The sequence below is a fragment of the Streptomyces sp. NPDC006739 genome (genome assembly GCF_042869815.1).
Taxonomy (GTDB): Bacteria; Actinomycetota; Actinomycetes; order Streptomycetales; family Streptomycetaceae; genus Streptomyces.
In genome coordinates this window covers 1-55917 of sequence record NZ_JBIAGM010000001.1, presented here as the reverse complement: position 1 = coordinate 55917, position 55917 = coordinate 1, and the positions used below count along the sequence as shown (strand labels likewise).

Here is a 55917-nt window from a genome sequence, read left to right as displayed (position 1 = left end):
GAGCTGCCGTTCACGGTCACGGACGGCGATCTGCGCGATCTGATCGGACGGCCGCACCACGTGCCCGAGTCCGCGCAGGACCCGGCGGAGCGCCGCACCGCCGTCCCCGGCGTGGCGACGGGCCTCGCGGTGACGGGCGCCGGCGGGGACGTCCTGTTCGTCGAGGCGTCCCTGGCCGACCCGGAGACGGGCGCCGCGGGCCTGACCCTCACCGGCCAGCTCGGCGACGTGATGAAGGAGTCCGCGCAGATCGCCCTGAGCTTCCTGCGCAGCCACGGCGCCGAACTCGAACTCCCGGTGGCCGACCTGAAGGACCGGGGCGTGCACATCCACTTCCCGGCGGGCGCGGTCCCCAAGGACGGCCCGAGCGCGGGCATCACGATGACCACCGCCCTGGCGTCGCTGCTCAGCGGCCGTCTGGTGCGCACGGACGTCGCGATGACCGGCGAGGTGTCGCTGACCGGCCGGGTCCTGCCCATCGGCGGCGTCAAGCAGAAGCTCCTGGCCGCGCACCGGGCCGGGGTGAAGACCGTCATCATCCCCAAGCGCAACGAGCCCGACCTGGACGACGTCCCCGCCGAGGTGCTGGACAAGCTCGACGTCCACGCCGTCACGGACGTCCGCCAGGTGCTGGAACTGGCCCTCGCGCCCGCCACGAACGGCGCGCGGCCCGAGGTTCCGGCGGCGGCGTGACGGACGCCGCCGGATGAGGGAGGACCCGGGTCCCACGAGGGGCCCGGGTCCTCTTCGCCTGCCGCGGTGCGACCGGTTCACCTGCCGCGGTGCGACCGGCCGGGGGACCGGAGGCCGCAGGTGGTCCACGCCTGCGAAATACTTACGGGGCTGCCGCTGTCGCGGCGTTTGGCAGAGATTTTCCGGACCGCGAAACCGATCAGGGGTGCTGACGTGCACGAGGACGCGAACGGCGACGGACAGGGTGTCGCCGCCGAGGTGACGCCCAGTGGCGCGGACCGGGAATTCCTGGCCCTGGAGCGGGAGCTGACCGTGCTGCTGCGGCGTGCCCGGGCCAGCCAGGGGGAGATGGCCCGCGAGGTCCACCCCGACCTGGAGTCCGCCGCGTACGGCCTGCTCGTCCGCCTCGACGAGTGCGGCCGCCAGCGTGCCACCGCGCTCGCCGCCTACATCGGCGTCGGCAAGGCCACCATGTCCCGCCAGCTGCGTGCCCTGGAGGAGCTGGGGCTGGTCGCCCGGGAGCCGGACCCGGCCGACGGACGGGCCTGGCTGGTGGCCCTGACCGAGGAGGGCCACACCCGGGTGGGCCGGGTCCGCGAGGCCCGTCGGGCCCGGTACGTCAGCCAGCTCGCGCACTGGGACCGGCGCGAGGTCTCGGAACTGGCCCGGCTGCTGCACGAGCTGAACGGCGTCATGGAGAAGTAGGGAAGGGGCCCGCCTCGGCCTGGACCCGCCCGGCCGGCGGACGCCAGGGCGAAGCGGCTCGGGCCGGGCGAGCCTCACAGCTCCACGTGCACCGCCGTCGCGTCGTCGTGCGTCTTGCTCCGCCGCAGGAACGTCCGCTCCTGCCGGTCCGCCTCCTCCAGCTCCCGCACCCGGTCGACCAGCGCCTGCGCGCCCTCCTTGCGCAGCACGTCGAACAGGGCCGTCCAGTCGCCCTCGTGGAACTTCTCCTTCCACCGGGTCGCGCCGTCCGTGAGCGCGGCCAGGGCGCGGACCCGGTGGCGGGGGAGGACGCCGGTGACGGCGCGGGCGGCCACGGCGGGGTCGGCGGCGGCCGTGAAGAAGCCGCCCTCCTTGTTGCGGGCCCTGGCGTCGGCGATCGCGTCACTGGCCAGCCAGGCGCGCGGGATCCGGTCGAGACGGTCGTCCAGCACCGGGGTGACCGTGCCCTCGGGGGACCGCACGAGGAGCGCGGAGTCGGACAGGACCAGGTACTCGACGGTGTCCGCGGACCAGCGGGCCAGGGCGACCGTGGCCTGGGGCGTACGCGGGTGAGAAAGCTCACAGGTGTCCGCGTGGGCCTCGGCGGTGCGCGCGATCGCCCGGGAGAGGACGTCCGCGAGCGTCAGATCTCCGCCGGAAACGCTCAGTTCGGTCAACGCGCCGCCGAGCCGGGCCGTGAACCAGGGGACGGAATGCAGACAGCCCGTGTCGCCGCTCGGCGGGGTCACCCCGTCCAGGACGACCACACACCCTCCCTGCCCGGAGGCGGGCAGCGCGACAGCGGCGAAGTCCTCGTTGGGGCGGGTGGCGTCACCGGGTTCCGAAACGAGTTCCGTATGCATTCGGCCAGTCTGCACGACCCCTCCACAAGCTTCGCCAAAGCCTGGCATGCGTCGCGGAATTGACGCGGCAGCCCAGGTCAGGCGCCTGTTTTGGGGTGGAATGGAGCACTCCGGGAATGCGTGGTGGCGAATCCTGCCAAAGCCTGCCGCGCGCGTCCAACCGGCCCACCGGTCAAGGGTGTCGCAAGCGCCACAGGAACTTGCCCGCCAACTCCCCTCCGATGTTCACTCCTTCGGGTGGCGGGTCAGGTGATGCGCGACCGCCGCTCACCGGCGCTGGGAGGGTCGGGAACCGTACGAACCGGGTGTACGCACCACTTGGCGCGACAGGACGGGGCGCCACCCGGGCCCTTGGCTAGTCGAGTTCAGGAATGCGAGCACCGGTGCAGATGAAGCGGCCTCGGGGCACAGGCAGGCAGACGGCCGTCGCCAAGGACGCCGGGCGCACCCCGGTCGGCACGGGCCGGCCCACCCATGTGCGCAACCGGCTGATCGTCGCCGTCGCCGTGGTGGCCGCCGCCGTGGCCGGGGCCGGAGCCCCGTCCGTGCTCTCCGCCTCCGCCGACCTGAGCGACTCCCAGGACCTGGTCACCCTGGCCGGACAGACCCAGGACGCCCTGGCCCTCGCCCACTCCCTGGCCGACGAGCGCGACGAGGTCACCTCCTACGTCGCGGCCGGCCGCCCCGAGAAGAAGGCGCCCTCCGAGCAGCGCAGCGCCCGCGTCGACCGGCAGGTCGAGGACCTGCGCGCCGAGACCGGCCTGCCCGGCGGCCTGCGCACCGACCTCGACGGCATCGCGGTCCTGCGACGCTCCGCGCTCACCGGCCAGAGCACCGCGCTCCAGGTCCACCAGGCCTACTCCGCCGCCATCACCGAACTGCACCGGCTCGCCCAGGACCTGGCCGAGCGGATGCCCCCACGGGCCGGTTCCGGCGCCTACGCGCTCGCCGAGCTGGACACGGCCGTCCAGCAGTCCGCCGCCGCCCGCGGCCTGCTGCTGGCCGCCCTGAACGTGCCCTCCAGCACCCGGACCGTGGTCAACCCGTTCACCGGCCTGTCCAGTACGACGACCACCACCTCGGCGGCCGACCGCAAGCAGCGCGACGCCCTCACCGCCGCCGCCCAGCAGGCCCGGCTGCGCGCCGACGCCGCCCTCGCCGGCTTCCACGACACCGCGCCGAAGACGGCCGTCGCCTCCTACGACTCCACGGTCACCGGCCCCGAGGTCAACTCCGCCGAGAAGTACCTGGCCTCCCTCACCGACCGGCCCACGCTGACCGACGGCGAACTGGCCACCAGCACCAAGAAGCTGGACGCGGCCCTGTCCGCCCGGGTCGACCTGATGCGGGGAGCGGAGTCCGCGCTCTACGACCACCGCACCAAGGACCTCGCCAAGCTGCGCGACGACGACGTCACCGCGCTGGAGATCCGGGTCGCCGTCCTCGGCGCCCTGATGCTCGTGGCCGTCGGCATCGCCACCGCCCTGGCCCGCAGCCTCACCCGACCGCTGTCCGTCCTGCGCCGGGGCTCGGCCCGCCTGGCCGAGGCCGAGGACCCGGCCACCCAGGAGCCGATCACCTTCACCGGCCGCAACGACGAGTTCGCCCAGGTCGTCCGCTCCGTCAACGCCCTGCACGCGCACGCCGTCGCCCTGCACGAGCGGGTCACCACCCTGGAGACCGACCGCAAGCACCTGGTCGGCCAGCGGCAGAAGATGGCCGACGCCCGCGAGGCGCTCCAGGCCGAGCTGGCCGGATCCGCCGCCCGGCTGGAGCGGCTGCGCACCAGCATCGGCGGCACCTTCGTCAACCTGGCGTTGCGCACCCTGGGCCTGGTCGAGCGGCAGCTGGCGGTCATCGAGGGCCTGGAGGAGCGCGAGCAGGACCCCGAGCGCCTCGCCACCCTCTTCAAGCTCGACCACTTCGCGACCGTCATGCGCCGCCACAGCGAGAACCTCCTGGTCCTCGCCGGCACCGAGCACGTCCAGCAGCACCACGGCCCGGTCCCGCTGGTCGACGTGGTCCGGGCGGCGGTCAGCGAGATCGAGCGCTACGAACGTGTCCGCATCGCGGCCCTGCCCCCGCACGCCCACCTGGCCGGTTTCGCCGCCGACGACCTCTCCCACCTGCTGGCCGAACTCATGGAGAACGCCTCCTCGTTCTCCCCGCCGGACCTGCCCGTCGAGGTCTCCGGCTGGCTGCTGGAGAGCGGCGAGGTCATGCTCTCCGTGCAGGACGAGGGCATCGGCCTGGCCGGCGAGCGCCTGGAGCGCCTCAACGCACGCCTCGCCGGGTTCGACCCCGAGTCCCCCTACGACCAGGAGGGCGAGGACGGCCTCGGCCTCGGCCTGTACGTCGTGGCCCGCCTCGCCCACCGGCACGGCGTCCGCGTCCAGCTCCGCGAGCACAAGCAGGGCGGGCTGGCGGCGGTCGTGGTGCTCCCCGCCTCCCTGCTCGCCGAGCCCCCGGCGGCGGCCGTCCCGGTGCCCGCGGTGCCGGGCGGCACCCAAGGCTTCTCCCTGCCGGGCGCCTACGCCGAGGCCAACTCGAACGTCCTGCCCGGCCGAGCCACGGACGGCGACCCCCTGGTCGCGCTCGCCGAGAAGGCGGTACAGGAGGCACCGGCCGCACCGGAGCCCGTACACGAGTCGCCCGAGCGGCCCGCCGAGATGACCATGGAGCTGCTGCTCCCGGACCTCGACCCCAAGGCCGCCGCCGACGGCGGGCCGGCTCCCCAGGCGCCACCCGCCCCCGCACCCGCGCACGACGAAGAACGCGCGCACGCACAGGACCACGAAGAGGAACACGCCCGCGCCGAGGAAGAGCCCGTCACCGCGAAGGGCCTCCCCAAGCGCACGCCGAACATCACCGCGCCCACGCGGGCCCCGCGTCCGCGGACCGGCACGGTGGACGCCGAGGCGCTCCGCCGCAGGCTCGGCGGCTTCCGCCAGGGTGCCCAGGCCGGCTACCGCGACGTAGAGGCAGAGATCACAGCACGTACCGATGAAGCCACGGGGGGCACAGTCGAGGAGGCAAGTAGTTGACCGCGCCCAGTACCTTCGGACTGAGCAGTGAAGCCCGCAACCTGCACTGGCTGCTGACCAACCTGGTCGAGGAGGTACCCGGCATCCAGTCGGTCGCCGTGGTCTCCTCCGACGGCCTCCTGCTCCTCTCCTCGGATCCCGCCCGGAACACCGAGTCCCGCGCGCCAGGACGCGTGAAGGGGCCGCGCGGATCCTCCGCCGACCTCGCCACCATCGTCTCCGGCATCGGCAGCCTCACCGTCGGCGCCGCCCGGCTGATGGAGTCCGGGCCGGTGAAGCACACCATGGTCGCGATGGACGAGGGCAGCCTCTTCGTGATGTCGATCAGCGACGGCTCCCTGCTCGGCGTGCACGGCTCGGCGGAGTGCGACATGAGCGTGGTGGCGTACCACATGGCGCTCTTCGTGGGCCGCGCCGGCCATGTCCTCACCCCCGAACTGCGCTCGGAGCTGAGGCAGTCACTTCAGGCCCAGTCCACCGGGAGCGCCCGATGAGCGGTACGTCGAAACTTCCCGTGCGCGGCGGCGACCGCAAGCCCGCCCGGGTCCGCCCCTACTCGCTCACGGGCGGCCGTACCCGCTTCGGCCACGTCCTGCTCGTGGAGACGTTCGTCGCGGCGCTGGAGGCCCCCGAGGAGCGCAGGGAACTGACGAACGGGTCGCTCGCCACCCAGGTCATGCCCGAGCTGCGGGCCATCGTCGAACTGTGCCGCCGGATGCGTACGGTGGCCGAGATCGCCGCGCTGCTGAAGATGCCGCTCGGCGTGGTCCGGGTCCTGCTGAGCGACCTCGCGGACCAGGGAAAGATCCGTGTGTACGGCACCGGAACGGGTCACGGCACCGGCCGCCCGGACCGCGCTCTGCTGGAAAGGGTGCTGAGTGGACTCCGTCGTCTTTGAGGACACCGACGAGGACCTGAAGTCCTGGCAGACCGACCGCACCCGGGCCCCCGTCGCCACCAAGATCGTGGTGGCGGGCGGTTTCGGCGTCGGCAAGACGACGCTGGTCACGGCCGTCTCGGAGATCACGCCCCTGCAGACGGAGGCGCTGATGACCGAGGCGAGCGAGGCCACCGACGACCTCAGTGCCACACCGGGCAAGCTGACCACCACCGTGGCCATGGACTTCGGCCGCATCACGCTCGACGACGACCTGGTGCTCTACCTGTTCGGCACGCCGGGCCAGCAGCGGTTCTGGTTCATGTGGGACGACCTGGTGCGCGGCGCGATCGGCGCCGTCGTCCTGGCCGACACCCGCCGGCTGAAGGACTGCTTCCCGGCGCTGGACTACTTCGAGAGCTGCGGACTGCCGTACCTCGTGGCGGTCAACCACTTCGACGGCAGCGAGCTGTTCGAGCCGCGGGACGTCCGCGAGGCCCTCACGGTTCCCGCGCACGTACCTGTCATGATCATGGATGCGCGGCGCCGGATCTCGGTGATCGAGACCCTTCTGGCCCTCGTCGGTCACGCGCTCGACGAAACACCCGAGTAGGAGAACCACCCGCATGCGGAAGATACTCGTCGTCGGAGCCGGCCAGTCCGGACTCCAGCTCGCCCTCGGCCTCCAGTCGCACGGCTACGAGGTCACCCTGATGTCGAACCGGACGGCGGACGAGATCCGTTCCGGCCGGGTCATGTCGACCCAGTGCATGTTCGACACGGCACTGCGGCACGAGCGCGATCTCCAGCTGAACTTCTGGGAGTCCCAGGCCCCGAAGATCGAAGGACTCGGCGTCTCGGTCGCGGCCCCCGGCTCGCACGACCCCGGTCCGACCCAGCGGGCGATCGACTGGGTGGGCCGGCTCGACGGGTACGCGCAGTCCGTCGACCAGCGGGTGAAGATGGCCGGCTGGATGGAGACCTTCGCCCAGCGCGGCGGCCAGCTGGTCATCCACGGCGCCGCGGTCTCCGACCTCGACTACTTCTCCCGTACGTACGACCTCGTCCTGGTCTCGGCCGGCAAGGGCGAACTCGTCCAGATGTTCGGCCGGGACGCCTCCCGCTCCCCGTACAGCGAGCCGCAGCGCGCGCTGGCGGTGGCGTACGTCCACGGCCTGGGCCCCCGCCCCGAGCACCCGGACCACCACGCCGTCCGCTGCAACCTGGTCCCGGGCGTCGGCGAGCTGTTCGTCATGCCGACGCTGACCACCTCCGGTCCCGCCGACATCCTGTTCTGGGAGGGCATACCCGGCGGCCCGCTCGACGTCTTCAAGGGCGTCAAGGACCCGGCGGAGCACCTCTCCCTGACCCTGGAACTCATGGAGAAGTTCACGCCGTGGGAGTACGCGCGGGCCACCAAGGCCGAACTGACCGACGCCGGCGGCACGCTGGCCGGCCGGTACGCGCCCACGGTCCGCAACCCGGTCGGCCGGCTTCCCGGCGGCGGGCTGGTGCTCGGTGTCGCGGACGTCGTGGTCGCCAACGACCCGATCACCGGGCAGGGATCCAACTCGGCGTCCAAGTGCGCGGCCTCCTACCTCGCCTCGATCCTGGAGCGCGGTGAGAAGGAGTTCGACGAGGACTGGATGCGGGGGACCTTCGAGCGGTACTGGGACACCGCCCGGCACGTGACGAAGTGGACCAACGCGATGCTCGCGCCGCCTCCGGAGCACATCCTGAACCTCATCGGGGCGGCCGGTCAGCTGCAGCCCGTGGCGGACCGTTTCGCCAACGGCTTCGACAATCCGGCGGACTTCGAGGACTTCTTCTACGAGCCCGAGAAGACGGGGGCCTACCTGGCCTCGGTGGCGGGCGCCTGACCGTTCGGGGCGGTCCCGTCGGGGCGGACCGCGCCGAGGACCGGGTAGGACGCGATCGGGGAGAACGTGACCTCGGCCCCGGGGCGGGGTGCCTGGATCACCTTGCCGTCGCCCACGTACATCGCCACGTGCGTCGCCTCGGGGAAGTAGACCACCAGGTCCCCGGGGCGCAGGTCGCGCAGGGGGATGTGGGGGAGCCGGGCCCACTGCTCCTGGCTGGTGCGCGGGATGGGGGCGCCGGCGTGGCCCCACGCCTGGGCGGTCAGTCCCGAGCAGTCGTACGCCTGCGGGCCCTCGGCCCCCCACGCGTACGGCTTGCCCAGCTGCCGTACCGCGTAGCGCACGGCCCGGTCGCCCTCGGCCGACGGCGGACGGTCGTCGCCGAGGGCACCGGACGTCACCAGCTTCCGCTGGGCGTCGGCGGTGTCGTTCCGCTCCCGCGCGGCGAGCGCGGTGACCTGTTCCGGGGTGAGGGACGCAAGCAGGCGTTCGACCTCGGCGAGCCGGGCGCGTACGTCGTCGCGCGCCTTCTTCTGCTGCGCGGCGAGGGTGAGCCGGGCATCGAGCGCCTTGCGCGCCGCCCGGGCCAGCGCGTCCTTCCTCCGCTCGCTCCCCGTCAGCCGCCCCACCGTCCCGGCCCGCTCGCGGGCCAGCTGCCCGATGAGATGGCCCTCGTCGAGCGCGTGCTGCGGATCCCGGGCCAGCAGCAGGCGTACGTAGGGGGAGAGGGCGGTGCTGTTCTGGTACTGCTCGCGGGCCAGCCGTCCGGCCGCCTGCCGGCCGCGGTCGAGGGAGAGGCGGGCGCGGGCCAGTTCGCCGTCCAGCCGGGCCACCTCGGCCTGCTGGGCCCGCAGTCTCTCGGCGGTGGCGTCGTAGGTCTCGGTGGCCTGTTCGGTCTGTCGGTACAGCCGCTGAAGGTCGGTCAGCAGCTGGGAGACCGGCCGCCGCGGATCGGGTTCGGCGGTCGCGGGGGCGGGTGCGAGGGCCGCCTGGGCCGCCACCGCGGCCGCACACGCCAGACGCAGAAGCCTTTTCGGCACGTCATCACCTCCGGTGCGGGCCGGGCGGGCCGTCCGCCTGCTTCCGCACCGTGATAATCAGACGTGTACGCACGGCGCGCGCATCATGCTTGCGCCGTCCGGCGCAACCGCGTCACCCGCCGGTGTCACCCGGCTTGCGGGACGGCGTGACGCCCGGCCGGGACCAGGGCCACCTGATCCGCCCGGCCGGACCGCGCCCCTTGTCCCCTTCGGTGTCGTACGCGTACTTCCAGCCCGTGACCACACCGAGTCGCTTGCTGTGCGCGCGGGGCTCCCTGCGGTAGACGAGGACCGTGGGCGGGCCGCCGGCCGGGTCCGGGACCGGGATGCGGTACGTCTTCGGGGGGTGGCCGGTCATACCCAGCAGCACGGGGAGCACGCGCCCGTCCATGGGGCCGCCCTCGAAGGGGGTGTCCTGACTCTTCACCCCACCAGTCTCAGCCATCCTCGGACAACGCGGTGACCAGCTCGGCCGTCTGCGGGTCCCGTCCGGCGGTCACCGTGAGGACCGCCACGAACTGCTCCACCAGCCAGTCGCGCAGTTCCCCGGCCGGCGGCTGCTTGTCCTCGTCGAGCCAGATGAGGGAGGCCGCCTCCACGGCCGTGATCCACACCCGGACGGTCATGCGCAGCCGGGGGCCGGGCCGGGTGACCCCGAGGTGGCCGAGGATGTGCTGGGCGGCGGCCCGCCGGACGCCGTCCACGATGGCGGTCGTCCGGGAGGTCTCCACCACGCTGCCGCCCTGGAGCAGGGCGCTGAAGCCGGCGTCGTGCTCGTCGACGAAGGCGAGATAGCGGTCCAGGGCGCGGCCCAGCCGGGCCGGGAGCGGGCCCTGGCGCGGCTCGTCGAAGCACTGCTGGAGCTCCTCGGCGGCCGACCTGAGCGCGGCCTCGTACAGCTGCTGCTTGCCGCCGGGGAAGTAGCGGTACACCAGGGGGCGGGAGACCCCGGCCGCCTCCGCCACGTCGTCCAGCGACACGTCCTCCGGGGCGCGGTGCGCGAAGAGGGTCAGCGCGGCGTCGAGCAGTTGGCTGCGCCGCTCCTCGACACTGAGCCGGCGGTAGGCGGGGGTGGGCGCGGAAGGGGCCATGACCGGCAGCGTAATCGCTCCGCCCGGCGGCCCCCCAGTGATGATCACGCCAGCAGTCCGGAAGACCTCCACAGCCGCCGCCCGACTCCCCGCAGCACCCCGATGTCGTCCAGGAAGTCGGTGAGCCGCCTGGCCCCCGTCTGCATGACCTCCCGGCGGTGTCCGCTCGCCTTCACCTGGGCCATCGCCTCGCGCTTGTCCAGGCCGACGTTGGTGTACACCTCGGGGTTGACGAAGGCCACCGAGAAGACACGGGCGAACTCGCCGGAGGTGACGCGGGTGAACTCCTGCGACCACCTCGGCGCGGTCACCATCTGGCGGCGCAGCTCCTCGCGGGCGTAGCGGACGTGCCGTGCCTCCTCCACGACGTGAATGCGGGTGACGCCCCGGACCAGCGGCTGGACCCGCTCGTCCGGGAAGGTCAGCCGCTGCATCCAGTCCAGGACCTCCTCGCCGAGGAGGGTGGCGGTGAAGGAGCCGGGCGTGGTGGAGATCGTCTTGAAGACGCGGCCGAGGGTCTGGTGGGCGCGGGCGACCGGGTACCAGGGCGCGTCACCGCGGGAGATCAGCCGGGCGAACATCTTCGAGTGCCGGCACTCGTCCTCGATCTCGGTGAGCGCGTAGCGGACGTGTGCGCTGGTGGCCGCCTTGTCGTAGATGTGCCGGACGAGCAGCTGCATCAGGATGATCTCGAACCAGATGCCCAGCGAGGCCAGGGACGCCGCCTCGTGCTGGGAGAGCAGGATGCGCTGCTCCTCGCCCATCCGCTGCCACAGGGGCGTGCCGTACAGCGACACCAGCTCCGGCGGCCAGAACCACTTGCCCTCCTCGAAGGGCGCGTCCCAGTCCAGCTCCCGGTCCGGGTCGAAGGAGTGCCTGGCGGACGAGGCGAGCAGCCGCTCGGCCACCTGCTCGCGGTCCTTGAGCAGGCCGAGGGCGTCACGCAGTCCGTCGAGCGCGTCGGCTTCTGAAAGGGTCGTCATGAAGACTTATGAGACTGCTTGTCAGCAAGGTCGTCAATCCCCTGCGCGGCACTTGTTGACGTGGCGTCTACCTCACCGGCTGCCCGGCCCGGGCGAAAGTCCCCGGTGGGCGCGTGTCCGAGTGGAGTACATTCCTGACGTGTCCACGCCCCCAGCGCCGCCCGCGCTCCAGGTTCCACAGGTTCCCCCGCTCACGCCGCCGCCCGAGAAGAGCGGGATGGGCCTGCTGCTCGGCGTCATCGGCGGCCTGGTTGTCGTGTTCGTGGCCGGCACCGTGGGGCTCGGGGTGCTCTGGCGGGATGCCGAGAAACAGCTTCCCGAGGCCAGGACGAGGCTCACCCTCCCGCACGCCCTGGACGACGGCACGTACGTACTCGCCCAGGACCTCTCCGCCGTCGACGGGGAGAAGATCAAGGCAGCGGCGAACAACACCTGGTCCACCGAGGTCACCGAGGGCGTCGTCGGCCGGTACAGCCTGCGCGGCGACCGGACCAAGGGCGCCCTGGTGCTCGCGGGGATGTACGGCCGGTTCGTGAACCCGGGCGCGATACGGGACGGCGCGCTGCGCGGCGACGGCGAGGCGAGGGGCACCACGACGGTGGTCGGACCCCGGGACGTCACCCCGGCCGGATCACCCGTCCGGATCAGCTGCGAGGTGCTCCGCCGGGACGGAGCCCTGGTGTCGATCACCTACCCGGTCTGCGCCTGGGCCGACGCCAACACGTCCGCCGTCATGGCCGAGATGACCTTCGGTTCCGCCAACGCCGACCTGGACCTGAAGGCGGCCGCCAGGACGGCGCTCCGCATCCGCTCGGAGACGGTACGACCAATCCACTGACCAATCCACTGACCAATCCGTTGATGACCCCGTCCCGGCCCCGGCCCCGGCCTCGGGCCCCGGCTCAACAGCCCCTCGCTTCGGACCCCGGCTCACAGGCCCAGTACCGCCCGCATCACCGCCTTCGCGATCGGGGCCGCGTCGCCGCCGCCGCTGATGTCGCCCCGGTCGGCCGACGCGTCCTCCACCACCACCGCGACCGCCACCTTCGGTTCCAGGTCGTCGTCGGCCTGTGCCCAGGAGACGAACCAGGCGTACGGCACCCCCGCGTTGCCGACGCCGTGCTGGGCGGTGCCCGTCTTGCCGCCGACCGTGGCGCCGGGGATCGCCGCGTTGCCGCCGGTGCCCTCGCGGACCACGTCGGTCATCAGGTCCCGCAGGCGCGCCGCCGTCGCCGCGCTCATCACCTGCCGTTCCGGACGCGGGCCGTACGCCGTGATCGTCTCGCCGTCGCGCCGGGTGGTCCGTTCGACCAGGTGCGGGGGCCGCAGCCGGCCGCCGTCGGCCACCGCCGCCGCGACCATCGCCATCTGCAAGGGCGTGGCCCGCGTGTTGTACTGCCCGATCGACGACAGCGCCAGCTGCGCCCTGTCCACCCGGGTGTCGAAGGTGCTCGGCGCGACGGAGAAGGGGATGCGCAGCCCGGTGTCGTTGAAGCCGAAGGCCCGCGCCTCGGCCGTCATGTCCGCGACCCCCACGTCCACGCCCAGCTTGGCGAAGACCGTGTTGCAGGACCACTCGAAGGCCGCCCGCAGCGAGGCGTCCCGGCAGCCGTCGGACTCGTTGGCCAGCTTGGTGGTGGTGCCCGGGAGCCGGTAGGGGTCGGGGGAGTCGGTCCGCGCGTCCAGGTCCGTGATCACGCCGGCGTCCAGCGCGGCGGCCGCGGTGACCACCTTGAACGTCGACCCGGGCGGATACGTCTGCCGGATCGCCCGGTTGAGCATCGGCTTCTCCGGGTCGTCGTTGAGCCGCGCCCACGCCGAGGTCACCGCCTCGCCGTTCCCGGACAGCGCGGACGGGTCGTAGGAGGGGCTGGTGACCAGGGCAAGGACACGGCCGGTGGCCGGCTCCACGGCGGCCACCGCGCCCCGGCGTCCGGCCAGCCCCCGGTACGCCGCCCGCTGCGCCTCCCGGTTCAGGGTGGTGACGACGTTCCCCACGTGCCTCGGCCCCCGGGTGACGTCGTGCCACAGCGGGAACGGCGACAGCATCGGGTCGCTCCCGGAGAGCACCCCGTCCTCGGCGTGCTCCAGGAACGTGGTGCCGTACACCTGCGAGGAGAAACCGGTGACGGGGGCGTACAACGGGCCGTCCCGGTAGGTGCGTTCGTAACGCAGCTGCTGCCCGGAGTCGGTCGATCCGGTGACCGGCTCGTCGCCGACCAGGATGTCACCGCGCGGCTGCTGGTAACGGGCGATCGTGGGGCGGCGGTTGGCCGGGTTGCCGTCGTAGGAGCCGGCCTGGACGACCTGGACGCGGGCCGCGTTGGCCAGCAGCGCGAGGAGCAGCAGGGCGCAGAACGCCCAGGCGTGCCGGATGTACTTGGTCACGAGGCCGCCTCTCCGTCGTACTGGCTGCGGGCCGAGTCGCTCACCTTGATCAGCAGCGCCACCATCGCCCAGTTGGTGACGACGGAGGAGCCGCCCTGGGCGAGGAACGGCATCGCCATCCCGGTCAGCGGGATCAGGCCGGTGACCCCGCCCGCGATCACGAACACCTGGAGGGCGAGGATCGAGGCGAGGCCGACGGCGAGGAGCCGGCCGAAGGGCTCGCGCAGCGCGAGGCCCGCCCGGTAGCCGCGCTCCACGAGCAGGCCGTAGAGCAGGAAGATCGCCGACAGTCCGGCCAGGCCCAGTTCCTCCCCGGCCGTGGCCAGGATGAAGTCCGACTTGGCGGCGAAGCCGATGAGGATGGAGTGGCCGCGTCCCAGGCCGGTGCCGAGGACACCGCCGGCCGCGAAGGCGAACAGGGACTGCGAGAGCTGGTTGGGGCCCCGGCCCGCCTCGATCGTGTCGAAGGGGTGCAGCCAGTCCTCGATACGGCCGTGCACGTGCGGTTCCAGGTGGCCGACCCCGGCCGCGCCGAACACGGCGAGCAGCAGGCCGACCGCGATCCACCCGGTGCGGCCGGTGGCGACGTACAGCAGCACCACGAACAGACCGAAGAACAGCAACGAGGTGCCCAGGTCGCGCTCCAGGACCAGGACGCCGACGCTCAGCAGCCAGATGGTGACGACCGGCCCGAGCACCCGGCCGGTGGGCAGCTGGATCCGTCTGAACCGCCAGACCTGACGGCCGGCGTGGGCGAGCGCGCTGCGGTTGGCCGCCAGGTAGGCGGCGAAGAACACGGCGAGCAGCACCTTCGCGAACTCGCTCGGCTGGATGGAGAATCCGGCGAGACGGACCCAGATGCGGGCGCCGTTGACCGCCGGGAAGAGGATCGGCAGCAGGAGCAGACCGAGCGCGGCGACCACACAGACGTAGGCGTAGCGCTGCAGCACCCGGTGGTCGCGCAGATACAGGACGACCCCGATGAACAGGGCCACGCCCAGGGTGGACCACACGAGTTGGGCCGGTGCCGCGTGGTCGGCCGGGGTCTCCAGGTCCAGCCGGTAGATGAGGACCAGGCCGAGCCCGTTGAGCAGCACGCCGATGGGCAGCAGGAGGGGGTCGGCGTAGGGGGCGCGCAGGCGTACGGCGAGGTGGGTGACGAGCGCGAGGACGCTGAGCCCGGCGCCGTAACCGGCCGCGCCGGGCGGCACGGTGCCGCGCCTGGCCAGACCCACGGCGCAGTAGCCGTACACGGAGAGCAGGACGGCCAGCACGATCAGGGCGAGTTCGATGCCACGGCGCCGGGGGAGGCGTACGGCGGGTGCGGGTGTCCGAGCCGCCGCCAGGGTGGTTCCGGCCTTGGTCATGTCCGGAACTTACCCAAACAGTGTGTCTTGTGTGCTTTGTCGGCCGGTTCCAGCGTGGCGGGCGCCGCCCGTCACACCTCGCCGTCGGGGCTGTCCCCGGTGCTGGTCCGGCGGGCCGCCGGCGGCGCCTGAGGCAGCGTCAGTCGCGCCACCGCCCCGCCGTCGAGGGCGTTGGCGAAGACCAGCCGGGCGCCCAGGACCTCCGCCTGGCCCAGGGCGATGGTCAGACCGAGTCCGTGGCCGGTCGCCCCGCCCTCGGTGCGGAAGCGCTGCGGCCCGTGCTCCAGAAGGTACTGCGGATAGCCGTCCCCGTGGTCGCGCACGGTCACCACCGGCCCGTCCACCGTCAGCAGCACCGGCCCCCGGCCGTGCTTGTGCGCGTTGGCCACGAGGTTGCCCAGCACCCGCTCCAGCCGCCGCCGGTCGGTCTCCACCCGGGCGTCCCTGGCCACCCGCACCTCGGTGTCCGTCCCCGACGCCCGCACCACCCGCCCGGCGAGCGCGCCCAGCTCCTCGCAGTCCGTCTCCAGCCGCTCCCGGCCGGTGTCCAGGCGGGAGATCTCCAGCAGGTCCTCGGTGAGCGTGCGCAGCGCCGCCACCCGGTCGCGCACCAGCTCCGTCGGCCGGCCCGGCGGCAGCAGCTCGGCCGCCGCGTGCAGCCCGGTCAGCGGGGTCCGCAGTTCGTGCGCCACGTCAGCGGTGAACCGCTGCTCGCTCAGCAGCTTGCTCTGCAGCGTGGACGCCATGGTGTCCAGCGCCACCGCCACCGCGGCCACCTCGTCCTGCGGACGGGCCCAGTCCTTGGTCCGCGGATCGTCCACCCGCGCGTCCAGATCGCCCGCGCTGATCCGCCGGGCCACCTGGGCGGTGTCCTGCAGCCGCCGGGTCACCCGGGTCACCGCGAACGCGCCGACCATCAGCGTCGCCCCGATCGCCAGCGCCGAGGACCACAGGATGGAGTGGTCGAGTCCGGAGATGGTGCGGGCCTGCTGCGAGTAGTCGACCTCCACCGCGAGCGCCCGGCCGCCGTCGGCGGGGCCCGCCGCCCACATCGTGGGGCGCCCGTCTTTCGAGGCGACCATCGTCCCCCGGTCCCCGTGCCTGGCCAGCGCCCGCAGCGACGTCGGCAGCCCGTCCGGATCGGTCCCGGCGCCGGGCGGCAGCGCGTCCCCCTCCTGGTACGCCTCGGTCGCGTCCGCCAGCCGGGACAGCGCCAGGTCACGGGCCTGGTCGACGGTCTGGTCGGTCACCGACACATGCACCAGGCCACCCAGCAGCGCGGCCAGCGCGCAGCACATCACCGTGATGAACGCGGCCGCCTTCACGGCGAGTGTCCCAGACCACCCGGGGAGCCTCATCGACCGCTCGCGGAGGGGGTCAGGGACGGCGCGGCCGACGACGACGCCGAGGGCAGCGCGGACGGGGCCGCCGTCGGGAACGCGGACGGGTACGCGGACGCGGATCCGGACGGCGGCGACGGCGTGTGGCTGTGCCGCCCCTTGCCGATGCGCAGGAACTCGTCCCGGGAGAACACCATCGCCCGCTGCTCCTGGTCCCAGGCCCACGTGGTGCGGTACTCGTAGCCCACGATCCCGGCGGGCGAACGGACGATCACCGAACGCCCGGCCAGCTCGACTCCGGTGATCGCGTCGTTGTCGGCCATCACCTGCACCAGCCGGTGCTTCTCGACCGTGTAGATCCGCACCGCCGTCTGGTTGGTGGGGTACAGCCGGAAGCCCAGCGCCATGTCGTCCCGGCCGTCCCCGGTCAGGTCGCGGTAGTACGTCTTCAGCAGCGGGCACCGGGCCCGGTCGGCGCCCCGGCCGCAGTCGCTCATCCGGCTCGCCGTCCCGTGGAACGCCCCCTTGGAGCCGTAGTCGTCGGGGTGCGCCGCGATCTCCGCCCGTACGACGTCCACCGGATCGACCTCGCGGATGTCGTCGCCGGGCACCGTGATGCCCTTCACGGTCTCCCTGGTCGCCTCGTCGTACGGATACGCCGGGCTGGACGCGGGCCGCAGGTCCGGCCAGAGCTTGGCGGGACTGACGGCGGTCGGGGTCGCCCCGGCGCCGCGCAGCCCGCCCGTGTCACCGCAGCCCGCCGCCGCCAGTGCCAGCAGGGCGACGGCGGCCGTGGTGACGGCGGTGCGTGCGGGACGACGGGGGGACACGGTGCTCCTGTGGCGTGGGATCGTCGAGGGACCCGTACACCTTATTCGTAGGGAAGTCCTTTTTGTGTACCTGGGGGCGGTGCTGGAGGAAGGCTACTCGGCCAGTTCCTCCAGCAGGCGGGCGGTCGGCAGTCCCGCGCGCAGATAGGCGACGAACAGCTCGTTGTGCAGGGCCCACGGGGAGCGCCGGGCGCGGATGAGCCGGATCGCCTCGTCGGGGGAGCGGCCGCGCATCACCAGGGCGTGGGCGACGACCAGGCCCGAGCGGTTGTAGCCGTGGTAGCAGCGCACCAGCACCTCGCGGCCGGCGTCCAGGGCCTCGGTCGCGGCGCGGGCCAGCCGCATCACGCCGGCGAGCTGCGTGCCGTCCAGCGGACCGTCGGGAATCGGCCACACGTGATGCTCCACACCGGGCGCGGGTCCGTGGCCCGGAAGCCTGAGCAGGGTCTGTACGACGTCGAACTCCTCGCCCACGACCGCGAGTTCCGCCTCGCCCGAGCCGCCCCGGAACTCGTGTCCGCCCATCCACAGACCGGGCACGACCTCGCTCCACGGGCTGTCCGGAAGGGGTACGTCTGCCTGTCTGCCGCGGATCCGCAACGGCGCCTCCCAGCTCCGCCCTGCCGGCCGCTCCCAAAGGTAACCGGCTTCTTGCCCCCGGAGCACCCCGCCTGTTCCCATGGTCGAGGGGTGATGGCGCATGAGCGGACTGCGCGTCGTGCCGACGTGGCGGCACGGTCAGGAACGGCTGTACGTCTGCCTCGAGGACGGCGGGAACGTCGCCTGGTACGACCGTGAGGCGGCCAGGGTGCACCTGCTGAGCCAGGAGCACGAGCGGGACGTACTGGAGGCCCTCGGGCCCTTTCTCAGCGGCCCGGTGACCGTGGGCCCGCCACCGGTGCCGACGCCCGCGGAGCTGGCCCGGCTGACCCTGCACCCGGACGACGACCTCGCGCCCAACCGCCCCGGCGAGGCGCTGCTGATCGCCCTGGACCGCGACCCCGGCCCCGCCCGCCGCCTGCGGCCCGACCCGCGCCGGCACGCCCTGGCCGCCGAGCAGGCGGTCGGCGACGCGCTGGACCGACTGGACGGTGCGGGCTGGCACGCGCTGCACTCGATCCCGCTCCCCGGCGGCGACCGGCTGCACCACCTCCTGATCGGCCCGGGCGGCCTCTTCGTGATCCACACCCTGTACGTCCGCCGGCAGCGGGTCCAGGTGGCCGACCCGATGGTCACCGTCGGCCGCCGCGAACCCCGGCCCCTGCTGCGCCGGCTGCGCGCCGACGCCGACCGGGCGTCCCACGCCCTGACCGCCGAGGTCCACCCGGTGCTGGCCCTGACCCCGGCGGCGGACCTCACCGTCACCGGCTCCCTCCGGCGGGTCCGTGTCCTCCAGGACCCGGACCTCCCGGGCTTCGCCCGCCTCGGCGGCGTCCTGAAACCGGCGGACGTGGAGGCCCTGCACGCCATGGCCCGTGACCGCAGGACATGGGCGCGGGTGTGAGACCGGGGTGACCGCGCGGCCCCGGTCTCCGGGGGGCCGGCGCGTGGCCGGTCGTCGTGCCCCCGGTGGCCGGCAGCCCGGCAGCCCGGCAGCCCGGCAGCCCGGCAGCCCGGCGGGCCGACGGGCCGTCGGGGTCAGCGGGTCGGCGGGGTCGGCGGGTCAGGGCAGGGGGGCCGCCGGGGCGAAGAGGGGGGACAGGAGGTCGCCGTGGTCCTGGAGGCGGGGGGCCATGTCGGCGGGGAGGAACGCCAGCTGTGCCGGGGTGTGGCAGGACTCGACCTCCTCCCAGGTCACCGGGGCCGACACCAGCGGCTCCTCGCGGGCCCGCAGGGTGTAGGGCGTGGCCGTGGTCTTGCGGGCGGCGTTCTGGCTCCAGTCCACGAACACCTTGCCCGGCCGCAGGCTCCGGGTCATCCGGTGCACGACCAGCCGGGGCATCGCCCGCTCGGCCTCCACCGCGAGCGACCTGGCGTACTCGCTGGCCCGCTCGGACGACCCTCCGCGCACCGCCGCCAGCAGGTGCAGCCCCTTCGACCCGGCGGTCTTCGCGTACGCCTCGATCCCGTCCGCCGCGAGCCGCTCCCGCAGCCACAGGGCGACCTCGCAGCAGTGCACCACCGTCGCTGGCGGCCCCGGGTCGAGGTCGAGGACCAGCCGGTCGGCCTCCTCCGGCGCCTGCACCCGCCACTGGTGCGTGTGGAACTCCGTGACCAGGTTCGCCGCCCACACCAGGCTCGCCAGATCCTGCACCAGCACCATCCGGGACGGCCCCTCCGACCGCGGCACCTCGGCGGTCGTCACCCACTCGGGCGTCCCCGGCGGCACGTTCTTGGCGAAGAACACCTGCCCGTCCGGCCCGTCCGGATAGCGCAGGAAGGACACCGCCCGGTCGCGCAGATGAGGCAGCAGCGCCCCGGCCGTGGTCGCGTAGTAGTGCAGCAACTCCCCCTTGGTGAAGCCGGTCGCCGGATATAGCACCTTCTCCAGGTTGCTGAGCACGACCCTTCGCCCCTCCACCTCTGTCATCGGCGTCATAAGATGACAATCTCAGACATAACGGAAGGAAGGGTGCTGCACGTGCGATCCATCTGGAACGGCGCCATCTCCTTCGGTCTGGTCAGCATCCCGATCAAGATGGTGAACGCCACCGAGAGCCACTCGATCTCCTTCCGTCAGATCCACACCGAGGACAACGGCCGCATCCGGTACCGCAAGGTGTGCGAACTGGAGGAGCGCGAGGTGACCCAGGCGGAGATCGGCAAGGCGTACGAGGACGCGGACGGCTCGGTCATCCCGATCACCGACGAGGACCTCTCCCACCTGCCGATCCCGACCGCCCGCACGATCGAGATCGTCGCCTTCGTGCCGGCGGACCGGATCGACCCGCTCCAGATGGACGCCGCCTACTACCTGGCGGCCGGGGGTGCTCCCGCCGCGAAGCCGTACACCCTGCTCCGGGAGGCCCTCAAGCGCAGCAACAAGGTCGCCATCGCCAAGTACGCGCTGCGCGGCCGGGAACGGCTGGGCATGCTGCGCGTGGTCGGGGACGCGATCGCGATGCACGGGCTGCTGTGGCCGGACGAGGTACGGGCCCCCGAGGGCGTGGCGCCGGACGTGGACGTCACCGTCCGCGACAAGGAACTGGACCTCGCGGACGCCCTGATGGACACCCTGGGCGAGGTCGACCTGGAGGATCTGCACGACGAGTACCGGGAGGCGCTGGAGGAGGTCATCGCGGCCAAGGCGGCCGGGGAGGCCCCGCCCGAGGCCCCCGCCCCCGCCGCCGGCGGCAAAGTGCTCGACCTGATGGCGGCCCTGGAGAAGAGCGTCCGGGCGGCGAAGGAGTCCCGGGGTGAGGGACCGGCCGGGAAGGCCGATGTCACCTCCCTGCCGCCGAGCCGTTCGGGCCGCGCCACCCCCAAGGAGACGGGCGGCCGGAAGTCGACGGCCGCGGGGAAGCGGACGGCGAAGACCGCCGAGGGCGCGAAGAAGACGGCGGCGGCGAAGACGGCCTCCCGGAAGTCCTCCTCGGCCGCCTCCGGCACCTCCTCGGCCGCCTCCTCGTCCTCCCGCTCCTCGGGCAGGACGGCGGCGAAGAAGACGGCGACGACGAAGGCGGCGCCGAAGAAGGCGGCGGCGGGGAAGGCGGCGACGGGGAAGAAGACGGCGGCGCGGAAGCGCTCGGCCTGACCTCCTACCGGGTGCCCAGCCTGCGCAGCCGCTCCTCGTCGCTCGTGCGCGGGCAGGTGAGGCAGGACTCGGCCGGGCGGACGGCGTAGAAGAGGCAGCAGCCGGTCCGGGTGCGTGTCAGGTGCCGTCGGCCGTCCTCACCGGTCAGGGACCGGAAGGCGGCACCGCCCGGGTACGGGGCCACGGCGGCCGGCAGCAGCTCACCGGCGGCCCGTACGGCCTCCTCCTCGCGGCCGAGCGTGCGGCCCAGGTACCAGACGCCGGACACGAGATCGTCGGCCACCATGCCCCACAGGGCGCGCGGACCGCGCCGTACGACGGGTCCGAGCGTGTCGAGGAGCGGGCGCATGTGGTCGGCCACCGCCGAACGCAACTCGTGCCGCAGCGCCTCCTCGTGAGGGAGCGTCAGGACACCGGGGAGGCCTGCGGCGGGGTCGCCGGGCAGACACGCGAAGGCCGTCCCGGGCGTGACCGTGTACCCGCACGAGCCGAGGTCGGGCCGTACGTCCTCGGGGCGGATCCGGGGTACCCGCCGCTCCAGGTACCAGACCCCGCTCATCAGCAGCGCGACGGACCACACGTAGTCGTGCAGGGCGCGCGAGGCGGCCACGTCGCGGCGTACGGTCACGCCGTGGCGAGCGCGGATCCGGTCCGCCTCCGCGTCCACGAAGGCGTCGAGGGCGCACGGGTCGAGGACCAGGTCCGCCGTGGTCGGGCCCGGCCGGCCGGGCCCGCCGCCGGGCGCCGCGACCCGCACGGCCAGGGCGTCGCACAACCCGGCAAGCCGTCGGTAGGCGGGCGCGAGGGTGGGACCCGGGGCTGTCTCCAGGGCGAGGGGCATCGGCGCTCCTGTGGGGGTTTCGAAGGCAACCGAAAAGGCAAGCCTTACCTTAGCTTGAAGATCACATGGGGATCGCGGGTCTCGCGGGCCGGGTTGTGAAGTAAGGCAAGGCTAACCTAAGCTCACGGCTTGTGACAGTGACCCCACAGGCCGCACCCACCACAGGCGTGTCCCCACGTCCCTTCCGGCATCTCTCCCTCCTGCTCGCCGGCGCCGGCGCCCTCGCGCTGTGTGCCGCGCTGAGCCTCGCTCTCGGCGCCCGCTCGGTGCCGCTGACCACGGTCGGCGACGCGCTGTTCGGGCACGCCGGAGGGCGTGACGCGCTCGTGGTGACCGGACTGCGCCTGCCGCGTACGGTGATCGGGCTCGCGGTGGGCGCCGCGCTCGGGGTGGCCGGAGCCGTGGCGCAGGGCATCACACGCAACCCGCTGGCCTCGCCGACCACCCTCGGCATCAACGCCGGCGCCGGTTTCGCCGTGGTCGTCGCGATCTACGCGCTGGGGCTGAACGACCCCGTCGAGTACGTGTGGTTCGCCTTCGCCGGGGCGGCGGGCGCCGCCCTGTTCGCCCAGGCGCTGGCCCGCCGGGCCGGGGACATCGACCCCGTCCGGCTCGCGCTCGGCGGCACCGTCCTGCAACTCGTGCTGCTCTCCTGGACCTCCGCGGTCATGCTGCTCAACCAGCGGACGCTGGACGAGGCACGGTTCTGGCTGGCCGGGTCCCTGGCGGGACGCCCGCTCGGGGTGCTGTGGCCGGTGCTGCCCACGCTGCTGCTCGGCCTGCTGCTCGCGCTGGCGATCTCCCCCGCCCTCAACACCCTCGCCCTGGGCGACGACTCGGCGCAGGCGCTCGGTGTGCCGGTGGCCCGGATCCGGCTGGCCGGCGGTGTCGCCGTCGTCCTGCTCGCCGGTTCGGCGGTCGCGCTGGCCGGGCCGGTCGCCTTCGTCGGTCTCGCCGCACCCCACCTCGTACGGCCCCTGCTCGGCGGCGACCACCGGCTGCTGCTGCCCGGCTGTCTGATCGCCGGTCCGCTGCTGCTGCTCGCGGCCGACGTCCTCGGCCGGCTGGTGATCCGCCCCTCGGAGCTGGAGGTCGGCATCGTGACCGCGTTCCTGGGCGCGCCCCTGCTGGCGCTGCTGGCCCGGAAGGTGGCCCGATGACGACCGGCACCCCCACCCCCACCGCCGTCTCCGTCCCCACGACCGCCTCCCCGGCCCGAAACCGCCCGCGGCGCCGCGTCCTGGTGTTCGCCGCGTCGGGTCTCCTCATCCTGTTCGTGCTCCTCACCATGTCCCTGACGACGGGGGAGATGCCGGTGCCCGCGGGCACCGCGCTGCGCGCCCTGGCCGGTCTCGGGGACCGCGGTGACGTGCTGGTGGTGCAGCAGTTCCGGGCACCGCGGGCCGTCGCGGCGATCGTCGCCGGTGCGGGCCTCGGCGCGGCGGGCTGTGTGCTGCAGCGGCTGTTCCGCAACCCCCTGGCGTCCCCGGACGTCATGGGCGTGACGGGAGGGGCGTCGCTGGGCGCGGTCGTGCTGATCGCCGCGGGTGCCTCGCAGACCCTCGTCCCGCTCGGCGCGCTCGGCGGAGGCCTCCTCGCCGCGCTGCTGCTCGGCGTGTTCGCCTGGCGGTCCGGGGTCAGCGTCACCCGGCTGGTGCTCACCGGGCTCGCCGTCCAGGCGGGTCTCGCCGCCGCCGTGAACCTGATGATCGTGCGCTTCCCCGCCGAACTCGCCGGCTCGGCGCTGCAGTGGACCACCGGCTCGGTGTACGGGCGGACCTGGACGGAGGTGTGGGGGGCGAGCGGTGCCATGGCGCTGGTCCTCGCCGCCGCCCTCGCCCTGCACCGCCGGCTGGCCGTGCTCGACCTCGGGGACGACTCGGCGGGCGCCCTGGGCCTGAACACGTCCGGGGCCCGGCTCCAACTCCTGGTGGTCGCCGTGGCGTTGGCGTCCCTGGCCGCCGCGCTCGCCGGCCCGGTCACGTTCGTGGCGCTCGCGGTGCCCCACCTCGTGCGGTTCGTGACGGGACCGCCGACCGCCGTGTCCCTCGCGCTGGCCGGCCTCACCGGCGCCGTCCTGCTGCTGGCCTCCGACCTGGTGGTGCAGCACCTGCTGCCGACGGAGGGCCTGCCCGTCGGCGCGGTCACCGCGACACTCGGCGCGCCCTGGCTGCTGGTCCTGATGTTCCGCCAGAGCGCGCCGGTCCGGGGGAGCCACGGATGAGCGGCGCACCCGAGCGGCCCACGACCGCCCCGCACGAACCCGGGACGACCGGTCTGCGGGAACCGACCCGAGCACAGCACCCACCGACCCCCGGGGTACGGGAAGACCGCCAGGAGCCCACCACCATGACCAGCCCCAACCAGCTCTCCACGCAGGGCCTCGACCTGCGCTACGGCGACCGGCTCGTGGTCGGCGGGCTCGATCTGACGCTGCCGGGCGGTGCGGTCACCGCGATCGTCGGCCCGAACGCCTGCGGCAAGTCGACGCTGCTGCGCGGGCTGAGCCGGCTGCTCGCCCCGGCCGCCGGCAGCGTCACGCTGGACGGCGCGGACATCCACCGGATGTCCGCCCGCTCGCTGGCCCGCCGCCTGGGACTGCTGCCCCAGCAGCCGGTCACGCCCGAGGCGATCACCGTCGAGGCGCTCGTACGGCTCGGCCGCTACCCGCACCAGCGGCTGCTCAGCCCCTGGTCGCCCGCCGACCAACGGGCCGTCGACGAGGCCCTGGAGCGCACCGGCACGGCCGCGCTGCGCGACCAGCCCGTCGACCGGCTCTCCGGCGGCCAGCGCCAGCGCGCCTGGATCGCCCTCGCGCTGGCGCAGGACACCGAACTGCTCCTGCTCGACGAGCCCACCACCTTCCTCGACCTGCGCCACCAGATCGACGTCCTCGACCTGGTCGCCGCCCTGCACGCCGAGGCGGGCCGCACCGTGGTGATGGTGCTGCACGACCTCGGCCAGGCCGCCCGCTACGCGGACCACATGGTGGTCCTCAAGGAGGGCCGCCTCGCCGCCGCCGGCGCCCCCGCCGACGTACTCGACGCGGAGCTGGTCAAGTCCGTGTTCGACGTGGAATGCCGGGTCATCCCCGACCCGGAGACCGGCACCCCGCTGGTCGTCCCCAGAAGCAGCGCGGTACGGCACCCCGCCGCCTCCGCCTGACCGGCCCCCGACAGCCATCGACAGCCCGACGGTCATCGACAGAAAGCCCCTCATGTTCAACAGAACCCTCCGCCCCGGACTCGGCCGCCCGCTGTCCGCGCTGCTCGCCCTGCTGCTGGGCACGGCCGCCCTGACCGCCTGCGGCAGCGAGAACCCGGCCGGCTCCGCCGGCACCTCCGGCAAGGACGCCGCGAACAGCGCCGCCGACCCGGCCGGCTTCCCGCGCACCGTGAGGACCGCGATGGGCGACGTGCGGATCCCGTCCAAGCCCAAGCGGGTCGTCGTCCTCGACACCGGTGAACTGGACGACGTGACACTGCTCGGCATTGACCCGGTCGGCGCGGTCGCCCCGCACTTCAAGAGCGAGGGCGGCTTCCCGGGCTACCTGCACGGCGAACTGGGCGGCACCGAGGACGTCGGCCCCCTCCTCGAACCCGACCTGGAGAAGATCGCCTCGCTCAAGCCCGACCTGATCCTGTCCTCCAAGGTCCGGCACGAGAAGGTCTACGACAAGCTCAGCGCCATCGCCCCGACCGTCTTCACCGAGACCACCGGCGGTGTCTGGAAGCAGAACCTCAAGGTGCACGCCGAGGCGCTGGGCCTGGAGAAGGAGGCCACGGCCAAGCTCGGGCAGTACGAGACGCAGGCCAAGGCGCTCGGGGCGGAGATCAGGAAGAAGGACGGCGGGAAGATGCCGACCGCGTCCGTGGTCCGCTTCATCGCCGGCCCCACCCGTCTCTACCAGTCCAACTCCTACAGCGGTGTCGTCCTGAACGACATCGGCCTCGCCCGGCCGAAGTCGCAGATCTCGAACGACCCCGCCGTCACGATGAAGGACGTCAGCCCCGAGGAGATCGACCGGGCCGACGCCGACCTCGTCTTCGTCACCACCGCCGACACCCCGGACAAGACCCAGAAGAAGGACGTCACGTCCAACCCGGTCTGGAAGGACCTGCCCGCCGTCAGGAACGGCAAGGTCTTCGAGGTCCCGGACGAGACCTGGATGTCCGGCATCGGCGTCCAGGCCGCCGAGCAGGTGCTCAAGGACGTGGCGAAGGCCACCGGCGTGCCGCTCCCGGCACTCCCGAAGAAGTAACCGCCGCCGTCCCGGGGCGGGCCCGTCGCACCGCGAGGGCCCGCCCCGAGCCCCCACCCCGCTAGCGGAAGCCTCCCCCAGCCATGCGCCTGTACCTCCTCGCCCTCAACCCGACCGACTCCGTCACGGAGGGCTTCCTGCCCGCCGCCGCCCGTCTGGGCCTGGACGTCACCGTCCTCACCGACCAGCCCGACGCCCACCGCAGGGCCTCCGCGGACCGCACGTCCCCGGACGTCGAGGTCCTGGAGTGCGACGTCCGCGACTTCCGGGCGGTCGTCACCCGCGTCTCCACGCACCCGCGCACCCCGGGCGAGACCTTCGCGGTCTTCACCAACAGCGACCACCTCCAGACCCAGGCCGCCCTGGCCGCCGCCTACTTCGGCCTGCCCGGCAAGGACTGGCGGGCCACCCTGCGCTGCAAGGACAAGGCCGAGATGCGACGCCGTCTCGCCGCCGAGGGCCTGGACACCGTATGGTCGGCCGAACTCACCGAGCCGGCCCCGCTCGACGCGCCGTACCCCTGTGTAGTCAAACCGCGCGAGGGCGTGGCCAGCGAGGACGTCGTCCTCGTCGACGGCCCGGAGGAGCTGGTACGGCAGTCCAAGGAGATCCTCGCCCGGCGCCCCGGCACCGTCCTGGTCGTCGAGGAGTACCTTCCCGGCGAGCTGTACACCCTGGAGACGCTCGGCGACGGGCACGTCCGGCACGTCCTGGGCGGCTTCCACACCGAGCTGTCACCGCCGCCGTACTTCGTCGAGGAGCGCCTCACCTTCGTCCCGGCCCACCCCGAGCCGGTCGTGGACCAGGTACTGGCCCAGCTGGACGCGCTGGGCGTCGGGTTCGGCGCCTGTCACACGGAGTTCGTGGTGCACGCGGGCCGGGCCCGGATCATCGAGGTCAACTACCGTGCCATCGGCGACCAGTGCGACCTGCTGCTGGCCCGGCTGCTGGACATCCCGCTCTTCGAGCACATCCTCCGCACCCACCTGGGCGAACCGCTGCCGGCCGGCCTCGGCGCCCGCCGCGACGGCGCGGCCCGCCTGGACTACCCGTGCGCCGACCGCGCGGGCACCCTCACCGAGGCCCCCGCCGCCACCGAACTCACCGTCGACGGCGTGCACCTGACGTACCGCCCGCTGCGCGCGGTCGGCGAGCGACACGACCTGTACCGCACCAACCGCGACTACCTGGGCGTACTGCGCGCCACCGGCACCGACCAGGGGACGGTCGACCGTGTCTCGGCCGACTTCCTGACCAGCCGGCACTGGGAGATCCAGCCATGACCGCCGTGTCCGAGACGCCCGCCCCCGCGACCACCCCCGCCGACCCCCAGGAAGCCGGACTGCTCATCCGCGTCCTCAGCTCCCTGCTGAGGGAGGACGTCGTAGGCCTGCGCACCCGCGGCACCCTCCTCACCCGCCCGGACGGCCCCTGGCTGCGGCTGCCCACCGCCGACGGCGCCCTGCTGATGCCCGTCGAGGAGGACGGCTTCCAGTGCGCCTACGCCGCCCGGCTGCCGCTCCTCGTCCGCGAGTCCGACGGCACCGCGCTGACCTCGTACGGCAGCGTGCTCGCCGCACTGCGCGAGCAGGCCGAGCCCGTCGACCGGGACGGTTTCGACGCCTTCGCCGAGGAGTGCCGTCAGACCCTGGCCACCCTGCGGCTGCACGCGGCCACCAAGGACGAGGTCCTGGCCGGCCTCGGGGGCGACCCGGCCGGCTGGACGGGTCTCGGCGGCGGCCTCGCGTACGACACGCTCGCCGCCCGCCTGGACCACCCGGTCTATCCGACCGCACGCGGCCGCTCGGGGCTCACCGAGGAACAACTGCGCCTCTACGCACCGGAGTTCGGGGCGCGGTTCCAGCTGCGCTGGCTCGCCGTGCCCCGGGACGCGCTCACCCTGACCGGCCCGCTCCCGGCCCGCTGGCCCACCCCGGCGACCCTCGGCCTGCCCGGGCTGGCGGACACCCACCTCGCCCTGCCGGTCCACCCGCTGACCGTCGGCGCCCCGCTGGACGAGGCACTGCGGGCGAGCGGCCTCACGGGCCGCGCCGTCCTCGCCGACCGCGCCCACCTGGACGTCGTCCCCACCCTGTCCATGCGCACCGTGGCGAGTACCGACGACCCCACCCTGCACCTCAAACTCCCGCTGGCCACCGCCACCCTGGGCCTGCGCAACAAGCGGACCATCAAGCCGGGCACCCTCGCCGACGGCGCGGCCGGCCAGCGGCTGCTGCGGGCGGTGACCGCCCGCGAACCCCGCTTCCGGGACACGGTCCTGCACGCCGACGAGACCACGTACGCGCACGCCGGGCACGAACTGCTCGCCGTCCTGTGCCGCCGCTACCCGGCCGGCCTCGACGAGAGCGCCGTCGTCCCGATGGCGGCCCTGCTGGCCGAGGCGTCCGACGGACGGCCGGTCCTCGACCACCTCGCCGACCGCTTCCACCACGGCGACCCGCTCGCCCTGCTGGACGCGGTGCTGACCCTGCTGTTCGACTGGCAGACCACCCTGTTCGGGTACGGCATCGCCCTGGAGTCGCACCAGCAGAACATCTCCCTGGTCCTGGGACCCGGCGGCCCACGGCTGCTGCTCAAGGACAACGACGGGCCCCGGATCAACACCACCCGGCTGGACGCCGTACTCCCCGGCCCGTGGGGTTTCGACGACGCCCGGGTCCTCGGCACGGACGACGGCCCGGTGGCCGACCTGTTCACCACCATCACCGTCCACCTGTGCGCCGGCGCCTACGCCTTCGGGCTCGCCCGGCACGGCCACGCCCCGCTCCCCGCGCTGCTGGACCTGGTCCGCGACCGGCTCGCCCAGGCCGTGGAGCGGCTGGGCGGCACGGCCGGAGCCGTCCTGCGCGAACGGGTGCTGGACGCTCCCCGGCTGCCGGTCAAGGCGATGGTCACCGCCGGCACGCTGCTCACCAAGGAACGCTCGGGCGCCGCCGACATCAACAAGCACTACACCACCGGCCCCAACTACCTGCGCCCCGCCGGGAGGCCCTCATGAGCGCGCAGACGCTGCGGATACCCCGGAACACGTTCGGCCGGCCGCAGGTGTACGCGGTGGCCGGCTGCTACTTCGTGGCGTCCTTCGCGGCCCTCGGACTGCCGCCGTACCTGACCCAGATCCTCCCCGAATTCGGGGACCGGGGCGCTCGCTGGGCCGGTGTCCTGTACGTCGTGCCGACCGTGTTCGGCGCGCTGGGCGCCCCGCTGTGGGGGCGGCTCGCCGACCGCTTCGGCCGCAAACGGCTCCTGCTGCGCGCCCAGCTGGGACTCGCCGTCGCCTTCCTGCTGGCGGGCTGGGCGGACTCCCTGGCCACCTTCACCCTGGCCCTGGTGATCCAGGGCATCCTGGGAGGCACGTTCGCCGCCTCCAACGGCTACCTCGGGGCCGCGCTGGAAGGACCGGCCCTCTCGCGTGCCCTCACCCTGATGCAGGGCAGCGCCCGCGCCGCCCTGGTCGTCGCACCGATCGTCGTCGGCGCCCTGTCCGGCTGGCTGTCCCCGCACCGCCAGTACGCGCTGCTCGCCGTCCTCCCGCTCACCGCCGCCCTGCTGCTCGCCGCGCTGCCCGAACCGGACCCGGAACCGGACCCGGACCAGCGCACATGGGAGGAGCACACCCCGACGGCCACCGACCCGGCCCCGGCGGCTCCGCCCCTCGTCCCCCTGACGACCCTGTACGCCCTGGAGTGCGCGTTCGTGTTCTCCACCGTCATCTCCTTCCCCTACCTCATCGCACTCGTCGACGACCGGCTCCCGGGCACCTCCCCGACCCTCTCCGGCGTCCTCTTCGCCCTGCCCCACCTGTGCTATCTCGTGACCGCCCTGCCGGTGCACTCCGCCGTCCGCGACCGGCCCCGGGCCGGGGTCGCGCTCGGCTTCGCCTGCATAGCGCTCGGCCTGGCCGGACACGCCGTCGCCGCCGACCTGCCCGTGCTGATCGCCGTACGCCTGCTGCTCGGCGCCGGTCTCACCTTCGGTCTGGTCAGCCTGTCGGTGCTGGCCGCCGACTGCGCCCGGGGCCGGGCCCCCGGCGGACTGTTTGGTTCGCTGGAGTTCTTCTCCAAGGCCGGCGCGGTCGCCGCCGGTCTCGCCGCCGCCGTGGGCAGCGCCCGCTTCGGACCGGCCGCACCCGTGCTGACCGGCGGCGCCGCGGCCGCCGTCACCGTCCTCGCGATCCTCCTGCCCACCCCGCACCCGCGCATCCGCTGGAGCCGATGATGCCCTCGCTGACCGACTCGCTCGGGAGCACCGCCGCCCCCGCCGACCTGCCCACCGCCGACGAGGCGGTGACCCACACCCTGCTCAACTGCCTGCTGCGCGAGGTGTCCGGACCGGAACACCAGACCGTCGTCACCGACGGCCGGCTCCTGCTGCGGCTGCCGCGCCGCGGGGTGCTCCTGCGGGTCGCCCTGCGCCGCACCTCCCTGCTCGGCGCCCACCGGTTCACCGGCCCGGTGACCGAACAGCGCGACGGCGACTGGACGGAGGTGGACTGGCACCGGCTGGCCGAGTACACCCAGGAGGAACTCTCGCTGCGCACCGGCGTCGGCAACGACGAGTTCCTGGACCAGATCGCATCCAGCCACGAGGCCGTCACCGGCAACCTCGCCTCCCGCACCCCGCCGGGCCACCTCCCCTCCGGCCGCCCCACCTACCTCGGCTCCGAACGGTCGCTGCTGTTCGGCCACCGCTTCCACCCCACCCCCAAGGCCCGCACCGGCGACCCCCGCTCCTGGGCGGCCTACGCCCCCGAGACCGGCGCCTCCTTCCCGCTGCGCCACCTCGCCGTCCGCGAGCACCTGATCGCCGAGGAGTCCGCCGACCCGTCCGCCACCGCCGCCCTGGACCGCCTCGGCACCGACGTACCGGACGGCTACCGGCTGCTGCCCGCCCACCCCTGGCAGTACGACACCCTCCGCGACCACCCGGCGCTGCGCGCCGCCCTCGACCGGGGCGACGTCCTCGACCTGGGCCGCTCCGGACGCCCCTTCGCGGCCACCGCGTCCGTGCGCACCCTGTACGACGGCGAGACGTTCCTCAAGTTCAGCCTGAACGTCCGCATCACCAACTGCGTCCGCAAGAACAGCAGTTACGAACTGTCCGGCGCCGTCGCCCTCACCCGCGCCCTGGCCCCGGCACTCGCCGAACTGGCCGGACGCTTCCCCGCGAGCGCGGTGCTCCGCGAGCCCGCCTACCGCACACTGGCCCTGCCCGGCCCCGACGGAACACCCGACCGCGCGCTCCTGGAGGGCTTCGGCGTCATCGTCCGCGAGGGACTGCCCCGGCGGCTGGCCCCGGGCACCACACCCCTGCTGGCGGCGGCCGTGGCCGACGAGTACCCCACCGGCGACGCCCACATCTCCCGCCTCCTGACCGGCGCCGACGAGCACACCGCCGTCGCCTGGTGGTCGGCCTACCTCGACCTGCTCGTCCCGCCCGTCCTGGCCGCCTACTTCGACCACGGACTCGTCCTGGAGCCCCACCTGCAGAACGTGCTGGTCTGCGTCGACGGCCGGGGCATGCCCGCCCAGGTCCTCTTCCGCGACCTGGAGGGCACCAAGCTGCTCCCCGAGCACCACCGGGACACCCTCGCCGCCCTGCCCCCGGAGGTCGCGGGCCCGATGACGTACGACGGCCGGCGCGGCTGGGACCGGGTCGTGTACTGCCTGCTCGTCAACCACGTCGCCGAACTGCTCGCGGCCCTCGCCGACCTGCACCCGCGAGCCGAAGCCACCCTGTGGGCGCAGGTCCGCGCCACCCTGCGGACGTACGCCGACCGGTACGGCTGCCCGCCCCGCCTGGCCGCCCTGCTCGCCGGGGTGCCGCTGCCCGCGAAGGCGAACCTGCTCACCCGCTGGGAACGCAAGGCCGACCGTGAGGCCGGCTATGTCCGGCTGCCCTCCCCGCTGGCCGAGGACGTGCTGCGCGACACGACGAGGAGCCCCCGATGACCGACCCCACCCCGGCCGTCCGCGACCGCATCCTCACCCTGCCGCCCTCCGGACTCCCCGCCTACGTCTACGACCTGACGGCCCTGTCCGGCCACGCCGCCGCCGTCCGCGCCACCCTCCCCGAACGGGTCGAGCTGTACTACGCGGCCAAGGCCAACCCCGAACCGGAACTGCTGGCCGCGCTCGCTCCCCACGTCGACGGCTTCGAGGTCTCCTCGGGCGGCGAACTCGCCCACGTCGCCAAGGCGGTCCCCGGCCGCCCGCTCGCCTTCGGCGGCCCCGGCAAGACACCCGAGGAGCTGACGGCCGCACTGGAACGGGGAACGGACCGCTTCCACGTCGAGAGCGCCCACGAACTGCGCATGCTCGCAGGGCTCGCGGAACAGCACGCGCCGGACCGGCGGACAGGGGTGCTGGTCCGCGTCAACCTGCCCGTCCAGGACGGCTCACTGGCGGGCAGCGCGCTGGCGATGGGCGGCCGCCCCACCCCCTTCGGCCTGGACCCCGCCCAGGCGGCCCCGCTGATCCGCGCCCTGGCCGACGGCGCCCACCCGCAGCTCGAACTCCTCGGTGTCCACGCCCACCTGGCGAGCGGACTTGAGGCACCGGAGCAGCTGGCGGTGGCCGGGACGATCGTGGACTGGGCCGTCGGCCTCGGGGCGGGGGTGACGGAGGTGACCGTGGGCGGCGGCATGAGCGTCGACTACGCCGACCCGGAACACCGCTTCGACTGGGCCTCCTACGGCCGCGGCCTGGCCCGCCTCACCGCGGCCCACCCCGAACTGACCCTGCGCATCGAACCGGGCCGGGCGCTGACCGCCTACTGCGGCTGGTACGCCACCGAGGTACTGGACGTGAAGCGCAGCCACGGCGAGGACTTCGCCGTCGTCCGGGGCGGCACCCACCACCTGCGCACCCCGGCGACCAAGGGCCACGACCAGCCCTGCTCCCTGCTGCCGCTGGAGGACTGGCCCCACCCCTGGCCACGGCCGACGGCCGAGGGGGACCGGGTCACCCTGGCGGGCCAGCTGTGCACACCGAAGGACGTCCTGGCCCGGGAAGTCCCCGCGCCCGGACTCAGGGCCGGCGACCGGGTGGCGTTCTCGCTGGCGGGGGCCTACGCGTGGAACATCTCCCACCACGACTTCCTGATGCACCCGAGGCCGGGATTCCACTTCGTGGGCGAAGCGCGGTAAGGGGTCCGTTACGAGAGGTCCCGGAGGAACGCGATGAGGGCGGCGTTCACCTCGTCCGGGCGTTCCTGCTGTGTCCAGTGCCCGCAGCCGGCCAGCTCGAGGGGCTCGCGCCGCAGGTTCGGCATCAGCTCGGGGAGCCGCTCGATGAGTTCGGGCGTGCCCGGGAACGCCGGAACCACGTCACGGTCGCCGTAGATGTACAGGGCGGGCGGGGTGACGACGGCGCCGTGCCACGGCGCGGTCAGTTCCCAGTTGCGGTCGAGGTTGCGGTACCAGTTGAGCGCCCCGGTGAAGCCCTTGGAGAAGCTCTCGGTGAGCACGTCCAGATCGTCCTCGGTGAACCACTCCGGCAGCACCTCGGGATCCGGCATCGCGGCGAGCCAGCCCCGCTCGGGGTCGACCAGCGGCTGCCGGCCGGCGGCGGCGTCGGGCGAGTCACCGGAGGCGAAGCAGAAGAACTTCCGCAACGTGGTGCGCACGTCCCGGTCGAACTCGGCGTCGGCGACACCGGGCAGGTTGAAGTAGTTCCAGTAGAAGCGGCCGTCGAACCTCTTGTCCATGGCGGCCAGCGGAGGCTCCGACCCACGGAAGGGAGGCGGCACGCTCAGCCCCGCCACCCCGAGCACCATGTCGGGCCGCAGCAGCGCCGTGTGCCAGGCGACCGGCGCACCCCAGTCGTGCCCGACGACGTACGCCTTCGTCTCGCCCAGCGCCCGGATCAGCCCGACGACATCGCCGACCAGGTGCAGGATGCTGTACGCCTCGACGTCGTCGGGATGGTCGCTGCGCCCGTATCCCCGCTGGTCGGGGGCCACCACACGGAAGCCGGCCTCGGCCAGGGGGCCGAACTGGTGCTGCCAGGAGTGCCACGACTCGGGGAAGCCGTGCAGCAGGACGACCAGGGGGCCTTCGCCTTCCTCGGCCACGTGCAGCCGAATTCCGTTCACGTCGACGATTCGATGATCAACCATGTGTACGAGCGTACGCGCCGGGCGGAGTGTCAGTCCTGGACCAGTTGATCGGCCAGCCGTCGGGCCTGGGCCAGCAGCGCGCCGTGGGTCGCCAGTGCGTCGGGATCGTCCCGCACGGTGCCGGGCAGCCTCCGGTGGAGTTCGTCGAGGCAGCGGCGCAGCTCCTCGACAGCCTCGCGAAGGGGTCCGTCGGCGGCCGGCCCGGTGCCGGCCCCGGCGAACCTGGTCTCGCCGTAGAGACCGATCGCCCGGCCGGTGTGGCGCAGGAACTCGGCGTACGGCCGGGTGATCCGCGGGTCCGGGCGGGCCGCGCTGTCCTGGTGGCTCGCGATCTCCAGCACGGTGCGGGTCACGCCCGCGGTGTGCACGGCGACCTGGTCCAGTACGGCCAGCGCGTCGTCGTACGCCTTGCCGGGCGGGGAGACGGCCCCCGCGCCGCGCCCGCGGTGATTGCCCCGCATGCTCTCGCGGCTCCAGCCGATCGCCGAGCGGGCCTGCTCGATCAGGCGTCCCAGCCGTAGCGCACGCTCGTGCAGGTCCCCGGCCGCGTGACCGTTCCACTCACCCTCGCCCAGCCCGTCGGCCACCGCCTCCAGGATCTCCCGCGCCTCGCGGGCGGCGTCCTTGAGGGCGGCACGGGTGTCCCGCAGGTACAACGGCGGCCGGATCAGAGCGTTGACCAGGATGCCGACCACCGCTCCGAAGACCGCCTCCGCGATGCGCGCGCCCGAGGTGGTGAGGGTGACCGGTCCGTCGGTCAGGACGAACAGCGCGCCGGTGGCGGCATAGATGCCCTGACTGCCCAGGCGCTGCCACTGCGCCAGCAGCAGCACCGCCGGAAGCACCACCACCATCGTGGCCATCGTGCTGTCCAGCACCATCGCCACGGCCGTCGCCACCACCGTGCCCACGGCGATCGCCGCCACCTGCTGCAGACCGTGGGCGAGCGACCGGTACACCGTCGACTCCACCAGTACGACCGCCACCCACGGGGCGACGAACGCCACCGGCGCCTGCAGCCACCACCCGGCCACCGCCCACGCAAGACATGCGGCCAGCGCCGCTTTGCCGGCCTGCGCCGCCAGATCGCGTTCACGGCCCGGTTCCGACCAGGCCCGCCGCACCGCCTCCACGGCGGCCCGGCCATGACGCCGAGCCACCCCTGTCGTCCAACCCGTCCACTCCATGGACAGCAAGTGCCACACCAGCGAGGACCGATGCATCCCCGGCAAGGACAGCAGTACCCCCTAGGGGTATAATGCCGATCCGGTGATCGACGCACGGCACAGGTGATCTCATGGCGGCACGGACAGGGCGCGGCGGCGGCACGGCCGTCCGCTGGGCATACGGGGTGATCGTCGCCCTGTGTGCCGCGCTGGCCGTGCTCGTCCACCACGAGGTGCCGTCGACCGGGCTCTCCCCGATGTCGGGCATGTCACACGTTCTCCCGGCGGGGACATCCCCTGACCGGCACGCGTCACCCGACGCGGCGCAACCGTCCCGCGCCGACACGGCGACGCACCCGCCGCACGACGGTGCGTGTTCCGCGTCCGGCACGCAGCACTGCGCCGCCGCGGGCGTGAACTCGCTACACCTCGCCGTACCTGCCCACAGCACGCTCCCCACGCCGGCGACCCCTGCGCCCACCCTGTCCCGGCACGCGCCCGGTGCCGTGGTGAGCCGCGCCCCGCCGGACCTCTCCGTCCTCTCCCGACTGCGCATCTAGGCCGCGGGCGACGGCGCTCGACGCGCCGTCTCTCCGCGCCAGCATCCGCAGCAGCACAGCAGAGGACCCAGACAAATGAACAGCTACGGCATCAACCGCCGCTCCGTCCTGCTCGCCGGACTCGGTGCCGCCGGCGCCGGCGCGCTCGCCGCCTGCAGCGGCTCCAGCGGCAGCGGCTCCGACGGCAGCGGCTCGGGGCACAACGGCCTCGCCGACCCGTCCGGCCCGGCGGTCGCCGCCGCCGAGAGGAAGCGCACCAGCACCGGGCGCAGCCGCGAGCTCACCCTGACCGCGGCGCCCGCCGCGATCGACCTGGGCGGCGGCCTCACGCCCAGGACCTGGGCCTTCGACGGCCGCACGCCGGGCAAGGAGGTCAGGCTCTCGGTCGGCGACGCCCTCGTCGCCGAACTGTCCAACCAGCTCCCGGACCGGACGACGACCTCGATCCACTGGCACGGCATCGCCCTGCGCAACGACATGGACGGCGTGCCCCCGGCCACCCAGACCGCCGTCCGGGCCGGCTCCACCTTCACCTACCGGTTCATCGCCGACGCCCCCGGCACCTACTTCTTCCACCCGCACGTCGGTGTCCAGCTCGACCGTGGCCTGTACGCGCCGCTGATCGTCGAGGACCCCAGGGAGACCCTCGGCTACGACGACGAATGGGTCGTCCTCCTCGACGACTGGGTCGACGGCGTCACCGGCACCCCGGACGAGGTCTACGCCGAGCTGAGGCAGGGGATGGGCGGGATGGGCGGCATGAGCGGCATGAGCGGCATGAGCGGCATGAGTGATGACACTGATAAGCGCGGTAACGGCTTCATGCTCATGAACGCGAAGAGCGACCTGCTCGGCGGTGACGCCGGCGACGTGAAGTACCCGCACCACCTCGTCAACGGCCGGGTGGCGGCCGACCCGGACGTCTACACGGGCAAGCCCGGCAGGAAGGTGCGGCTGCGGATCATCAACGCGGGCGCCGACACCGCCTACCGGGTCGCCCTCGGCGGCCACAAGCTGACGATCACCCACACCGACGGCTTCCCCGTCCGGCACCAGCAGGTGGACGCCCTGCTGGTCGGCATGGGCGAGCGCTACGACGTTCTGGTCACCCTCGGCGACGGCGTCTTCCCCCTCGTCGCGCTCGCCGAGGGCAAGAACGCCGGCGGCCGGGCCCTGGTCCGTACGGGCTCGGGAAGCAAGCCCCCGGCGAACGCCCGCCCGAAGGAACTCGACGGCATGATCATGACGGCGTCCCGGCTGCGCGCCGCCGACGACGTGCGTCTGCGGTCCGCCAGGACCGACATCACGCACGAGATCAGGCTGACCGGCGCCATGGCGGACTACAGCTGGGCGATCAACGGCAGGCCGTTCGACATGAAGACCCCCGAGGCGAACCCGATCACCATCGAGGAGGGCCGGCGTGTCCGGCTCGACTTCGTCAACGTCTCGGACATGTGGCACCCGATGCATCTGCACGGTCACACGTACCAGATCGGCACCTCGGGGCCGCGCAAGGACACCGCGATCGTGCTGCCCGGCGAGAGGCTCTCCGTCTTCTTCGACGCCGACAACCCGGGCCAGTGGATGCTGCACTGCCACAATGCCTACCACGGCGAGGCCGGGATGATGGCGAACGTGGCCTACCGGGCCTGACGTCCGGTGACGCAGTGGGCCCCCCGCCGTCAGTCCTCCACAGCCTGGGGAGCGGGGGTCCACCGCTGCTCGATACGGCCGTAGCGCCAGATCAGCAGCGCCGCGACCCAGGTGACCACGAAGAGGGCCACGACGGCGTAGCCCACGCTGTTGAGGTCGATGGCCGCGACCCAGTCCCAGAAGAGACCGTGCAGGGAGAGCTTCTGGGCGGCGATCGACAGCAGTTCGACGGTGCCGATGAGCAGGGCGGCGGCGACCGAGAGGCCCGTGATGGTGATGTTGTAGAAGACCTTGCGGACCGGGTTGGAGAAGGCCCAGGAGTAGGCGAAGTTCATGAACGAGCCGTCGATGGTGTCGAGCAGGCTCATGCCCGCCGCGAACAGCACGGGCAGACACAGGATCGCGTACCAGGGGATGCCGGAGCCGGCCGCGCCCGCGGCCAGGAAGAGCAGGGAGACCTCGGTGGCGGTGTCGAAGCCGAGGCCGAAGAGGAAGCCCAGCGGATACATGTGCCAGGGCTTGCCGACCGCACGGGTCGCCCGGCCCAGGATGCGCGTCATCACTCCGCCGCCCGCGTTCAGCTCCGCCTCCAGTTCGGCCTCGCTGTGGGCGCCGGTGCGCATCCGGCGGAACACCTTCAGGACGCCGACCAGGGTGACGAGGTTGAAGGCGGCGATGACGTAGAGGAAGACACCGGAGACGGACGTACCGATCAGGCCGAGGGTCTGGTGCAGCGCCGAACCGTCGTCCTTGACCGGCCCGACGAGCGAGCGGACACCGAGCGCGAAGAGCAGGGCGAGGAGGAAGACGACGCTGGAGTGGCCGAGGGAGAAGAAGAAGCCGACGGACAGCGGACGCTGGCCGTCGTTGAGCAGCTTGCGGGTGGTGTTGTCGATCGCGGCGATGTGGTCGGCGTCGAAGGCGTGCCGCATACCGAGCACGTACGCGGTGACACCGAGTCCCACGCCGAACGCCCCCTGACTGCCCATACTGAAGTGCTGCGGCACGACCACCAGCAGCAACGTGCCCCAGCCGATGAGATGCAGCGCGAGAATCGCGGCCGCCAGGCCCCCGGCCCTGGCCCACTCCCGCGGGGTGAGCGCTCCCCGGATACGGCGCAGGGTCGACGGTGTGGGAGCAGCGGTGGTCATGGAGGTCCTTGATCCTGGTAGTACCCGATGTCGGGCTCCATCATCGCCCGCAATGGCTGCTCAGATGCAAGTCAATTGCAATAAGTGTCCGTGATCACTCTGCCACGAGGCGGGTCCTACGGCCTGTGGCCCGATGAGACGGGCGGTCAGGTCCTCGGGGTCCGAGGTGAGGCCCGTGCGGTTCGTCGGAATTCCGGCCCGCGACCGCCGTCCCGGTGCCACGATGAGCGGGCGCCGCGCCCGCACCTGCCGAGAGGCCGGAGGGGGTCGTCATGCACTACAGCTCAGGCCGGCCGGGCCGTCCTGCCGATCGCGGCTGGCCGGAGACCCTGCGGGAGTTCGGGCGTCCGGTGGCCGTCCTGGCGCGGCCCGAGCCAGGATGGCGCCGCCTGGTGGGCCACAGGTCGGTCGACGGCCTCCTCCAACGGCTCGATCTCGGCTATCACGACGAGCGGACCATGCTGGTGCAGGTCACCACCCAGCGTCGCCTGCCCGAGCACGTCCGCGTGTTCGCGACCCTGGAGCCGGTCGATGTGCTCCTGGACGAGTTCCTCCTCAACTGCTCACCCCGCGGACCGATCCGGATGCCCGACGATCCGGCTGCCGGAGCGGGCCATCTGGTCGTGGACGGAACGGCGGTCGAGGCGCAGCGGCTCACATGCGGCGACCACGTCGCCACCCTCGCCGCGGTGGGGGAGGAGATGGTCGCGGTCATCAGCACCGCCGCCCTCCACGAGCAGGCCGTCCAGCTGACCCTCGACACCACTGCCGTCCCGGTCTGAGACGGAACACCGGCCGCCGGGAAGGTCCGTCAGGGCCATGTTGAAGATCACCAACGAGACCGCTCCGTGAAGGCCGGGTGGCCAGGCCGGCCGGGTTGGGCCGCACGTCCAGCCCCTGCCGCCGACCGAGCCCGTCGTCGTTACCTGCGCAGGCCGCGCATCAGTGCGGTGAGTCCGCCGAAGAACTCCTGGTCGGTCCCCACGTCCTGGGCGTGGTGCGCGGTCTCGGCCAGGCGCGGGAACTCGACCGGCGGCAGCGCCGAGATGGCGACCGTACCCTCGCCCGCCAGGGGTCCCAGGTGCTCCAGTTGGATGGCCCCGATGACGTAGCTCAGCAGGGCCCGCAGTGCGATGACGCGTCGTGCGCCGTCGAAACCGGTCTCGGCGAGAACCGTGAGTACGGCCTCCGACCAGCGCAGCACCCCGCGCGACCGGTGCCGGTGGGTCACCGTCAGCGGTACGACGTCGGGATGGGCGCCGACCGTGTCGCGCAGGCGCCGCACCAGGGCCTCGACCCGCTCTTCCCATGACGCACCCGCGGGCGGCGGCTGGGTGTCGACGGTTCCGAGCACGGCGTCGACGACCAGCAGTTCGAGTTCGTCGCGGTCGGCCACGTAGCGGTAGAGCCCCATCGTGCTCATGCGTAGTTCCTTGGCGACCGCGCGCATGGACAGGCCGGCGACACCCTCGCGGTCCAGGACGGTGAGAGCGGTCGAGGCGAGCTGGTCCGGGGTGAGTGAACGGGGGCGAGGCATGGCGGTTGACAGCGTACGGCATACGCCTACGCTGGTAAGCGTGCGCTGCACGCCTACGCGGGGGAGGAGAGTCATGCAAACGACTCGGAGGAGCACGCGGAGAGGAACTGTGGGGCCTGGCGCAGTTGTCGGCGCCCGTGACCTCACGGCCGTCTCGGGCGCCCTGACCGCCGTGCCCGACGGTGACCGGCTGACACACCTTCAGTTCCGGCGGTTCGCCGGCTGCCCGATCTGCAACCTGCACCTCCGATCAGTGGTGCGACGACACGCGGAGATCGCTCAAGCCGGCATCCGTGAGGTCGTGGTCTTCCACTCGTCCGCAGAGGAACTGCGGGAGCACGTGACCGACTTCCCCTTCGCCGTCATAGCCGACCCCGCCAAGCGCCTGTACGCCGAGTTCGGGGTGGAGTCTTCGCCCCGCGCGTTGCTCAGCCCGCGGGCCTTGGCGCCGACCGTCCGGGCCGTCCTGCGCAGCGCGTGGACGATCCTCGGGGGGCGGGAGCGTCCGCCGTCCCGCCGGCCGGACGGCGGACGGCTCGGCCTTCCCGCCGACTTCCTGATCGCACCCGGTGGGCGCGTCCTCGCCGCCAAGTACGGCGAACACGCCTACGACCAGTGGCCGGTCGACCACCTGCTCGAACTGGCATCCCGAACGTCACTGCCATCAGGCCCTGGCCCTGGCCCTGGCCCTGTCCCGACGGAGCGTCACGAGTGACACTTCGCTGCCCACCCCGGTTCACTCGGCGCTGTCGACCTGGCTCGACTCGGTAGCTGACCGGACCGGGGTCGCCGAACCCGCGGGCTACAGCGTTGAGTCCGGCTCAGCCGCTACGCCCAGTGCGTCGAGGACCGAAAGAGATCGTCATCCGAAGATCGAGGGGCTGTCGCGCGAGTGCGAGTGATCACGGTTGTGTCGACACCTGGTGCGTGGTCAGCCCGATCTCGGGGTCGTACCAGTCAGGGAGCTGTTGGGCGTTGCCCACTTCAAGGCGCATGAGCGCCCGCACGTGACCCTGCTGCGGGATGATCGAGTCCAGAAGGCCGATGACCTGGTCAAGTCGCGCCCGACGCGTAGGTGAGTCCGACTCGTCCGCTGCCTTCATCAGGTAGCTGTAGGCGGTCCTGAGCCGGTCGTTCACTCGGCCCTCAAGTTCGAGCACCGCGTCGCTCGCCACCAACTGTGCTTCAGCGCGGGTGTCCCGCTGAGCGCGCCGCGCGTTACTCGCTTCCACTGCTTCCGCGTCGGCGGAACCCGATTCGAGGGCATGGGCGTACGCCAACATCGCGTCCCTGTAGTGACGGTCGTGGGCGTTCAGCTGAACGTAGCAGTGCCGGAGCTGATCGGTCCTGCGATGGTCCGCAGCAGCCCGCTGCTCTGCGAGGCGAGCCTGTTTCTGCTCTTCCAGCCTGCGTAACTCCGCACGCTGCGACAGGACTTGAGTGACCACTGCGGAAGCCGGCGTGCCGCCCACACCCACGATCGTGACGATCACAGAGATGACCGCACCGGACATCCCCACCCCTGGCGCCCACCCGAGCTGCCCCGATGCCCAGACGTTAGCCGACGCATCCGCACGGTAGGGGCCGAACCCCGGTGTCGCGTCAGGCAACGTTCGCCCTGCAGCGAGGGCCGGCCTGCCGACGGCTTCGGACACCGGCGATAATCAACCGATGACTGCCCTCGACCGCCCTGTGCCGCCCTTGAACGCCGACGAGCGCACGACGCTTGAAAGCTGGCTCGACTTTCACCGCACCACACTGGCCATGAAGTGCGAGGGGCTGGACGATGAGCAGGCCGCCGCGGCGTCCGTGCCGCCGTCCGGCTTCACGTTGACCGGTCTGGTCCAGCACATGGCTGAGGTGGAGCGGAACTGGTTCCGCCGCGTGTTCGCCGGAGAACAGGCTCCGCCCATCTACGACCCGCAGGCCGGCCCGGATGGCCCCGACGGGGGTTTCGACGTGGCCGAGGGCGCCGCCCTGGGCGACGCCCTCGCCACCTGGCGCGCGGAGATCGCCCGCGCCCGTGAGAACTGCGCCGAGCGTGCTCTCACCGACACGGGTCGCTTCATGGGGCAGGACGTCAACCTTCGCTGGATCTACGTCCACATGATCGAGGAGTACGCCCGCCACAACGGCCACGCCGACCTGGTCCGGGAACGCATCGATGGCACCACCGGCGTGTAGCGCCGGACGAGGCGGTGTTGGCCCTGTCGACGACGATGCGTAGCCGCTGGTCGTCGGCGGGCCGGTAGAGCTTGTCCCTGGCCAGGTCCAGGGCGGCTGCCGCACTCCGCCATAGCGGTTGTAGGCAGCCCGGCGTCGTCGGCGCGCTTCGCGGCAGTAGCGCAGAGACCGTGAGGCGCGGGTTCGGGCAGCGGTAGGCCGAGGGGGCCGATCGCATGACGGTGCCGATCGCATGACGGTGCCGATCGCATGAGGTTGCCGATCGCATGACGGTGCCGATCACGTCCGGGCTCGTCGCAGGCATCGTAGATCGCCTCCGCGACCATGGCGGCGAGTGCCGTGCTGGCCGGGCCGCACGGCGTGCGCTCACTCCAGGCCGTCGTCCGGCTTCGAGGGTGTTCGGCCGCTCAGGGCCTGCTGTCCCGTGCTCTGGGCGAAACCGATCAGCTCTTCGGCAGTCCAGCTGAGCCGCCCGCTGCGCAGGTCGTCTGCGACGGCTCGGACCCAGTCCAGTTCCGCGGCGGTCACCGCGCGCAGATACTCCTCTTCGAGCCTGGTCACCCGCGGCAGACCGTGGACCTTCGCCTGCTCCGTCAAGGACTTGTCGCGCGCGTCGAGGGTCTGCGCGAGGGCAGCGGCGCGCTGTTCCAGTACATCGAGGGCCTCACCAGGGGCGAGCATGAGGACGAAGGACAGCGCTGCGGGGAACTGTGGGAACTCCTGCTTCGGTGTGGCCAGCATCTCGCCCAGCCAGACACGCATGGTCGAGCGCCCCGCGTCGGTGAGCTCGTACACCGTCCGCTCGGGGTACTGCTGGTCGCGACCGGTCTCCCGCACCCTGACCAGGTCCGTTGCGAGCAGCCGGTCGATCGCCCGGTAGAGGCTCGCGCGCTGGCCGACGTTGACGACCTGGTCCTTCCCCCACTGCTTGATCAACCTCTGGATGCCGTACGGGTGCAGCGGCTGGAAGTGCAGCAGGGCCAGCACGGTCAGGGCGAGTGGGGAGCTGCGGGGCGGGGTGTTCATGGCGGGCATATTACCGACACCGAAACTAGTTGACCGAGAACTAGTATCAATGCAACTATGCAGAAAGGAGCACGACCCCACGAACGAACGGAGACCACGGAGATGACCACCATCAGCACTGAGGCGCCTGCCGCCACCGAGCGCGTCCACGCGGACCACGCCACGGCCAAGCGGCTGGGCAACTGGACCCGCGCCGGACGCATCCAGGTGCGCGCCCGTCGGGGCCTGGCCGTGCTCGACCTGCGCTCCCCGGGCCTGCCCGACGGCATCGAGCTGCACCTGGAACTCCAACGCGCCACGGTCAAGCTGCTGGTGCCCGAAGACGCCGTCGTCGAGCACTGGGACCTCCGTTGGTCCGCCCGAGGCAAGGTCAAGGACGCGCAGGGCCGGACCGCCGAGGAATCGGCCCTCGCCAGGACCCGCCGGATCCGTCTGACCGGTGTCGCAGCCGACAGCGAGGTCCGCGTGCACCGCGGCGGCATCGCGGTCCTGAGCGCCATGTGCTCCCGCGCCTACCTCCAGGACCTGCGCCTCGCCCACAGGACCGGCGGTCATCCGACCGTCGACGACCCGGCCCGCTCGCACGGCCACTGAACATCCGACCATCGTGAAAAAGGGGGGCAGACACATGTCTGCGATCAAGACTGCGGCCGTCATAGGAGGCGGCATAGCCGGACCGGTGACGGCCCTCGCACTGCGCAGGGCCGGCATCGAGGCAACCGTCTACGAAGCTTACGAGGACACGGCGGACGGCCTCGGTGGCATGCTGATGGTGGCACCCAACGGGCTCAGTGCCCTGGACGTCGTCGGTGTGCACCAGGGCTTGGCCGGTCAACCGATCCATCACATGGTCATGACCGACGGGCGGGGCCGCCGGATGGGCGAGTTCGGCGGGCTGGCGGGCCTGCCGGCCAGCCAGGTGATGTGGCGCGCGGACCTGTACGGGGCGGTCCGCGAGCGGGCCGCCGCGATGGGAGTACAGACCGTGTACGGCAAGCGCCTGGCCCAAGCCGAGGAGACCCCGGCGGGCGTCACGGCCGAGTTCGCCGACGGCACCCGGGTGACCGCGGACGTGCTGGTCGGGGCGGACGGCATCCGGTCGACGGTCCGGCGGCTGATCGACCCCGAAGCACCCGGCCCCCGGTCCACCGGCCTGCTCGGTTTCGGTGCGCATGCCAAGGCGGAGGTCCCACAGGCACGGCCGGACACCATGTACTTCGCCTTCGGCGAGCACGCGTTTCTCGGCTACTGGCCGGTGCCCGACGGAGGCACCGCCTGGTTCGCCAACCTGCCGTACGACGAGCCGCTCAGCGCGGAGCAGACCCGCGCGACGCCGTCGGCCGCATGGATGCGGATCCTGCGGGAGAAGTTCGCCGAGGACGTGCCCGGCCGCGATCTGCTCCGGGGCACCGGTGACGAGGAACTCCTCACGTTCGGAGGGCTGGAGATCCTGCCTTCGGTACCGAACTGGTACCGCGGCCGGATGGTCCTGGTCGGCGACGCGGCCCACGCCCCGTCCGCCAGCTCCGGACAGGGCGCGTCCCTCGCGGTGGAGAGCGCGGTGCAACTGGCGCGGTGCCTGCGGGACATCCCCGACGTGGGCGCGGCGTTCGCGACGTACGAGCGGCTGAGGCGGGGGAGAGTGGAGAAAGTCGCAGCCCAGGCCGCGAAGACCAACAGTCAGAAGTCGATGGGGCCGGTCGCGACGAAGATCATGGCCTTGCTGATGCCGCTGGCGACGCGGACGTTCCTGAAGCCGGAGAAGATTTTCGGCTGGACACACCGGTACCGGATCGACTGGGACGAGCCCGTGACGCCCGCCTGACGCGCGCGGCGACGCCTGGGAGTGACTGCCCGACTTGACTCGGTCGGCACACGGTGCACCGCACATCGCTCACAAAGGTGTACGTCGATACGGCCTGGGTGCACTGTCCGACGGGTCACGTCACCGACCCCACACCCGACAGCACTGTCATCCGAATGAAGCAACGTGACGTGCCGCCCATATGGGTGAAGACCAGGCTGACCAGTGCCCCAACCGCGGTAACCCTTAAAAGGGGAACGAAATGCGCATTCGACGAATCCTCGCCGCCGTCTTCGCCACGGCAGCCCTCGCCGGACTCGGCCTCACGGGCGCCACCACCGACTCCGCCACCGCACAGGGCGCCTCATCCTATGTCACCCCTTCTCAGTGCAGGCAGGGCGGCGGAACGCCCGATCCGATGGACAACGTCTGCAAGGGCGGTACGCACAACGGTGAGCGGATCGACTGAACCCCCGCAAGGCGCCCCGCAGCCACGCGCCGTGGAGCGCTCTCGCGCGGGCGGAGCCGGGAGAGTCGCAGGAACCGTGCCGACCCGTCGGGCACGCAGCCGTGGAGGCGGGCCGCCGGCATCTGTCTCGGGCGGCTTTGTACAGCTCGTATCGAGTCCAGGCGCGTTCGAGAGTCCCCGCGGCGGCCGAAATGGCGCACGCTTCGCTCCGCTAGGCAGATGCGCGCGCTGGCCCGGCAGCCCCTTGCGTGAGGGCCGGTCGGGATCGCGCGAGACGTCCCGGCCGAGATCGCCGATGGCGTTGTCCTGATCGCGCGGGTCTTCAATCGCGTGGGCCTTCAAGCAGGCACCGAAGCGCTTCGGTGTAGGTATGGCCACATCCCATGCCCACGTCCTTCCGCCGTCGCGTGACGTCCACACGTGGGTGCGTCGGAGGTGTGCCGCGTGTATCGCAGACAGTGCGTGGACGCTGAGAGAGAACGAGAGAAGGGCGGGGGTCAGTGAGACTGACCCCCGCCCTCTTCTGTCCGCATCCGCCCCGGTCACGTACCAGTCCTGGTAGATGGCTCGGCGAGTGCCCCCGGCGGGATTCGAACCTGCGCACACGGCTCCGGAGGCCAGCAGAGACCGTTGCCCTCTTGGGGTGCTGACCTGCGGGGGAGGGGTGGCCGCGGTCGCTGCTGACGAAGATCATTACGCCCCCATTACGTGGGTGGCCTGTCGGGCGGTCGGTGCGACCCGTATGGTCGAAGCATGATCTCGGGCAGCAACGAGGGACCGGACGGCGGCGCGGAGTTCACGGCGGAGGGCCTGGAGCCTGTTCTCCGGGAAGCATGCGCGACGGCCGGACTCGACTCCCGCGGCGCCGAGTTGCTGCGGCTCGGTTCGAACGCGGTCTACCGCCTGGCGTCCTTACCAGTCATCGTCCGCATTGCGCGTGATCGGGCTGTGCTCGCCGAGATGGAGCGGGCCGTGAGCGTGGCCCGGTGGCTTGAGACGCAGGAGTTCCCGGCCATGCGCGTGCCGGCGTCGGTCACCCAACCGCTCGTCGTCGGCGGCCTCGTGGTGACGTTCTGGGAGAGCGTCCAGGAGAACGAGGAGTACGGGACTGTCGGGGAGCTCGCGGATCTCCTCCGTCGCCTGCACTGGCTCGAAGAACCCGAGTCGCTGCACCTGCCGTACTACGACCCGCTGGCCAAGGTGGCGGCGTCCCTCGAAGGGTTGGACGGCATCTCGGCGGAGGACCGAACGTTCCTTGAGGAGCGAGCATCGAGCCTCGGCAAGGACTACGACCGGCTGGACTTCGTCCTTCCCTTCGGCATGATCCACGGCGATGCCAGCATCGGGAACATCCTCCGCCACCGCGACGGGCACGCGGTGCTCATCGACTTGGACGGCTTCGCTCTCGCTCCACGCGAGTGGGACCTAGTCCAGACAGCGATGTTCTACGAGCGGTACGCATGGCACACCAAGGCGGAGTACGCAGAGTTCGTGCACCGGTACGGCTTCGACCTGATGAACTGGCCCGGGTACGAGACGCTCGCAGACCTGCGTGAACTGATGATGGTTGCCTGGCTCGGTCACCAGGTCACGAGCAGTGACCGGGCTGCCGCCGAGTTCGCTCGCCGAGCGAGGTCCCTTCGCACTGGTGAGGGTCGAGACGAATGGGGCCCGTTCTGACCGGGCCCTTCAGGAACCGAGGTGATCGCCGGAGGCGAGCCACAACCTGTGGTCTCTGACCTGATCAGTGAAGGTCTCTACGTCCCCGTTGCTACCGACACCGGCAAGGTTCTGCCGGAACTCGGCAAGGTAGCTGATGCAGCGAGCCGACTTGAGCTGCTCGCCCAGATCGAGCGCATCGAGGGCGACACGGCAGGCCTCCTCGACGTCGCCGGCGCGTAGGTGGGCATCGGCCAGCACCATGGTCGCGAAGAAGTCGCTCCGTACATGGCTGCCACTCATGGCGTTCTCGGCGTGGGCGACAGCCCGTCGGGCGCTGTTGACGTCGCGGAAGCAGTGGGCGGCCTCAGCAGCAAGTTCGGCTTCGTCGAAGTAGCTGATCCACTCGGGCTCGTCGTCGCTGTTCCTGCTCTCCAGCGCTTTCGTGGCTGCGGTCAGGGCGGCTTCGCAGGCCTGTACGTCGCCGGTGCGGGCAAGTGCGCGGGCCTCCATGGCGTGGAACTGGGCGCGCAGTGTCGGCGTGGCCACGGGGGAGATACCCATGAGTGCCGCGCGGGCGAGCGTCGCGGCCTGCGTGCAGCGACCTAGGAACGTCGCCTGATGGCTCATGGCCGACAGGATGCTTCCGGCGAGCCGACGGTCGTTCGCATCCTGGGCCAGCCGGAGGGCCTGGAGGAAGTACCTCTGTGCCAGGCCGTGACGGCAGGCGTCGTACGACATCCAACCGGCCAGGAGAGTTGCCTCTGCCACGGTGGAGAACAGGGCCCGCCCGACCTGCTCGCTGTACTGCCCGCGCAGCAGCGGCGTCACTTCGGTGCTGAGGTACTGCACGGCTGCGTGCCGCGCATGGTCGCCGCCGAACCGGTCGTCCAACTCAGCGAACATATCCGCGGTGGTTTTGATGGCGGCGACGTCCCCGAAACCGACACGCATTCCGTCCCGACGCTGCCGAGGAACGGCCGGCTCGGGCGCGACCAACCAACGGAGCGAGGCTTCGTTCCACGCGGGCTCGGACGGCTCTGCCTGCAGCAGGGGCTCGTAGCGGTTGAGATCGGCGCGCCAAAGCTGTCCGACTGTATCGATCGCCCCTTCGGGACTCGCCGGATAGCTGGCGTCCAAGAGCCCTGTGTCCCGCACGCCTTCGTGATTCAGTCCCAACTCGGAGGCGCTGAGGCCGTACGCCTCGCACAACAACGGACCGTAGAAGTCGTCCGGCGTGCTGTGGCCGTTCTCCCAAGTGGCGATACGGCGTTTCACGCTGGCGTCCGACGGAAGTTGATGCCCGCGACGGAGCGCAACCTGACGCAATTCGCGGACCAACCGCGGTTGACTCCAGCCGCGGCCGACACGCGCTTGACGTAAGCGAACGCTGACCGGCTCCAGTGAAGACGTGACCGTTCCCTCCCCATCTGAGCAGGGGTGCGACTTCTGGGGCGCACGACTCTTTGGCCTCACGACCGAATGTACGCGCTGATCTTCACTGCGCGCTGCAAGTAACCGGAGATAGACGGTTGTTGACCCGTGATGGGGGATGACGCGTCCACGCGTGACGCGTCATCCCCCGTCACCTCTCGTCATCTGCCCTGGCCACGGTGGCGACCCCGAGCCTGGATGCAAGGCGGCATTGCGGCCGCAACCGAGTCTCGACCGAGGTGAGTTGACGTGCAGAGGATGACCAGGAGGGGCATGGAGTGGCTTTCGGCAGCAGCGGACAACCCCGCCGAGTGCCGGCAGATTTGGGCGGACGATCCCCGGACGCCCTGCCTGCTGCCGACCGGCCGCTACTTTGACGTGCTGAGCGTGGAACAGCGCCTCGGCATGGAGATGTTTGACCGCCTCCTCCGAAGTGCGATGCCGTTCGGACCGACGGTCGTCGACCGCAAGGCACAGCGAGTCGGTTTCTTCCTCTGCTCGCAGAGCCGCGAGACCTTCACGCACTACCTCGAACGCGAAACGTCATCGCCACCGCCGTACCGGTACCTGAGCGACGACTGTGCCGTCGTTGTACCGGGCCCCATTCCGCTGTCCGATGACCGCTATCAGTGGCTCCGCGCGCCTACACGCCGACCGGAAGCCAATTCGCTGCGCCCCGTAGCCCTGGCCACTGCGCTGGTCGCTTCCGCGGAACTCCTGGCAAGGATCGACCGCTTCGACGAGCAGTACCCGACGCCGTACGCGGCGGTCGCCGCGCTCCCCGAGGAGACGAGTACGGATGCCGACTGAGCCGACCGACGGGCGTGACGCTGCCGCTTGGTCGCCCCTCGACAGCGACGGTTGGTACGCGGCCCGAAACGCGACCACGGCACTGCGAGACGTCCTCGTGCGCGCCGGCCTGGAGAAGGGCTTCCCCTACCTGCGTGCGGACCTCAACGCCTTCGGGCATGGCCTCGTCGAACTGGGCCGAGTGTCCCCCGCCACGGCCGAGCGCCTTGCCGAGCTCCTGCGCCTGGCACTGGCAAGCGGCTTCGGTCGAGACCGTAGCGACGTCGGTGACGCATCGACCGTCGTCGAAGAACACAAGAGAGGGGCATGACGTCATGACCGACTGGCGCGGAGTAGTAGCCAACCGAGCGGAAGACCTGTCGCCTGGCGTGCCCTACGTCCGCGGCTGGAATCGCGCACGGCAAAGCGCTGGCACCCTGGCTGAACAGCTCGTGCTGCTCGGGCTGGACTCCGACTTCCCTGGCCCGGTCGCCGATGTGAACGTCCTCGGTGACGGGCTGGTGCAGCTGGGGACGGTGCGTCCTGAGGCGGCTGAGCTGCTGGCGAATCTGATCGCGGCCGGTCTGAACGCGGAGTCGGCGTTCCGACGAAAAGACGATGGGGTGGGAGGATCCCTTGGAATCGATCATCTAGGCGCGGCTCCCAGGGGGTACGCCGTGGCTGCAGCGGTCTAGCTGGTGCACCAGCTACGGCCTGCTGCGCCGATACGGGCGCGTTTGACCATGGCCGCGACCGGGGGCGCGGCGCAGGGTGCTGTCTGGGACCCGTCGCGGGGACACTGGGTGCCAGTGGTGCTGGAGATGTTCGGCCTCCAGCATGAGGTCGAGGCAGCCTGCACCGCGAAGACAGCGGGCAACACCTGACCCTGGGACGGGCCCGGGCCTGCGGCGACTCCGCCCTAAATCCTGGATCAACTTTCCAGCGGCAGTGATCATCGCTACGGTGAAACTCACAGGGATTGAGTCCTAGGCACCGGGTCTTCTGGGGGGATGTCATGGGCAGACGGCGCGGTTTCTTCGCGGAGCTGAACTACCAGGCGCAGCAGGCGGAGAAGCGTCGACGGCAGCAGGAGGCCGCCGCCCATCGTGCTCATAGTGCAGCGCAGCGCGCAGCCGAGCGAACCATGAGGGCCTACGAGCGCGCGCAGGCGGCGGCGGCCAGGGCCTCTGCCGCCGAGAAGAAGGCCGCGGAGCGTGAGGCTGCGCGGCTCCAAGTGGAGTCCCGGCTCGCCGAGGTCGAGTCCATGAACACCGATCTGGCCAGCGATTTTGCCGACATTGACAGTCTGCTCGCCTGGGCCCTAGACATAGACGACTATGTCGATCTCGAATCATTGAAGATCTCGGAGATTGAGCATCCTCCGTTCGAGCCTGGTGGCCTGGCTGTCCCTACGCCCGAGGTTGCGGAGCCGTGGTACGCCCCTGAGCCCGTCTATCAGGAGCCGAGTGCACCCAGCGGACTCTCGGCCATGCTTGGCGGGAAGAAGCGGCACCAACAGGCCATCGAGGGGGCCAGGGTCGCCTTTGAGAAGGCGCATGGCGAGTGGGAGCTCGCCAGGGATGCTCTCCACAACCGCTACGCCAAGGCAGTGGCCCAGCGCGAGAAGAGGGAAGCCAAGCGCGTGGCGGAACTATCTGCCGCTGAGGAGAAATACAGGCAGGAATGCGAGAAGCGCGAGGCTGAGGCGTCAGCTCACAACGCCGAGCTCACCAAGCTCATCAACGATCTTGCTTTCGATGTCGAATCCGCCATCGAGGAGTACGTCGGCATAGTCCTGTCCAACTCGGTCTACCCCGAGGTCTTCCCGGTCGAGCACGACCATGCGTTCAATCTCGCATCTCGCGAGTTGACGCTTACAGTCAGTGTTCCAGAGCCCTCAACTGTACCCTCAGTGAAGGGGTACCGATACGTGAAGGCGAAGGACGAGATTACTTCAACTTCCCTGCCCGTTCGTGAAAAGAAGGAGCGGTACGCGAACGCGGTCTGGCAGGTCGCAGTTCGCAGTCTGCACGAAGTCTTCGAGGCCGACCGCGCTGGCAAAATCCACTCGATTGCGTTGACGGTAGGCGTCAATACAATCGACCCGGCCACCGGCCTCCCGACCACCGTGCCTCTTGCCGTCGTCGCCGCGGACCGCGAGACCTTCAACGGGTTCGATCTGGCAAAAGTTGTCCCGCAAGCCACGTTGCAGCACCTCGGTGCCGCGATGTCGAAGTCGCCATTCGACCTAGTGTCGGCAGACACCAGTCGTGGCATCCGGGTTCGAGGACAGTGACGATGCGGTTCAACCCACCGCCAGGGTGGCCCACGCCCCCCGAGGGCTGGACTCCTCCGCCAGGATGGAAGCCCGACCCGGCCTGGCCGGCACCACCACCTGGCTGGGCTCTCTTCGTGCCCGACGACGAGTCCGAATCCGACAACGACGTCGAGGAGTCCGCCACCGCGTCAACCGTCGAGGCTCTCAGTGGCCCGGCGCAAGGGGCACCCGGAACTAGGCCAGACCAGACATTTGCTGGCCCCCCGACTGCACTACCGTTTCGCGGAGTCGACCCCGCGCCACTGATGGCCCGTATCGCTGATCTCGAAGCCGCGCTTGGCACCGCACAAAGTGGCGCCGACGTGATCGATCTCAGCGACCAGCGGGCTCTGCAGGACGTCGGCATCTATCGCTACCACCATCCTCTGGAGAGCGCGGCGGCCTACAAGGACCGGCTCCGCAGCCTTGAGGGTCAGATCGACGACGTCATCAAGAACGGTCAAGCGATCCTCGCCGCAGACCTGTTCACCTTCGATGGATCTCTGGCACGAGGACGGAAACTGATTGGTGATCTGTCCAAGCTGATGCTACGGGCTTACAACGCGGAGGCCGACAACTGTGTGCGCTCACTGAGGTCAGGGAACGTGCGCACCGCGCAGAAGCGGCTGGAGTCGGCGGTCACGGCGATTGAGAAGCTAGGGGCGATCATGGAGATGCGGATCAACCCCGAGTATCACGCTCTGCGAATCGCCGAGCTCGAACTGACTGCCGACTTCCAGATGAAGGCTCAGGAAGAGCGCGAACGCGCCCGCCAGGAGCGCCAACTTCTCCGGGAACAGCGCCGGGCTGAGCAGGAATTGGCCGCCGAGAAGGAGCGACTTGAGAAAGAGCGAGCGCACTACATCAGCGTCCTGGAATCCCTCCGCGTCAAAGGCGACGACGCCGCTGTCACCGAACTCTCCCGCCGCCTCGCGGACATCGAAAATGCCATCGCAGCCAACGACTACCGCATCGCCAACATCCGCGCCGGCTACGTATATGTCATCTCCAACATTGGCGCATTTGGCCCAAACATCGTCAAGATCGGCATGACCCGCCGCCTTGAACCGATGGACCGTGTCAGGGAGCTCGGTGATGCATCAGTGCCGTTCCGGTACGACGTCCATGCCATGTTCTTTTCCGAGGACGCCGTGACACTGGAGTCCGAACTTCATAAGGCGTTCGCCGATCGACGCGTCAACTTCGTAAACGAGCGACGCGAGTTCTTCTTCGCCACACCATCCGAGGTTCGAGCACTCTTGGCAGACAAAGTAGGCGGCCTGCTTGAGTTCACGGAGGAACCCGCGGCTCTCGAGTACTTCCAGAGCCGTAGCCGCTGGCCGCAGCAGAGCTGAATGCGGATCCCGTTAGAGGCTCGGGCACAGCGCCAGCGGTATCCGCGTCCTGCGAGCCTGGCAACCCATCAGCTCGCGATGGTCCAGTAGCGAGGGAGCAGCTGGCCGGGCCTCGATCGTTCACGTGTGTGCGCCGAGGTGAGCGGGTCGACTGGGGAATCCGGTTTCTGCTCGTTCGCTCTGCGGCGTGATCACTGTGGGGCAGGCTGGTATGCCGCGTCTCGTCGCGTCGGGCGTCGGCTTCCGTCAGTCGAGAGTGCTGTGGTCCCTCCTTCCCGGGGTAGCGGCGGGGCGAGTGGGTCAGCTCAGGACCGGTGCGAGGCCGGTGTGACCGCTGGTGACCGGTCCACATGAAGCTACGGATCAGAAGCTCCCCGTGCCGCACTCGTGTCAGATCTAGTGGGGTGCCACGACGAAGGGGGATGGCCAGCGGGTGTGTGGCCCACACGCTCCTCACACGCGATTGGCGCGCAACAACGAGAAAGAGCGGGAGACAGTGAGACTGTCTCCCGCTCTTTCATGTCGGCATCCGCCCTGGTCAGCGCTTGATTTCTGCTGATCTTCGGCGAGTGCCCCCGGCAGGATTCGAACCTGCGCACACGGCTCCGGAGGGCCCTTCGGACTCCGGCGTTTGCGCAGGTCACAGGCTCATAGGCAGTCAACGGCACGCAACCCGTCCACAGATAGTCCACGGCTGACCTGTGTGCTATGGAGACCGGTAGTAACCGAGCACGCCGAAGCCGGCGCAGCGACGACCCCGGGTGCCTCAGACCCGGCCTGTCCCCTCGCGGCGCTCGATTGCTTTGGACTCTTGGTCAGCCCCTCACGAAAGCCCCACGTCAGACCGGTCGCCTGTGGTTACACTGGCCATCCGTCCGATCGTTCGTTCGAATGGTCGCATTGCGTCCACAGCTTCACCCACCCACTTACCAGTGACAGTGCGGGTCGATACGCTGAGACTGTCTGGGGGAGAGTCTCGTCCGCCACGCCACCCGCCAACGCGATAGGTAAGCGCTTGGTCTAACGTGGAAGGGACGAGACGAAAGGGGGCATCATGGGGAACGCACACGACGTAGCGGCATACATCCTGACGAAGACCGGTCCGCTGTCCGCGATGAAGCTGCAGAAGCTGTGCTACTACTCCCAGGCTTGGTCCCTCGTCTGGGACGAGCAGCCTCTCTTCGATGAACGCATCGAGGCTTGGGCGAATGGGCCGGTGGTGCGCGCCCTGTATGCGCAACACCGAGGCCAGTTCACGATCCACAACTGGCCGTCCGGTGATCCCACTCAGCTCAGCCCTGACCAGAAGGCCACGATTGACGCTGTGATTGACGCTTACGCGAAGCTCACTGCCCAGCAGCTCAGCGACCTTACACACAGTGAGCGCCCGTGGAACGACGCTCGCGACGGGATCCCGCCGACTGAGCGCAGCGAAGCAGAGATCACGCCTGAGTCGATGCAGTCCTTCTATGCTTCTCTGGCCAGCCGAAACGACACAGAGAGCGTCTGAAGGCCACGTCAGGGGGGCGTGTGGGAGGGAACAACAAGAGACCTGCTAACAAGCGGGTCCCCATGGTTGCTGTGCCGTCCGCCCCGGAGCGCGTCCCCCGTCGCCTCCGGGGCGTCGCCGTGCCCGGCGAAATGGACGAGCAACACCCGGTGTGGCGGACATCCCTGCTGGATCGCCAGCACGATGGCTCGTGGTCATGGAAGATCACCGATCAGACGCTGTTGAAGATCGTGGACTTTCTGTCGGAGATGGAACGTCTCACCTGGCGAGAGATACGACAGCAGCAGACCGGCGGCCGGCGCCGCGGGCCCAAGCATAAGTCGATTCCCCGCGATCACCTATGCAAGGAAGCGCAGGATCGACTGGTCGAGCTGCAGCTCGACGACTTTGATGAGCTGTTCCGCTTCCGCACCGGAAACATGGAGCGCCTCTGGGGACTCCTCTCTAGTGACAGCCCCCGGATCTTCTATCCGATCTGGTGGGATCCCGACCACAAGGTATGTCCCAGCAAGGACCAGTGAACCTGGGTCACCCCGAGCTGAGTACCGCCTCCTCGACCCGTGCCCGCGGGTGCCGCAAACAGCTATGCGGCCAGGCACCTCTAACATTCCGCGTTCGGCAAGCAGTCGGCAGAGATGCCGCCTGGCCCGCTCTCCCGTGCAGCAGTCCTGGCATCGTGATGCTGATGATCAACTGTGTCCAGGCCCTCACCGAAGCTCTCGGCTCCACATGCCGAGGCATTGGGCATTGTCGGTCCATCGAAGAGTTCCTCCACCACAACCACGCTGAAAAGGTCGGATTCGGCTCCCAGCGGTCGCCCTCTCCGTGCCGACTTGTCCTCGGCCGGCCACCACTCCGCGATCACGTGAAGGGCGTGGACGTCGGAAGTCCTGGCTAGTTCGTACGACCAGAGTTCATAGCGCTCTTTGAGCTCGTTCAGCGGGTGGTGAGACCGCAAGCCGCAGAAGATTACGCCAGAGCTCTCGAGGTCGCTGGGCCAGTCGTCGGGCGGCTGAAGATCGTTCTCGTAGTAGGGGTTAGCCACCAGCACGCCCACAACCCAGTCTTCGTTGTCTCGACGCTGGTCGGCGGGCTCCACGATGTATCCAAGTACGTGCAGTGGAAGGGCACCGCTTAGCCTCCGCCGGGTGACGGACCGTTCAACGAGGGGGGGTTGCGTCCAGGGAAGTGGTGTACGGGTTCGACCTGATCCGGGGGTTTGCTCCGGCATCGGGATGGTGCCCGCATAGATGAACGGCCACCGGCT

General features: G+C 71.3%; 55 protein-coding genes (1 of these 55 only partly in view). 35 read left to right on the top strand and 20 right to left on the bottom strand.

The window, feature by feature from the left end:
* Together lon and ACFYMM_RS00270 are read left to right on the top strand one after the other, a co-directional pair.
* Positions 1 to 693: the 3' end of an endopeptidase La gene (gene lon, locus ACFYMM_RS00275; protein WP_388382229.1), read on the top strand. The gene continues 1734 nt to the left of window position 1, outside the view; the window shows 693 of its 2427 coding nt (coding positions 1735–2427); its start codon lies beyond the left edge, outside the window; it ends in the stop codon at positions 691 to 693.
* Positions 694 to 906: 213 nt separating this feature from the next.
* Positions 907 to 1398, top strand: a complete 492-nt coding sequence (locus ACFYMM_RS00270; protein WP_388382227.1) for a MarR family winged helix-turn-helix transcriptional regulator — start codon at positions 907 to 909, stop codon at positions 1396 to 1398.
* 74 nt (positions 1399 to 1472) lie between these two features.
* Here the strand turns inward: ACFYMM_RS00270 and ACFYMM_RS00265 are convergent, their stop codons facing one another.
* On the bottom strand, positions 1473 to 2261 hold the full coding sequence (locus tag ACFYMM_RS00265) for a protein phosphatase 2C domain-containing protein (protein ID WP_388382224.1): 789 nt from the start codon (positions 2259 to 2261) through the stop codon (positions 1473 to 1475).
* Positions 2262 to 2632: 371 nt separating this feature from the next.
* On the opposite strand from ACFYMM_RS00265, the gene ACFYMM_RS00260 reads away from it, so the two are divergent.
* The 5 genes from ACFYMM_RS00260 to ACFYMM_RS00240 are packed head-to-tail and all read left to right on the top strand — an operon-like array spanning position 2633 to position 8062.
* The gene (locus ACFYMM_RS00260) at positions 2633 to 5305 is read left to right on the top strand and encodes a nitrate- and nitrite sensing domain-containing protein (RefSeq protein WP_388382222.1); all 2673 of its coding nucleotides are present in this window, start codon (positions 2633 to 2635) and stop codon (positions 5303 to 5305) included.
* The gene (locus ACFYMM_RS00255; protein ID WP_388382220.1) at positions 5302 to 5799 is read left to right on the top strand and encodes a roadblock/LC7 domain-containing protein; all 498 of its coding nucleotides are present in this window, start codon (positions 5302 to 5304) and stop codon (positions 5797 to 5799) included. The genes ACFYMM_RS00260 and ACFYMM_RS00255 overlap by 4 nt, the downstream gene beginning before the upstream one ends.
* Positions 5796 to 6203, top strand: coding sequence for a DUF742 domain-containing protein (locus ACFYMM_RS00250; RefSeq protein WP_388382218.1), 408 nt, complete (start codon positions 5796 to 5798; stop codon positions 6201 to 6203). The genes ACFYMM_RS00255 and ACFYMM_RS00250 overlap by 4 nt, the downstream gene beginning before the upstream one ends.
* Positions 6184 to 6795 carry an ATP/GTP-binding protein gene (locus ACFYMM_RS00245; RefSeq protein ID WP_388382216.1) on the top strand — a complete coding sequence of 204 codons (612 nt, stop codon included), beginning with the start codon at positions 6184 to 6186 and terminating at the stop codon, positions 6793 to 6795. The genes ACFYMM_RS00250 and ACFYMM_RS00245 overlap by 20 nt, the downstream gene beginning before the upstream one ends.
* A 13-nt stretch (positions 6796 to 6808) precedes the next feature.
* On the top strand, positions 6809 to 8062 hold the full coding sequence (locus ACFYMM_RS00240; protein WP_388382214.1) for a styrene monooxygenase/indole monooxygenase family protein: 1254 nt from the start codon (positions 6809 to 6811) through the stop codon (positions 8060 to 8062).
* Here the strand turns inward: ACFYMM_RS00240 and ACFYMM_RS00235 are convergent.
* The 4 genes from ACFYMM_RS00235 to ACFYMM_RS00220 form a co-directional block, all read right to left on the bottom strand.
* The gene (locus ACFYMM_RS00235; RefSeq protein WP_388382212.1) at positions 8035 to 9102 is read right to left on the bottom strand and encodes an NlpC/P60 family protein; all 1068 of its coding nucleotides are present in this window, start codon (positions 9100 to 9102) and stop codon (positions 8035 to 8037) included. The two genes, ACFYMM_RS00240 and ACFYMM_RS00235, sit on opposite strands and share 28 nt — an antisense overlap.
* Positions 9103 to 9214: 112 nt before the next feature.
* Positions 9215 to 9529: a hypothetical protein gene (locus ACFYMM_RS00230; RefSeq protein WP_388382210.1), complete on the bottom strand. Its 315-nt coding sequence runs from the start codon at positions 9527 to 9529 to the stop codon at positions 9215 to 9217.
* 10 nt (positions 9530 to 9539) lie between these two features.
* Positions 9540 to 10193, bottom strand: a complete 654-nt coding sequence (locus ACFYMM_RS00225; protein ID WP_388382208.1) for a TetR/AcrR family transcriptional regulator — start codon at positions 10191 to 10193, stop codon at positions 9540 to 9542.
* 44 nt (positions 10194 to 10237) lie between these two features.
* A complete protein-coding gene (locus ACFYMM_RS00220) occupies positions 10238 to 11176 on the bottom strand; it encodes a diiron oxygenase (RefSeq protein WP_388382206.1) in 939 nt (312 codons plus the stop codon).
* Between the two features lie 139 nt (positions 11177 to 11315).
* Here ACFYMM_RS00220 and ACFYMM_RS00215 point away from each other — a divergent pair, with 139 nt between their 5' ends.
* On the top strand, positions 11316 to 12014 hold the full coding sequence (locus tag ACFYMM_RS00215; protein ID WP_388382204.1) for a hypothetical protein: 699 nt from the start codon (positions 11316 to 11318) through the stop codon (positions 12012 to 12014).
* 92 nt (positions 12015 to 12106) lie between these two features.
* On the opposite strand, the gene ACFYMM_RS00210 is transcribed toward ACFYMM_RS00215, so the two are convergent.
* The 5 genes from ACFYMM_RS00210 to ACFYMM_RS00190 all read right to left on the bottom strand — a co-directional run bounded on the left by ACFYMM_RS00210 (position 12107) and on the right by ACFYMM_RS00190 (position 17701).
* On the bottom strand, positions 12107 to 13564 hold the full coding sequence (locus tag ACFYMM_RS00210) for a penicillin-binding transpeptidase domain-containing protein (protein ID WP_388382201.1): 1458 nt from the start codon (positions 13562 to 13564) through the stop codon (positions 12107 to 12109).
* The gene (locus ACFYMM_RS00205) at positions 13561 to 14931 is read right to left on the bottom strand and encodes an FtsW/RodA/SpoVE family cell cycle protein (RefSeq protein ID WP_388382199.1); all 1371 of its coding nucleotides are present in this window, start codon (positions 14929 to 14931) and stop codon (positions 13561 to 13563) included. The genes ACFYMM_RS00210 and ACFYMM_RS00205 overlap by 4 nt, the downstream gene beginning before the upstream one ends.
* Before the next feature lie 71 nt (positions 14932 to 15002).
* On the bottom strand, positions 15003 to 16289 hold the full coding sequence (locus tag ACFYMM_RS00200; protein WP_388382197.1) for an ATP-binding protein: 1287 nt from the start codon (positions 16287 to 16289) through the stop codon (positions 15003 to 15005).
* The gene (locus ACFYMM_RS00195; RefSeq protein ID WP_388382196.1) at positions 16286 to 17101 is read right to left on the bottom strand and encodes a hypothetical protein; all 816 of its coding nucleotides are present in this window, start codon (positions 17099 to 17101) and stop codon (positions 16286 to 16288) included. The genes ACFYMM_RS00200 and ACFYMM_RS00195 overlap by 4 nt, the downstream gene beginning before the upstream one ends.
* Positions 17102 to 17194: 93 nt before the next feature.
* Positions 17195 to 17701: a protein phosphatase gene (locus ACFYMM_RS00190; protein WP_388382194.1), complete on the bottom strand. Its 507-nt coding sequence runs from the start codon at positions 17699 to 17701 to the stop codon at positions 17195 to 17197.
* 100 nt (positions 17702 to 17801) lie between these two features.
* Between ACFYMM_RS00190 and ACFYMM_RS00185 the strand changes: the two genes are divergently transcribed.
* A complete protein-coding gene (locus tag ACFYMM_RS00185) occupies positions 17802 to 18605 on the top strand; it encodes a nuclease-related domain-containing protein (protein WP_388382192.1) in 804 nt (267 codons plus the stop codon).
* Between the two features lie 159 nt (positions 18606 to 18764).
* Here the strand turns inward: ACFYMM_RS00185 and ligD are convergent, their stop codons facing one another.
* The gene (gene ligD, locus ACFYMM_RS00180; RefSeq protein WP_388382190.1) at positions 18765 to 19640 is read right to left on the bottom strand and encodes a non-homologous end-joining DNA ligase; all 876 of its coding nucleotides are present in this window, start codon (positions 19638 to 19640) and stop codon (positions 18765 to 18767) included.
* 42 nt (positions 19641 to 19682) lie between these two features.
* Here ligD and ACFYMM_RS00175 point away from each other — a divergent pair, with 42 nt between their 5' ends.
* Positions 19683 to 20795: a Ku protein gene (locus ACFYMM_RS00175; protein WP_388382188.1), complete on the top strand. Its 1113-nt coding sequence runs from the start codon at positions 19683 to 19685 to the stop codon at positions 20793 to 20795.
* Between the two features lie 4 nt (positions 20796 to 20799).
* On the opposite strand, the gene ACFYMM_RS00170 is transcribed toward ACFYMM_RS00175, so the two are convergent.
* Positions 20800 to 21636, bottom strand: coding sequence for a (2Fe-2S)-binding protein (locus tag ACFYMM_RS00170; protein ID WP_388382186.1), 837 nt, complete (start codon positions 21634 to 21636; stop codon positions 20800 to 20802).
* Positions 21637 to 21803: 167 nt separating this feature from the next.
* Here ACFYMM_RS00170 and ACFYMM_RS00165 point away from each other — a divergent pair, with 167 nt between their 5' ends.
* From ACFYMM_RS00165 to ACFYMM_RS00125, 9 genes are all read left to right on the top strand, one after another.
* Entirely contained in the window at positions 21804 to 22796 is a 993-nt protein-coding gene (locus ACFYMM_RS00165) for a FecCD family ABC transporter permease (protein WP_388382184.1), read from the top strand.
* Positions 22793 to 23860: a FecCD family ABC transporter permease gene (locus ACFYMM_RS00160; protein ID WP_388382182.1), complete on the top strand. Its 1068-nt coding sequence runs from the start codon at positions 22793 to 22795 to the stop codon at positions 23858 to 23860. Before ACFYMM_RS00165 ends, ACFYMM_RS00160 begins: the two co-directional genes overlap by 4 nt.
* 125 nt (positions 23861 to 23985) lie before the next feature.
* Positions 23986 to 24801 carry an ABC transporter ATP-binding protein gene (locus ACFYMM_RS00155; protein ID WP_388383268.1) on the top strand — a complete coding sequence of 272 codons (816 nt, stop codon included), beginning with the start codon at positions 23986 to 23988 and terminating at the stop codon, positions 24799 to 24801.
* A gap of 52 nt (positions 24802 to 24853) precedes the next feature.
* Positions 24854 to 25897, top strand: a complete 1044-nt coding sequence (locus tag ACFYMM_RS00150) for an ABC transporter substrate-binding protein (RefSeq protein ID WP_388382180.1) — start codon at positions 24854 to 24856, stop codon at positions 25895 to 25897.
* An 83-nt stretch (positions 25898 to 25980) separates the two neighbouring features.
* On the top strand, positions 25981 to 27180 hold the full coding sequence (locus tag ACFYMM_RS00145) for an acetyl-CoA carboxylase biotin carboxylase subunit family protein (protein ID WP_388382178.1): 1200 nt from the start codon (positions 25981 to 25983) through the stop codon (positions 27178 to 27180).
* Positions 27177 to 28916 (top strand): IucA/IucC family protein, encoded by a 1740-nt coding sequence (locus tag ACFYMM_RS00140; RefSeq protein ID WP_388382176.1) that lies wholly within the window; start codon positions 27177 to 27179, stop codon positions 28914 to 28916. Before ACFYMM_RS00145 ends, ACFYMM_RS00140 begins: the two co-directional genes overlap by 4 nt.
* Positions 28913 to 30136 (top strand): MFS transporter, encoded by a 1224-nt coding sequence (locus ACFYMM_RS00135; RefSeq protein ID WP_388382174.1) that lies wholly within the window; start codon positions 28913 to 28915, stop codon positions 30134 to 30136. The genes ACFYMM_RS00140 and ACFYMM_RS00135 overlap by 4 nt, the downstream gene beginning before the upstream one ends.
* Positions 30136 to 31869: an IucA/IucC family protein gene (locus ACFYMM_RS00130; RefSeq protein ID WP_388383267.1), complete on the top strand. Its 1734-nt coding sequence runs from the start codon at positions 30136 to 30138 to the stop codon at positions 31867 to 31869. Before ACFYMM_RS00135 ends, ACFYMM_RS00130 begins: the two co-directional genes overlap by 1 nt.
* On the top strand, positions 31866 to 33065 hold the full coding sequence (locus ACFYMM_RS00125; protein ID WP_388382172.1) for a type III PLP-dependent enzyme: 1200 nt from the start codon (positions 31866 to 31868) through the stop codon (positions 33063 to 33065). Before ACFYMM_RS00130 ends, ACFYMM_RS00125 begins: the two co-directional genes overlap by 4 nt.
* An 8-nt stretch (positions 33066 to 33073) precedes the next feature.
* Here the strand turns inward: ACFYMM_RS00125 and ACFYMM_RS00120 are convergent, their stop codons facing one another.
* Entirely contained in the window at positions 33074 to 34036 is a 963-nt protein-coding gene (locus tag ACFYMM_RS00120) for an alpha/beta fold hydrolase (RefSeq protein ID WP_388382170.1), read from the bottom strand.
* 29 nt (positions 34037 to 34065) lie between these two features.
* A complete protein-coding gene (locus ACFYMM_RS00115) occupies positions 34066 to 35223 on the bottom strand; it encodes an aromatic acid exporter family protein (RefSeq protein ID WP_388383266.1) in 1158 nt (385 codons plus the stop codon).
* A gap of 110 nt (positions 35224 to 35333) precedes the next feature.
* On the opposite strand from ACFYMM_RS00115, the gene ACFYMM_RS00110 reads away from it, so the two are divergent.
* Together ACFYMM_RS00110 and ACFYMM_RS00105 are read left to right on the top strand one after the other, a co-directional pair.
* On the top strand, positions 35334 to 35762 hold the full coding sequence (locus tag ACFYMM_RS00110) for a hypothetical protein (RefSeq protein WP_388382168.1): 429 nt from the start codon (positions 35334 to 35336) through the stop codon (positions 35760 to 35762).
* A 75-nt stretch (positions 35763 to 35837) separates the two neighbouring features.
* On the top strand, positions 35838 to 37415 hold the full coding sequence (locus ACFYMM_RS00105; RefSeq protein WP_388382166.1) for a multicopper oxidase family protein: 1578 nt from the start codon (positions 35838 to 35840) through the stop codon (positions 37413 to 37415).
* 29 nt (positions 37416 to 37444) lie between these two features.
* On the opposite strand, the gene ACFYMM_RS00100 is transcribed toward ACFYMM_RS00105, so the two are convergent.
* Positions 37445 to 38566 (bottom strand): HoxN/HupN/NixA family nickel/cobalt transporter, encoded by a 1122-nt coding sequence (locus tag ACFYMM_RS00100; protein ID WP_388382164.1) that lies wholly within the window; start codon positions 38564 to 38566, stop codon positions 37445 to 37447.
* Positions 38567 to 38838: 272 nt separating this feature from the next.
* On the opposite strand from ACFYMM_RS00100, the gene ACFYMM_RS00095 reads away from it, so the two are divergent.
* Positions 38839 to 39348 (top strand): hypothetical protein, encoded by a 510-nt coding sequence (locus tag ACFYMM_RS00095; RefSeq protein ID WP_388382162.1) that lies wholly within the window; start codon positions 38839 to 38841, stop codon positions 39346 to 39348.
* A 140-nt stretch (positions 39349 to 39488) separates the two neighbouring features.
* Here ACFYMM_RS00095 and ACFYMM_RS00090 read toward each other — a convergent pair whose 3' ends face one another.
* Entirely contained in the window at positions 39489 to 40103 is a 615-nt protein-coding gene (locus ACFYMM_RS00090) for a TetR/AcrR family transcriptional regulator (RefSeq protein WP_388382160.1), read from the bottom strand.
* Between the two features lie 109 nt (positions 40104 to 40212).
* Between ACFYMM_RS00090 and ACFYMM_RS00085 the strand changes: the two genes are divergently transcribed.
* Complete coding sequence (locus tag ACFYMM_RS00085; protein ID WP_388382158.1) at positions 40213 to 40818, top strand: peroxiredoxin-like family protein; 606 nt, start codon at positions 40213 to 40215, stop codon at positions 40816 to 40818.
* A 187-nt stretch (positions 40819 to 41005) separates the two neighbouring features.
* Here the strand turns inward: ACFYMM_RS00085 and ACFYMM_RS00080 are convergent, their stop codons facing one another.
* Positions 41006 to 41596 carry a hypothetical protein gene (locus ACFYMM_RS00080; RefSeq protein ID WP_388382156.1) on the bottom strand — a complete coding sequence of 197 codons (591 nt, stop codon included), beginning with the start codon at positions 41594 to 41596 and terminating at the stop codon, positions 41006 to 41008.
* Between the two features lie 178 nt (positions 41597 to 41774).
* On the opposite strand from ACFYMM_RS00080, the gene ACFYMM_RS00075 reads away from it, so the two are divergent.
* Positions 41775 to 42287: a DinB family protein gene (locus ACFYMM_RS00075; protein ID WP_388382153.1), complete on the top strand. Its 513-nt coding sequence runs from the start codon at positions 41775 to 41777 to the stop codon at positions 42285 to 42287.
* A gap of 366 nt (positions 42288 to 42653) precedes the next feature.
* Here the strand turns inward: ACFYMM_RS00075 and ACFYMM_RS00070 are convergent, their stop codons facing one another.
* Entirely contained in the window at positions 42654 to 43313 is a 660-nt protein-coding gene (locus ACFYMM_RS00070; RefSeq protein ID WP_388382151.1) for a PadR family transcriptional regulator, read from the bottom strand.
* A gap of 102 nt (positions 43314 to 43415) precedes the next feature.
* Between ACFYMM_RS00070 and ACFYMM_RS00065 the strand changes: the two genes are divergently transcribed.
* The 4 genes from ACFYMM_RS00065 to ACFYMM_RS00050 all read left to right on the top strand — a co-directional run bounded on the left by ACFYMM_RS00065 (position 43416) and on the right by ACFYMM_RS00050 (position 47266).
* Positions 43416 to 43907 carry a hypothetical protein gene (locus ACFYMM_RS00065; RefSeq protein WP_388382149.1) on the top strand — a complete coding sequence of 164 codons (492 nt, stop codon included), beginning with the start codon at positions 43416 to 43418 and terminating at the stop codon, positions 43905 to 43907.
* Positions 43908 to 43941: 34 nt separating this feature from the next.
* Positions 43942 to 45138: an FAD-dependent oxidoreductase gene (locus ACFYMM_RS00060; RefSeq protein ID WP_388382147.1), complete on the top strand. Its 1197-nt coding sequence runs from the start codon at positions 43942 to 43944 to the stop codon at positions 45136 to 45138.
* A 241-nt stretch (positions 45139 to 45379) separates the two neighbouring features.
* The gene (locus ACFYMM_RS00055) at positions 45380 to 45586 is read left to right on the top strand and encodes a hypothetical protein (RefSeq protein ID WP_388382145.1); all 207 of its coding nucleotides are present in this window, start codon (positions 45380 to 45382) and stop codon (positions 45584 to 45586) included.
* A 753-nt stretch (positions 45587 to 46339) separates the two neighbouring features.
* Positions 46340 to 47266, top strand: coding sequence for a phosphotransferase family protein (locus tag ACFYMM_RS00050; RefSeq protein ID WP_388383264.1), 927 nt, complete (start codon positions 46340 to 46342; stop codon positions 47264 to 47266).
* Between the two features lie 9 nt (positions 47267 to 47275).
* Here the strand turns inward: ACFYMM_RS00050 and ACFYMM_RS00045 are convergent, their stop codons facing one another.
* Entirely contained in the window at positions 47276 to 48523 is a 1248-nt protein-coding gene (locus tag ACFYMM_RS00045; protein WP_388382143.1) for a hypothetical protein, read from the bottom strand.
* Positions 48524 to 48928: 405 nt separating this feature from the next.
* Here ACFYMM_RS00045 and ACFYMM_RS00040 point away from each other — a divergent pair, with 405 nt between their 5' ends.
* The 7 genes from ACFYMM_RS00040 to ACFYMM_RS00010 all read left to right on the top strand — a co-directional run bounded on the left by ACFYMM_RS00040 (position 48929) and on the right by ACFYMM_RS00010 (position 55171).
* On the top strand, positions 48929 to 49489 hold the full coding sequence (locus tag ACFYMM_RS00040) for a bifunctional DNA primase/polymerase (RefSeq protein WP_388382141.1): 561 nt from the start codon (positions 48929 to 48931) through the stop codon (positions 49487 to 49489).
* The gene (locus ACFYMM_RS00035; protein ID WP_388382139.1) at positions 49479 to 49799 is read left to right on the top strand and encodes a hypothetical protein; all 321 of its coding nucleotides are present in this window, start codon (positions 49479 to 49481) and stop codon (positions 49797 to 49799) included. The genes ACFYMM_RS00040 and ACFYMM_RS00035 overlap by 11 nt, the downstream gene beginning before the upstream one ends.
* A gap of 4 nt (positions 49800 to 49803) precedes the next feature.
* Positions 49804 to 50163, top strand: a complete 360-nt coding sequence (locus ACFYMM_RS00030; protein ID WP_388382137.1) for a hypothetical protein — start codon at positions 49804 to 49806, stop codon at positions 50161 to 50163.
* Between the two features lie 320 nt (positions 50164 to 50483).
* The gene (locus ACFYMM_RS00025; protein ID WP_388382135.1) at positions 50484 to 51764 is read left to right on the top strand and encodes a hypothetical protein; all 1281 of its coding nucleotides are present in this window, start codon (positions 50484 to 50486) and stop codon (positions 51762 to 51764) included.
* Positions 51765 to 51880: 116 nt separating this feature from the next.
* Positions 51881 to 53140: a DUF4041 domain-containing protein gene (locus ACFYMM_RS00020; protein ID WP_388382133.1), complete on the top strand. Its 1260-nt coding sequence runs from the start codon at positions 51881 to 51883 to the stop codon at positions 53138 to 53140.
* A 1054-nt stretch (positions 53141 to 54194) separates the two neighbouring features.
* Positions 54195 to 54650: a Panacea domain-containing protein gene (locus tag ACFYMM_RS00015; protein ID WP_388382131.1), complete on the top strand. Its 456-nt coding sequence runs from the start codon at positions 54195 to 54197 to the stop codon at positions 54648 to 54650.
* Positions 54651 to 54769: 119 nt separating this feature from the next.
* On the top strand, positions 54770 to 55171 hold the full coding sequence (locus tag ACFYMM_RS00010; RefSeq protein WP_388382129.1) for a hypothetical protein: 402 nt from the start codon (positions 54770 to 54772) through the stop codon (positions 55169 to 55171).
* Positions 55172 to 55251: 80 nt separating this feature from the next.
* Here ACFYMM_RS00010 and ACFYMM_RS00005 read toward each other — a convergent pair whose 3' ends face one another.
* The gene (locus tag ACFYMM_RS00005) at positions 55252 to 55749 is read right to left on the bottom strand and encodes a hypothetical protein (RefSeq protein ID WP_388382127.1); all 498 of its coding nucleotides are present in this window, start codon (positions 55747 to 55749) and stop codon (positions 55252 to 55254) included.
* Between the last annotated feature and the right edge of the window lie 168 nt (positions 55750 to 55917).

Coding starts and splice junctions, on each gene's coding strand:
- ACFYMM_RS00150 (WP_388382180.1), top strand. CDS start 24,854: ATGTTCAACAGAACCCTCCGCCCCGGACTCGGCCGCCCGCTGTCCGCG.
- ACFYMM_RS00225 (WP_388382208.1), bottom strand. CDS start 10,193: ATGGCCCCTTCCGCGCCCACCCCCGCCTACCGCCGGCTCAGTGTCGAG.
- ACFYMM_RS00240 (WP_388382214.1), top strand. CDS start 6,809: ATGCGGAAGATACTCGTCGTCGGAGCCGGCCAGTCCGGACTCCAGCTC.
- ACFYMM_RS00025 (WP_388382135.1), top strand. CDS start 50,484: ATGGGCAGACGGCGCGGTTTCTTCGCGGAGCTGAACTACCAGGCGCAG.
- ACFYMM_RS00095 (WP_388382162.1), top strand. CDS start 38,839: ATGCACTACAGCTCAGGCCGGCCGGGCCGTCCTGCCGATCGCGGCTGG.
- ACFYMM_RS00090 (WP_388382160.1), bottom strand. CDS start 40,103: ATGCCTCGCCCCCGTTCACTCACCCCGGACCAGCTCGCCTCGACCGCT.
- ACFYMM_RS00250 (WP_388382218.1), top strand. CDS start 5,796: ATGAGCGGTACGTCGAAACTTCCCGTGCGCGGCGGCGACCGCAAGCCC.
- ACFYMM_RS00130 (WP_388383267.1), top strand. CDS start 30,136: ATGCCCTCGCTGACCGACTCGCTCGGGAGCACCGCCGCCCCCGCCGAC.
- ACFYMM_RS00205 (WP_388382199.1), bottom strand. CDS start 14,931: ATGACCAAGGCCGGAACCACCCTGGCGGCGGCTCGGACACCCGCACCC.
- ACFYMM_RS00135 (WP_388382174.1), top strand. CDS start 28,913: ATGAGCGCGCAGACGCTGCGGATACCCCGGAACACGTTCGGCCGGCCG.
- ACFYMM_RS00170 (WP_388382186.1), bottom strand. CDS start 21,636: ATGCCCCTCGCCCTGGAGACAGCCCCGGGTCCCACCCTCGCGCCCGCC.
- ACFYMM_RS00050 (WP_388383264.1), top strand. CDS start 46,340: ATGATCTCGGGCAGCAACGAGGGACCGGACGGCGGCGCGGAGTTCACG.
- ACFYMM_RS00115 (WP_388383266.1), bottom strand. CDS start 35,223: ATGGAGTGGACGGGTTGGACGACAGGGGTGGCTCGGCGTCATGGCCGG.
- ACFYMM_RS00075 (WP_388382153.1), top strand. CDS start 41,775: ATGACTGCCCTCGACCGCCCTGTGCCGCCCTTGAACGCCGACGAGCGC.
- ACFYMM_RS00100 (WP_388382164.1), bottom strand. CDS start 38,566: ATGACCACCGCTGCTCCCACACCGTCGACCCTGCGCCGTATCCGGGGA.
- ACFYMM_RS00035 (WP_388382139.1), top strand. CDS start 49,479: ATGCCGACTGAGCCGACCGACGGGCGTGACGCTGCCGCTTGGTCGCCC.
- ACFYMM_RS00155 (WP_388383268.1), top strand. CDS start 23,986: ATGACCAGCCCCAACCAGCTCTCCACGCAGGGCCTCGACCTGCGCTAC.
- ACFYMM_RS00125 (WP_388382172.1), top strand. CDS start 31,866: ATGACCGACCCCACCCCGGCCGTCCGCGACCGCATCCTCACCCTGCCG.
- ACFYMM_RS00070 (WP_388382151.1), bottom strand. CDS start 43,313: ATGAACACCCCGCCCCGCAGCTCCCCACTCGCCCTGACCGTGCTGGCC.
- ACFYMM_RS00200 (WP_388382197.1), bottom strand. CDS start 16,289: ATGAGGCTCCCCGGGTGGTCTGGGACACTCGCCGTGAAGGCGGCCGCG.
- ligD (WP_388382190.1), bottom strand. CDS start 19,640: ATGACGCCGATGACAGAGGTGGAGGGGCGAAGGGTCGTGCTCAGCAAC.
- ACFYMM_RS00110 (WP_388382168.1), top strand. CDS start 35,334: ATGGCGGCACGGACAGGGCGCGGCGGCGGCACGGCCGTCCGCTGGGCA.
- ACFYMM_RS00145 (WP_388382178.1), top strand. CDS start 25,981: ATGCGCCTGTACCTCCTCGCCCTCAACCCGACCGACTCCGTCACGGAG.
- ACFYMM_RS00105 (WP_388382166.1), top strand. CDS start 35,838: ATGAACAGCTACGGCATCAACCGCCGCTCCGTCCTGCTCGCCGGACTC.
- ACFYMM_RS00120 (WP_388382170.1), bottom strand. CDS start 34,036: ATGGTTGATCATCGAATCGTCGACGTGAACGGAATTCGGCTGCACGTG.
- ACFYMM_RS00265 (WP_388382224.1), bottom strand. CDS start 2,261: ATGCATACGGAACTCGTTTCGGAACCCGGTGACGCCACCCGCCCCAAC.
- ACFYMM_RS00055 (WP_388382145.1), top strand. CDS start 45,380: ATGCGCATTCGACGAATCCTCGCCGCCGTCTTCGCCACGGCAGCCCTC.
- ACFYMM_RS00015 (WP_388382131.1), top strand. CDS start 54,195: ATGGGGAACGCACACGACGTAGCGGCATACATCCTGACGAAGACCGGT.
- ACFYMM_RS00185 (WP_388382192.1), top strand. CDS start 17,802: ATGAGCGGACTGCGCGTCGTGCCGACGTGGCGGCACGGTCAGGAACGG.
- ACFYMM_RS00260 (WP_388382222.1), top strand. CDS start 2,633: ATGCGAGCACCGGTGCAGATGAAGCGGCCTCGGGGCACAGGCAGGCAG.
- ACFYMM_RS00065 (WP_388382149.1), top strand. CDS start 43,416: ATGACCACCATCAGCACTGAGGCGCCTGCCGCCACCGAGCGCGTCCAC.
- ACFYMM_RS00060 (WP_388382147.1), top strand. CDS start 43,942: ATGTCTGCGATCAAGACTGCGGCCGTCATAGGAGGCGGCATAGCCGGA.
- ACFYMM_RS00030 (WP_388382137.1), top strand. CDS start 49,804: ATGACCGACTGGCGCGGAGTAGTAGCCAACCGAGCGGAAGACCTGTCG.
- ACFYMM_RS00160 (WP_388382182.1), top strand. CDS start 22,793: ATGACGACCGGCACCCCCACCCCCACCGCCGTCTCCGTCCCCACGACC.
- ACFYMM_RS00140 (WP_388382176.1), top strand. CDS start 27,177: ATGACCGCCGTGTCCGAGACGCCCGCCCCCGCGACCACCCCCGCCGAC.
- ACFYMM_RS00220 (WP_388382206.1), bottom strand. CDS start 11,176: ATGACGACCCTTTCAGAAGCCGACGCGCTCGACGGACTGCGTGACGCC.